This is a genomic window from Bacillota bacterium, from assembly GCA_013178305.1.
Classification (GTDB): Bacteria; Bacillota; Sulfobacillia; order JABLXB01; family JABLXB01; genus JABLXB01.
Map to the genome: position 1 here is coordinate 170,356 of JABLXB010000008.1, position 56,731 is coordinate 227,086.

Here is a 56,731-nt window from a genome sequence, read left to right on the forward strand (position 1 = left end):
TCAGGTCGTCGTCAACCTTGCCATCCGCGATCCCGCGCCCGGGGATCTCGTGACGCTGGTCATGACGTATCCATCCGACGTGGTAGCAGTGTGGAGGGAGGGCCTCCACCCGGGGGAGAGAGTCGAGTTCGTGTTCCGCGACCAGGCCGGCAACGAGGTTCACCGGTGCGCCATCACCGCAGTCCAGCCGGGGGGGTAACGCTCGTGAGAAGAAGGGGAAGTTCCTCGATCGGCTCCTACGTTCCATTCCTGCTGTTCGTGATAGTCCTGGGCGCCGTAGCTATAGCCAGCGGTTACTTCCTGGGGAAGTTCTTCATGTCATCGCTTTCGTCCCTCACGCCGCCGGCCGTCAAGGACAAACTCCCGCCCCCGCAGGAGGCGCAGAGGCCCGCCCCGGTCGTCACTCTCAGCGCGCCGGGTATGAGCCTCTACAGGGTGCAGGCCGGGCTCTTCAGCGTGAAAGCCAACGCGGACAGGCTCGCCGCTTCGTTGAAGAAGGCTGGAATTCCAGCAGCAATCGTGGGGACGAACCAGTACCGCGTCATCGTGGCTCTCCTCCCGAGTTCGGAGTCGGCGAACAGGGTGGTCCAGTCGGTCAAATCGAAGGGCTTCGAGGCGATGGTGGGCAAGTACGAGATTCAGGGCTCGTCCTTTACGGCCCCGGGTGACGAGTACGGAGAAGCCCTGAAGGCTGTGATAGAGGCGTCGTGGTCGGGCATAGACAGGTCGCTCAAGGCGGCGGACGCATACATAGCGGGAAGGCGCGCCGATGCCAAGGACATCGTGGAGGCAGCCTCGGTGGTTAACGCCGCCAGGCAGAAGCTGTCCGCTGCGAAGGCGCCGGCGGGCAGTGAAGCCGTGCATAAGGCGGCCGAAGGCCTGCTTGACCACGCTTCCAGCGCGCTCGCTTCATTGAGCGCCGCCGCGTCGTCGGGCCAACCGGCGCCATCCATTCTGGGCGACATCGCAGGGGCGGTGCTGGGCTACGAACGGGCGATTGGAACGCTCCCCAAGGACTGACAGCCGGCAGGAATTCCGCGGGTCACCAAGAACCAATCGGCTTGGGGCTTGAGGGTTCCACTCTTTGGTTGCCGTCATAACCGGTTTGGAAACCGCCAGGTCCGCCCCCAGAAACAGGGGGGCGGTAATTTTCTGTCTATTATGCTATAATGTTTGTCCGGCACGAAGCTAAGATGGTGAGAGGTGATTTCGGGGGTGGATACAAGGACCTTTCCGGGTGGGGTGCATGCGCCGCATTCTAAACACCGGACCGAGCACAATCCCATAAGGAAGGCGTCCGACCCGGCGTCGGTGGTGATACCGCTGCACCAGCACACGGGCGCGCCTTGTGAACCACTTGTCAAGAAGGGCGAGAGGGTGCTCGTGGGCCAGAGGATCGGCGACAGCAAGGCGGCTGTGTCCGCGCCCGTGCACGCGAGCGTGTCGGGAACGGTCACCGCGGTCGAACCGAGGCCGCAGCCCGTACTGTGCCGCGACGTGATGTCGGTCGCGATTGAATCGGACGGGCTGTTCGAGGTGGACCCATCGGTGAAACCGGCCGGGGACCTGGATTCGCTGGATGCCGCCGAACTCAGGCGGGTCATCCGCGAGGCGGGTATCGTCGGCCTTGGCGGCGCGGCGTTCCCGACGAGCGTTAAGGTCAGCCCACCCGCGGGCAAGCCAATCGACGTATTCCTGCTGAACGGCGCGGAGTGCGAGCCGTATCTCACCGCCGACCACCGTCTGATGGTTGAGGAAGCGGACTTGATTGTCCACGGTATGAGGGCCCTGATGAAGGCCACCGGTGTGGAGAAGGGGATCGTGTGTATCGAGGACAACAAGCCCGACGCGATCGAGGCGATGGGCAAAGTGATCGCCGATTTCCCGAACCTCAGCGTGGTGGCTGTGAAGACGAAGTACCCGCAGGGCGGCGAGAAGCAGCTCATCGTGGCCGTACTGGGGCGGGAGGTGCCGCCTCCGCCGGGTCTCCCCCTGGACGTCGGGGTCGTGGTGAACAACGTCGGGACCGCGGCGGCCGTGGCCACGGCGATACGCACCGGCATGCCGCTCGTGGAGCGCGTACTGACGGTCACGGGGTCGCTTGTCAAGGAGCCGGCGAACCTGAGGGCACGCATCGGCACCACGTTCGAGGACCTTATCAGCCAGTGCGGCGGCCTTGCCGGTGAACCGGCCAAGATAATCGCGGGCGGCCCGATGATGGGGATCGCCCAGTACACGACGGCTGTTCCCGTGGTCAAAGGCACGTCGGGCATCCTGGTCCTGGGCAAGGACGAGGCCAACCTTGAAGAGCCATCGAACTGCATAAGATGCGGCCGGTGCGTGCGCGCCTGCCCGATGTTACTCATGCCGCTGTACATCAAAACGTACGCCGAGGCATCGAGGTGGGACCTCGCCGAGCGTTACTCGCCCACGGCCTGCATAGAGTGTGGCGCGTGCGCCTACGAGTGCCCAGCGAGGTTACCTCTGGTGCAATGGATAAAGATATCCAAGGCCGAACTGGCCAGGGCGAAAGGGGGCAAGTGAGCGTGGCGGGGGCTTCGAACCTTGTAGTGACGGTTTCACCGCACATTAAGTCGCCCAATTCCACCCGTGGGGTCATGCAGGGGGTGCTGCTCGCTTTGCTGCCGGTCACCCTGCTCGCCATGGTAACCTTCGGGTACTCGGGTTCGTTCATAATAGTGATTTCGATGGCTACTTCGCTGTTCTTCGAAGTGATCTGGCATAACCTCAGGATGTGCAAGGGCGTCCCGAGAACCTGGGGCGCCACGGCCGTCGCCGTACTCGCGCCGGCGGTCATGTCGGCCGCGGGCGCGGGGGCTATCGCACCGTATGTGACTCTCGCAGTCATGGTTGCTTTCATATGCTCCGAAACCTGCGTCAAGCGGGCCGGCGAACAGCCGCATGCTTTCGACGGCAGCGCCGCGGTGACCGGCCTCTTGCTGGCGCTCGTGCTCCCGCCGGTAGTCCCGTGGTGGATACCGTTCATCGGGGCGTTTGTGGCGATTTCCCTGGGCAAGGAGATATTCGGCGGCCTCGGGTTCAACGTGTTCAACCCGGCACTCGCGGCGAGGGCCATCCTGGTGCTATCGTGGCCGGTGTACCTCACCACGGGCTGGTACAGGCCGCTGGGGATCGACGCCGCCACGAAGGCCACGCCACTCGCGATAATGAAGGGCGGGGTGACGCCCAGCGTCGCACGGTACTACATGCCGCTTCTGCTGCAGAACACGGCAGGGTCCATTGGCGAGGTATCGGCCCTGCTTCTCGTACTGGGTGGGCTAGTACTGCTGTGGATGAGGGTCATCACGTGGCACATTCCGGTCACGTACCTCGGGACCGTGGCGGTCCTGAGCCTCGTGATGGGGGGCGACCCGGTGTTCAGCCTGCTGGCCGGCGGGGTAATGATCGGCGCCTTCTTCATGGCCACCGACTACGTGACCTCGCCCGTCACGGCGAAAGGCAAGATCCTGTTCGGGGTTATGTGCGGCGCAATCACGATGGTGTTGAGGACGTACTCCAAGGCACCTGAGGGTGTTACGTCGGCAATACTGTTCATGAACATGTGCACGCCGCTCATAGACAGGATGATGATCCCGAAGCCGCTCGGCAGCCGCAAGACGGCCGGGAGCCAGGGGGTGGCGAAATGATGTTCGAGCGGGCTGACCTTACAAGAGGACTTGTTACCGAGAACCCGCTACTCAAATTGATGATCGGGTTGTGCTCGGCCCTGGCCGTTTCGACACGTGTCGAGAACGCCATGTTCATGGGGGTCGCGGTCATATTCGTGCTGACGCTCTCCAACATAGTAATATCGGTCTTGAGGCGGGTGATCCCGGATAACGTCCGGATACCCATATTCATCGTCGTGATATCGTCGTTCGTGACCATAGTCGACCTCAGCCTGAGGGCGTACTTCCCGGGTATATACTCGTCACTCGGGGTGTGGATACCGCTGATAGTCGTGAACTGTATCATCCTTGGGCGCGCGGAGGCGTTCGCGTACCACAAGGGCATCCTGGCTTCAACGCTGGACGGTCTCGGCATGGGTGTGGGGTACACCCTGGTGCTTCTGGTGATGGGGTTGATTCGTGAGCTGTCCGGAACGGGCGGCATTACAATGCTGGGTGTGCACCTGATCAGCCTCGGTTCCGGCTTCCAGGCGCCGACGTTCATGATAAGCTTCCCCGGCGCATTCCTGGTGTTTGGGCTGTTGATGGGCGCGCTCAACAAGGCTCAGATGGTGATGGCCGAGCGGGCGGCGAAGAAGTCGTCGAAGGCGGCCTCGAAGGCGGGTACGACCGCCGCCGCGGGAGGGGTGTGAAATGGGAGAGATCCAGAGGTACTTCCTCATATTCCTTGGAGCGATACTCGTCTATAACATATTGCTCATCAGGTTCATCGCCCTGTGCTCGTACTTCGGTATTTCGTCGTCGATGGAGACCTCGATAGGCATGAGCCTGGCGGTTGTGTTCGTGATGATGATATCGAGCACCCTCTCATGGGTGTTGTGGAACTACGTGCTGGTCCCGTTCGGGGTGGGGGAGTTCCTGTACATCCCGGTGTTCATCCTCGTGATCGCGGCGTTCGTGCAGCTCGAGGAGATGTTTATACGCAAGACGGCCCCGACGCTGTACAGGGCCATGGGCATCTACCTGCCGCTTATTACCACGAACTGCGCGGTGCTCGCCGCCGCAACCGAGGTGGCGAAGCCGGGGTTCCTCAAAATGAGCATTACGTACAACTATACGTTGCCCGAGGCGTGGGTATATACGTTCGGCGTTGCGCTCGGGTACTGCGTCGCTCTCATCCTGTTCGCAGCCATCAGGGAGAAGGTCGACTTCGCGCCGGTCGCGAAACCGCTCAAGGGTTATCCGATTGCTTTCATAACATCAGCCTTGATGTCCCTGGCCTTCACAGGCTTCGCGGGACTCCTCGGGCTGTAGGCCGGGCAGGAGGGATTTTGGATGCTGGTAATCGCCATAATCGTGATGGGCGTCATGGGCGCCGTGTTCGGCCTCCTGCTGGGTTTCGCGGGCAAGAAGTTCTACGTTGAGGTTGACCCACGCGTGGCGCAGATCCGCGGGGTACTGCCGGGGGGCAACTGCGGCGCGTGTGGTTTCCCGGGTTGCGACGGCCTGGCCGAGGCCATAGCGAAGGGGGAGGCCCCCGCCGACGGCTGCAAGCCCGGCGGCGCCGCCATCGCCGCGAAGATCGCCGAGATCCTCGGGGTTTCCGTGGGTGAATCCAACGGTCGCAGCATCGCCCGCGTGACCTGCGGTGGCGACAGGGTGAACTGCCAGAACAGGTCGGCATACGCAGGCGTGCCGAGCTGTCGAGCGGCCCTGCTCGCGGGGGGCGGGTTCAAGGCGTGCGAGTACGGCTGCCTCGGGTTGGGTGACTGCGTCCGCGCGTGCCCGTTCGGCGCCATGCGGATGTCCGCTGCAGGGCTTCCCGAGGTCGACGATGAAAAGTGCGTGGCCTGCGGCAAGTGCGTGACGGGGTGCCCGAGGGGGATAATGGAGCTTGTACCGGAATCCAAGACGGTGTTCGTGCGCTGCCGCAGCAAGGCGCGGGGTCCGGTGGTCCGCAAAGCGTGCAAGGTGGGCTGCATCGCGTGTATGGCATGCGTGAAGGTTTGCCCCACTGGCGCCATCTCCGTGCAGGACAACCTCGCGAGGATCGACTACTCGAAGTGCGACGCGTGCGGGCTTTGCGTTGCGAAGTGCCCGGCGCACGCGATAAATGACCTGCGTCATGGCGCGGGCGCAGCGGGGGACGCAGGCGCGGACCGTGTGGCCGGCCAGGCGGCGGGGTGACCCGGTCGGACGGCGCGGCCAGGCGGCGGGACGGCTCGCGCTTGTCGCGCGCGGTGACCGGATGAGATGGCGAGGGGGCTCCGGAGACGGAGTCCCTTTTGAGTAACCGGCGAAATAACCGGCAGGCCGGTTGCATGCGCCGCCGGGGGAAGGGGGCGGGCCTTTGAGGAGGGTTCGGCTGGTTGGCGTGTTGTGCGTCGCCGTGGCGGCGGCGCTCGCGCTGAGGGGTTACCTCGGAACAATGCAGCCGGTTGAAAGGTCCGATATACTGATGGACACGTTTATCAGGGTACGGGTATACGGTCGAGGCGCCGACGCCGCCGCGCAGGCGGCCCTGGACGAATTCAGGCATCTCGAGCGGCTGCTCAACCCGTACGACGAGGGCAGCGAACTTGCGGCTATAAACCGTAGCGCCGGCAAAGGCCCCGTCAAGGTGAGCCCGGAGACTTTTGAGGTCATCGAACAGGCGGTCCGGTTCGCCGAATCGAGCGGCGGCGCGTTCGACCCGACGGTCCTGCCGCTCGTCAAGGCGTGGGGGTTCTCCGGGACGCCCCGCGTGCCCGCAAGAGAGGAACTCGCCACCGCGCGGGCGCTCGTGGACTACCGGTCGGTGGCCCTCGACAAGGCCAGTATGACGGTCGGCCTGCTCAGGAACGGCATGGGACTCGACCTCGGCGCGATCGCCAAGGGTTATGCGACGGACCGCGCGGTGGCCGTGCTGCGCGCGAGGGGCGTGAAATCCGCGCTCATCGACGCCGGTGGAAACGTATTCGCGCTGGGTAGAAAACCCCTGGGCTTCCGGCGTTCGTCCGAGTGGGTGGTTGGGATTCAGCATCCGAGGCAGTCGAGTGAATACCTGGCGAGGATCAGGCTCGAGAACGAGACAGCCGTGACATCGGGGGATTACCAGAGATACTTCGAGGCAGATGGCGTCAGGTATCACCACATCATCGACCCGAGGACGGGCTATCCCGCGAGGGGGTTAACCAGCGTCACCGTGGTCGGTGCGTCTTCGACCGCCGCAGACGCGCTGTCGACGACCGTGTTCGTCCTGGGCGAGCGGCCGGGTGCCGAATTCCTGGGGAGAATGGCGGGATTCGGTGCGGTGCTCGTCACCGAGGGCGGTGGTATTACCGTGACCGGCAATCTGGAATCGAAGACGGAGGCGATAACGCCGCCGTAGGCAACACGTGGCATAGTTGGGGATAATTGGGGGCATACCTACGACAGGAAAAGACACGGCACGAGCGAATAGCTAAAGGGATGAGCTAGGGCGGAGCATCTGTAACAACGATTGCGCTAGGGGGCGAAGAGATGCGGCGGGACAGGAACCCTTGGATCCTGTTGTTGGTGCTTCTTTTCGGAGCCATTGCCGGCAGCGCCGTTGGGCACATCTTGTCGAAGTACGTGCCGCTGCTCGGCCACTCCGTGGGTGGGGGCCTGGAGCCGCCGGTAACCCTGGACATGGTAGTGCTCACGTTGACGTTCGGCGTGAAGCTCGCACTGAACATTGGCACCGCCATCGGTGTAATCCTCGCGATGATGCTGTACTTCGGCCGTCGCTGATCTCGAAGGGTGGCATCACTTGCCGGAGACTGTACTCGCTTCGACTTCACCCAGGAGGGCGGAGCTCCTCAGGCAGATAGGGCTCGACTTCACCGTTTTGCCGGGTGACGCGGACGAGACTGCCGGGAACGCGGGCGACCCCGCCAAAACTGCGGAGTCGCTGGCCTTGCGTAAAGCGCGGTCGGTGGCGGAGAAACTCCGGCGTGGACTCGTGATCGGCGCCGACACGATCGTGGAGGTCGATGGCGAGACCCTGGGCAAGCCGGGAGACCCCGGCGATGCGCGCCGCATCCTGGGCAGACTGTCCGGAAGGGAACACCGGGTTATCACCGGGGTCGCCGTCATCGACGCGGGATCCGGACGGTTCGAGGTAGAGCACGAGACCACACGCGTGTGGTTCAGGCCGCTCGAACCGGACGAGATCGAGGCGTACGTTGAAACCGGCGAGCCGATAGACAAGGCCGGCGCTTACGGTATCCAGGGCCTGGGTTCGCTCCTCGTGGAGCGCATAGAGGGGTGCTACTTTAATGTCGTTGGGCTGCCCTTGCCGAGGCTTTCCAGAATGCTGAAGCGTTTCGGCCTTGATTTACTGCGGGGTAATCGTGCCGACTGTTCCGGCTCTTGCGGGCGGAGGGGCGCCGGTAAATGGCGGAACGGAGGCGTTTGTGGTTACGGGCAACCTGAGCATGAAAGACCTTCCCGCGAGCGAGCGGCCGAGGGAGAGGATAGCCGCGTCCGGGCCGGCCTCCCTCTCCAACGTCGAGCTCCTCGCGGTGATCCTCAGGACGGGGAATGAGGGCAAGACCGCCCTCGACCTCGCCTGGCGCCTGTTCAAGATCGCGCGAGACGCATCGGGTCCCGGAAGGGAACTGGTCTGGCTGGCCGGCGCCACGTGCGAGGAGATCCGCTCGGTGAGGGGAATCGGTTGCGCGAAAGCGGCCGAGGTAAAGGCCGCCATCGAGCTGGGGAAGCGGGCTGCGACAGGCGCGGCGCAGGGCAGGCCCGCGATCAGGTGCCCGTCCGACGTGGGCGGGCTGTTCGTGGGCGAGATGAAACACCTGGACCGGGAGCAATTTCACGCCGTACTCCTCAACACCAAGAATCAGGTGCTGGGGATCGAACTCGTGTCGGTGGGCAGCCTCAACGAGTCCATCGTCCACCCGCGCGAGATATTCAGGACGGCGGTGAGGAAGAGCGCCGCGGCGATAATACTGGTGCACAACCACCCCAGCGGCGATCCCAACCCGAGTCCGGAGGATGTCAACGTGACGCGCCGGATCGTCGAAGCGGGTCGAATCCTGGGGATCGAGGTCCTGGACCACGTCGTGATAGGCGAGGACCGGTTCGTAAGTCTACGGGAGGCCGGGGTCGGCTGGCCGGGATTCTAGGAAGGGGTATTGAGGATGTTCGATTTCATCTACAACTACTTCTCGCGGGACATGGGGATAGACCTGGGAACAGCCAATACCGTGGTACACGTCAAGGGTAGGGGGATCGTGATCCAGGAACCCTCCGTGGTCGCCCTCAACAGGGACACGCGGGAAGTGCTCGCGGTAGGTAACGAAGCAAAGCAGATGATAGGCCGGACGCCCGGCAACGTGATCGCCATCCGTCCCATGAAGGACGGCGTCATAGCCGACTTCGACGTTACGCAGACGATGCTCCGGTATTTCATCCGGAAGGCCAACCCGAGGGGGCTTTTCAAGCCGAGGATCGTGATATCGGTGCCGACCGGTGTCACCGAGGTGGAGCGGCGCGCCGTGATAGAGGCGTGCTACCAGGCCGGCGCGAGGGAAGCGTACCCGCTCGACGAGCCGAAGGCGGCCGCGATAGGCGCGGGCCTGCCGATCACGGAGCCCACCGGCAACATGATCGTGGACATCGGCGGGGGCACTTGCGAGGTTGCTGTGATATCGCTCCGCGGCATCGTCACCGCCCGGTCGATCAGGGTGGCCGGCGACGAGATGGACGAGGCCATCGTCAACTACGTCAAGAAGACGTACAATCTCCTCATAGGTGACCGCACTGCTGAGGAGGTCAAGATCAAGATCGGATCGGCCTATCCCGTAAACGACGACGAATCGATCGAGATCAGGGGCAGGGACCTCGTCACGGGACTTCCGAAGACGATGACAATGACGGCCGAGGAGACCCGCAAGGCGCTGTCGGAGCCCGTCGCGGCCATAATGGACGCGATCAGGGTTACACTCGAGAGGACACCGCCCGAGCTCGCCGCTGATATAATGGACAGGGGGATCGTCCTTGCGGGCGGAGGCTCGCTTCTGAGGGGCCTGGACAGGCTGATCTCGGAGGACACCGGTATGCCCGTGCACGTGGCGGAAGACCCGATGCTGTGCGTGGTCAGGGGAACCGCCAAGGCCCTGGAGGACGTGGAGACCCTGAGGCGGATAGCCACAAGCTCCAGGAGGCTGGGATAGAAAGGCGTGATGATCCCTGGACCGGCAGCTCAGGTTACGGAGGCTTGTCCTGGGGGCCCTCGTCGTCGTGTTCAGCATCGTCGTCACGAGCCTCACCTCGAGGGAGAGAGACCGCGCCAGCGGAATCGAGAACTTCGTAAACGACGTGATCGTCCCGATTCAAAGCACCGCTTCGCGGGTATCCGGCACCGTCCAGTCCGTGGGCTCCTGGTTCTCCAGCATCCAGCAGGTTAAAAGCGAAAACGAGCGCCTGGCGGCGAGAATAGGCGAGCTCGAGACCGTGCGCGCCCAGCTTGAGGAAGCCCTGAACGAGAACCGCAGGCTCAGGGATCTCGTGGGGTTCGCGCAACGGTCCTCGTTTTCTTTCGTTCCGGCCGAGGTTATCGGCCGCAATGCCGACAACTGGTTTTCCACGATAACGGTTAACCGCGGATCGCGTGACTCGGTTGAGAAGGATTGGCCGGTGGTCGGGAGCAAGGGCCTGTTGGGGCGCGTAATGAAGGTGACGCCGAGGACCGCGACGGTCATGCTCTTACTGGACCCGGACGCATCCGCCGGCGCAATGGTGGTGAGATCGCGCGACATGGGGCTCATCCTCGGCGGGCGGACGGACGGCCTCCTGAAGATGACGATGTTCTCGAGGGATGCCGATGTGAGGGAAGGCGACGTCGTCGTGTCGTCCGGCCTCGGAAGCGTGTTCCCAAAGGGTATTCTCATCGGTCACGTGGACACGGTTGACAGGGAGGAGTATGGGCTCATAAAGTCGGCTCTCGTACGCCCCGCTGCGGATTTTTCAAGGATCGAGGAGGTCCTGGTATTGCAGCCCCCGAGGGAGGAACGGCCCAGGTGAGGAAGTGGCCTTTCGTAGTGGTGGCCGCTTCGTGGCTCTGCCAGGCGGCCGTAGTGGCTGTCGTCAGCCCGCGCGGCGCGGTCCCCGACATCCCGCTCCTGGCGTCCCAGTTCGCCGCGTTACTCACCGACCCCTTGACGGGGGGGCTTGCCGGCTTAATTGCCGGCTTGCAGCAGGACCTCCTGGCCAGCCGGTACATTGGGCTCAACGCCCTGTCCAAAGCGGCCTGCGGGTTAATCGCCGGACTCGCGGGCAGGCGCGTCTACTGCGACAGGTTCGCTGTGCCGTTTTCCGTGGGGTTTGTCGCGACCTTGCTGTGCAACACCCTCGCGTTCATCATCCTCAGGCTGGCCGGAGCCGGAGTCTCGCTTTTCGACCGGATGCCGGTCATAGCGATGGCGTCGCTCTATAATGCCTTGCTTGGCCCCGTCGTGTTCGCCGCGATCGGTGGCGTCAGGGCGGCCAGGTCCGTGCTCAGGAGGCAGGTGTAGGCGTGCCCCAGGACGGGATCGGGGACCGGATGAAGAAGCGGCTGGCGGTGTTCTTCCTCCTGCTCGCGCTGGCTTTCGTTCTCATCGGCGTCCAGCTCGGAAGGCTCCAGATCGTCCTGGGGGACAAATACGAGGACCTCGCCAAGGGGAACAGGTTGAGGCTCGTGCCCATCACGGCCCCGCGAGGCGTGATCTACGACCGGAACGGCGAATTGCTCGCAGCCAGCCGTCCCGCGTTCTCCGTGTCGCTGCTGATTATGAACCCCGCGGAGACGGCCGAGAGCGTCAAGAGACTCGGCGCCATCCTGGGGATCGACCCCGCCAGGATCCGGTCGAAGATCAATGACCAGGCCGGGCGGCTATACGAGCCCGTCAAGATAATCGCCGACATCAGCGCCGAGACGTACACTACAATAGAAGAACACCGCGCCGACATGCCCGGCGTAGTGGTCGAGGCGGAGCCCGTGCGGGACTACCCGGGTGGAACGTTCGCCGCGCACGTCCTGGGGTACGTCCACGAGATCTCGAAAGAGCAGCTTGATTCGCCCAGGTACAAGGATTACCGGATGGGCGATACGATAGGCCAGTACGGTCTTGAGGCCGCGTTCGAGCGCGACCTGCGCGGGGAGAACGGCGGCAAGCAGGTTGAGGTCGACGCCAGGGGCCGGTTCAGCAAGATCCTGGGCAAGATCGACCCGAAGGCGGGAAACAACGTCCACCTCACTCTCGACGCCGGCCTGCAGCGGGCCGCCGAGAAGGCCCTCGATGACCAGATAGAGAAGCTGCGCAAGACGAACCCCAACGTCAGGGCGGGGGCCGTGGCCGTCATCGACGTGCGTAACGGCGAGGTACTCGCCATGGTCAGCCGCCCGGCGTTCGATCCGAACGACTTCTCGCACGGCATAACGCCCGACAAGCTCCAGGAGCTCTATAAGGTCAAGGCACTGAACAACCTGGCTATCGCGGGGCAGTACCCCCCGGGGTCATCGTTCAAAATGGTCACCGCCATCGCCGCGCTGGAAGAGAGCAAGGTAACCCCGTCCGAGCGCATCACCTGCGCCGGCCATCACTGGTTGATCCCCAGCCTGAACTGCTGGATCAAATCCGGCCACGGATCGGTCGACATCCTGGGGGCCATTCAGGGGTCGTGCAACGTCTTCTTCTACGAGATGGGCAGGCGCCTCGGTGTGGACCTCATAGCCAAGTACGGGAAACAGCTCGGCCTGGGGTCGCCCACGGGGGTGGATCTCCCGGGCGAGGCTACAGGCCTTCTTCCTACGACCGAATGGAAGCGCAAGGCCTACTCCCAGAAACTGGTGCGCGAACCCGAGGTCCTTCTGGCGGAGCACATGATGGCGGGGATGGGCCAGGTGTTCCACAGCTACACGCCGCTGCAGATGGCCAACTACGTGGCCACGATCGCCAACGGTGGGACGAGGTATAAGCCCCACTTCCTCGGGAAGGTCACCGATCTATCCGGGAATCTCGTTCGCGAGGCAACGCCGGAGGTTGCAGGGACCCTGAACGTGTCGAAGGCCACCCTGGACATCGTGCGGCACGGGATGTGGCTGGTGACGCAACCAGGCGGCACGGCGGCGGCGACGTTTGCGGGGATGAACGTCAGGTTGGCCGCGAAGACGGGCACGGCGGAGAACCCGCACGGTGACGATCATGCCTGGATGGTCGCGTACGGGCCGTTTGACAACGCGGAAATCGCCGTGGCGGTCATCCTCGAGCAGGGGGGGCACGGCGGCGCCAGCGCGGGACCCGTCGTGAGGGCCGTGTTCGAGGAGTATTTCCGGACTCAAAAGCCCGGGTCGGAAGCCACAGGCCCTTGAGCGCCAAAGCATGAGGTAGGGCGCGAGTTGCCTGGGGCGATCTGGAAATCAGTGGAGGATTTGATGGTCGCGGCTAGAATTCGACATTTGAATGGAGGCGGCTTTGAGAAGGTGCCGGAACCGGCCATGCGGCAAGACGTTGTGATCAAGGGAACGAGAAACGGGTTACTCGTCGTGCTGAACGATGAGGTGGACTTCGAAACGGCGAAGGCCTCGCTCATCGAGCGGCTGGGCGAGTCGGGCTCGTTCTTTCAGGGCGCCAACGTCACTCTGGACATCGGTTCGCGGAACGTAGGGGCCGCCGAACTGGTGGAGCTGGAATTGATGATGGACATGAGTCTCGGTGTTCACCTGGAGAAGGTCGTGCGGAACCAGTACCGCAGGACGCGTTCCGCGTCGGGGAGCGCGAACGGGAGCGGCGTCTTCGCCGGGGCTTCAGGCGGGGCCGGGACGGCGACGCGGGCCGCACCACGCGACGACGACAGGGCTGCTGTCGACTCCGCCTCGACAAGGCCGACGATGCTGGTGAAGAGGACCATCCGGTCCGGCCAGACTATCAGGTTCGACGGGAACGTCGTGGTGCTTGGGGACGCTAATCCGGGCTCCGAAATAGCGGCCAGGGGCGACATCGTGGTAGTTGGGTTCCTGCGGGGTGTGGCGCACGCGGGGGCCGGCGGGGACGAGAGCGCGATCGTGGCGGCATTGAGATTGGCGCCCACGCAGCTGCGCATTGCGGGAAGGATATCCAGGCCGCCCGAGGGACCATCGAACCCGACCCTGCCAGAGATCGCGCGGCTCCGCGGCGGGGTGATAGTCGTTGAAACGATGTCCTGGATCGCGGGGCTTTCCAGGGCTTCTTGCGGGGAGGAGTAGGCATGGGAGAGGCGTACGTGGTCACCTCCGGCAAGGGAGGGGTGGGCAAGACCACAGCCGTGGCGAACATCGGGACGGCGCTGGCGCTTATGGGCAACAAGGTTGTGATGATAGACGCGGACATCGGGCTCAGGAACCTGGACGTCGTGATGGGCCTCGAGCAGCGTATAGTATACGATCTGGTTGACGTGGTCGAGGGCTACTGCAGGCTCCGGAACGCCCTGATACGGGACAAGCGGGTCGAAGGGCTTTTCCTGCTGCCCGCCGCCCAGACCAAGGATAAGACCGCAGTCAGGCCGGACCAGATGAAGAAGCTCGTCGAGGACCTCAAGGGCGACCACGACTACGTCATAGTCGACTGCCCCGCGGGGATCGAGCAGGGATTCAAGAACGCGGTAGCGGGTGCGGACAAGGCGCTCATTATCACCACCCCGGAGGTATCCGCGGTGCGCGACGCCGACCGGATTATCGGCCTGCTCGAAGCCACGGAGATGGAGCCCCCGAGGCTCGTGATAAACAGGATAAGGCCTCACATGGTCAAGCGCGGCGACATGCTCGACGTGCAGGACATCGTCGATATCCTTGCCATCGATCTCATCGGCGTGGTGCCGGACGACGACAGCATCATAGTGACGACGAACAAGGGAGAACCGGCGGTACTGAGCCAGAGCAGCCGCGCCGGCGAGGCATACAGGCATGTGGCGCTGAGGCTCACGGGGGAACAGGTACCCTTCGTGTCTCTTGAAGAGCAGCAGGGGATTTTCGACCGGTTGCGGAAGTTGTTTGGATTGGGGAGCCGGTGAGGGGGTGAGTCTGACGGGTCTTTTCAGCGCGTTCGGCGCCAAGGGATTGGGCAGTAAGGGCATAGCGAAAGAACGACTGCGCGTTACGCTGGCCAACGACAGGGCTCAGGTCACCCCGAACTTCCTCGAGATGCTCAAGGAAGACATGGCCAGCGCGGTCTCCAAGTACATGGAGATCGACTGTTCGGCCATAAGCGTGAACCTATCCAATTCGGAAAGCTCGATATCGCTCGTGGCAAGTATTCCCGTCAGGAGGGTCAAGCGTACGAGCGAGTTCTCGGGCTCGCGGCGGCTCTAGGGTAGGAATGTCGCGATGAGGATGTTTGGATGAGGACCAGGCGCAGGGTGATAAAGGATATCGACTGGTCGCTGGTTGCGGCCGTACTGATCCTCACGGGGGTCAGCCTCCCCATGATCGCCAGCGCCACTCAGGCCACCACGACGGGCGACTACTCGCTTGTGGTGCGCCAGGCGGTGGCGGCCGGCCTCGGCGTGATCGCCGTTTGCGTCGTATTGCTCGTGGACTACACGGACCTGATGAGGTTCTCCCGGCTCATCTACGCAGGTAACCTGGGGCTGCTCGTGGCGGTACTGCTCAGGGGGAGGTCTGCGCTGGGTGCTCAGAGGTGGCTCCAGCTGGGGCCGATCCCGCTGCAGCCGTCGGAGGTAGCCAAGATAGCGGTCATCGTGACGCTCGCGTCGGTACTCGCCCGCCGCGAGGACGAGAGCGAGAGCCTGTGGGGTGTTTTCTGGACTTTCGCGCACATTGCGCTACCGATGGCCCTCGTGCTGAAGCAGCCGGACCTCGGCACGTCCCTGGTGTTCCTGGCGGTGGCGTTTGGGATGCTGCTGGTTTCCGGCGCCAAGTTCGGGTATCTCGCGACCGTATTCGGCGGTGGTCTCGCTAGCGCCGTGGGCGCGATAGTAGCCCACTTCAGGTGGGGATTGCCACTGCCACTGAAGGAATACCAGCTAAAGCGCCTGATCATCTTCACAAACCCCGGCATAGACCCTCTCGGGGCCGGGTACCACATCAGGCAATCCATCATCGCGGTGGGCTCCGGCCGGCTGTTCGGCAAAGGCCTGTTCGCAGGGACGCAGAACCAGCTCAGGTTCCTCCCGTTCCAGCACACGGACTTCATATTCTCCGTCATAGGCGAGGAACTCGGTTATGTCGGCGGGGTCGCGATCCTCCTCGTGTACCTGTTCGTGATATGGCGCGGCCTGCGGATAGCCGCGTCCGCCCGCGATTCGTATGGGGCGCTGCTGGCCACCGGCGTCGTCTCCGTGTTCGCCTTCCACATAATCGTGAACGTGGGGATGACTATCGGGGTCATGCCTGTCACCGGCATCCCGCTTCCCTTCATGAGCTACGGGGGCACGTCCCTCGTCACAAACATGGTGGGTGTCGGTATCCTGCTCAACGTGTACATGCGCAGGCACCGGATCCTGTTCTGAGCCCGGCCGCGGCCTGCCCGGAGCACACGTCGCATGCCCTCCCTCCAGCTTGTCAAATGGATCACGCGAAAAAGTTCCAAAACCCCCTTGACGAACGCTCGCTCCGCTCATAGAATACCTACTTAAATAACCATTTTGCGGCCAGCAGACGGCACCTGCGCCGGTTGCGGGGGTGTCTCGTTTTGTCTAATGGATCAGATCCAAGTTGCCGGTTCCGCGAGGGCACGGTCCGCATACCGTCGGGGTGCGCAATCGCTGCGGTAGTCTCCGAGAAAGGCGATTATCTCCCTCCGGGAAGGATCGTTTCGATGCTGGCCGTGATGAGGGAGCGCAGCAACGGCCTCGGTGGCGGGTTTGCCGCGTACGGGATTTACGGATACGACGGGTTCGTCCTCCACGCGATGTGCGACGACATGGTCGCGCTGCGACGCCTCAAATCCTACCTTAAGCCCAGGTTCAAGGTGGTTTCGGACGAACCCCTCCCTACGAGGCCATCGCCGCGGGTGCGTAACGCTCCGGTGCTTGCCAGGTTCTTCGGCAACCCCGCGACCGGACCTGACCCCGAGCAGGCTGTCGCCTCAATGACGATGGAGGTGAACTCGACAGTCCCCGGGGCCTTCATCTTCTCGTCCGGAAGGGACATGGGCGTCTTCAAGGCGTCCGCGTTCCCGGAGGACGTTGCCGAGTTTTTTCGCCTGGAGGAGTACACCGCGCGAATATGGACCGGTCACGGCAGGTTCCCGACGAACTCGCCGGGCTGGTGGGGCGGTGCCCACCCGTTCGCGCTCCTCGATTGGTCAGTGGTGCACAATGGTGAGCTTTCCTCCTACGGGACGAACCGCCGGTTCGTCGAGAACTCCGGGTACCGCGTCTCGCTCCTCACAGACACCGAGGTGATCGTGTACGTGTTCGATTATCTCGTGCGCGTGAAAGGGATGACGCTGGAGAAGGCGGCGGCCGTGGTGGCGCCGCCTTTCTGGCGTGAGATAGACGCGATGGGCGATGGTGGCCGCGAGTATGCCAGGGTCCGCTCTGTGTATGGCGGCGCACTGCTCAACGGGCCATTCAGCATCGTGCTCGCCAACGGCGACGGGGTACTCGCGTTGGCCGACAGGCTCGCACTGCGGCCCCTCGTCGTGGGGCGCGAAGGCCACCTCGTCTACGTGGCGTCCGAGGAGGCGGCCATCGCGGCGGTGGCTGGCGCCGGCTGTGGAGTCTCGTTTCCCGCCGGCGGTGAGCCGGTCGTAGTCTCGACCGGGAAGGGACGGCGCGATCATGCCCCCGAGCGGGCGGCGGCAAGATCGCAGGCCTCGGGGGGATCGAGATGAGCAGGTTCAGGGTTTCCATCGACAGGACGCTCTGTAAGCAGTGCATGCGGTGTGTAACGCAGTGCACCTTCGGCGCGATCGAGGCGTGGCGGCCCCCCGAGGTTCCGGGAGAGCCCAGGTGGCACATCCAGTCGATACCGAGGCCGAAGGACAGCCTGTGCGCTGGCTGCCTCAGGTGCGAGTTCGACTGCCCGTTCGGGGCGATAACGGTGGGGTTGAGGCCACCCTCCATCCGGCCGAACGGCCACTGGAGCGAATCGAGCGTCAGCGACATCTACCAGCAGGCGGAACACGGCAAGAAGCTCCTCTCGGGCTCCGGTTCGGATTCGCGGCTCCCGGCCATCTGGGACCGGCTCCTGCTCGACGCGTGCCAGGTGACGAACCCGCCGATAGACCCGCTCAGGGAGCCGATGGAGACGGTGACGTTCCTCGGCGGAAGGCGCGACACACCCCCCGTCAGGCTTGGGTTCCCCGTGATGTTCGCCGCCATGTCCTACGGAGCCGTCAGCCTCAACGTGCAGAAAGCCCTGGTGGCCGCGGCCGCGCGTCACGGTACGCTGATGAACTGCGGCGAAGGAGGGCTCGCGCACGAGCTTCGCGAGCAGTCGTCCAGCATTGTGGTGCAGTGCGCTTCGGGGCGGTTCGGGGTAGACCTCGATTACCTGAATGCTGGCGCCGCGGTCGAGATCAAGGTCGGCCAGGGGGCGAAACCGGGCATCGGCGGCCACCTTCCCGGCGAGAAGGTCACCGAATCGATAGCTCGCACCAGGATGATACCCGAGGGTTCGGACGCGATTTCCCCCGCCCCGCACCACGACGTGTATTCCATCGAGGACATCAGGCAGCTCATCTACGCGGTGAAGGAGGCTACCGGATACTCGAGACCTGTCGGGGTCAAGGTGGCCGCGGTACACAACATCAGTTCCATCGCATCCGGCCTGGCGCGTGCCGGCGCGGACTTCATCAGTATTGACGGTTTCAGAGGGGGGACGGGCGCAGCCCCGAGGACCCTCCGCGACAATTTCGGTCTTCCGCTCGAGCTGGCGATTGCTGCGGTCGACGACAGGCTCCGCCATGACGGCCTTCGGGAGGACGTGACCATCATCGCGTCCGGAGGGATCCGCTCCGCGGCGGACGTCCTGAAGGCGATAGCGCTGGGGGCGGACATCGCCGCCGTGAGCACGGCGGCGCTCGTCGCACTGGGGTGTCACCTGTGCCAGATGTGCTACACGGGCAAGTGCGCGTGGGGGATCACCACGCAGCGACCGGACCTAGTCGAGCGGCTCGAGCCTTCGGAGGCGACCGAGCGGCTCTCGAACCTCCTCGGGGCCTGGAAAATGGAAATGGAGGAGATGCTCGGGGCGCTCGGGATAAACGCTATAGAAAGCCTGAGGAGTAACCGCGACAGGCTCAGGGCCGTGGAGATCAGCGAGTGCGCGCTGAAGGTCCTCGGCGTGGCGCACGCCGGGGCATGAGGGGGCTTTGCGAAGTGAGAACAGCCACCATTGACGCGTCGGGCCTCACGTACAGGGAACTCAACGCGCGGATACGCGACCTCGCCGCGGATCACGATGTCCTGGAACTGACGTCGGTGAGAGGGCACCGGTACATAGGGACGGGCACGACGTCGAAATGCCGGATAGACGTCCACGGCACGCCCGGGCAGGACCTGGGCGTATTCCTGGACGGGCCCGAGATCCGCGTTTTCGGGAACGCGCAGGACGGCGTGGGGAACACGATGAATTCGGGGCGGATCGTTGTAGACGGCCGCGTCGGGCACATCGCCGCCATGTCCGCGAGGGGCGGCCGCCTCTTCGTACGCGGTCACGCGGGACCCCGCGCGGCGGTGCACATGAAGAGTAGCGGCGCGGTCATGCCGGTGGTCGTAATAGGCGGTTCCGCTGGTCCTTTCCTTGGGGAGTACATGAGCGGCGGCGTGGTGGTCGTGTTGAACGTTGCGGGCAACGGCGCCGCGGCCACAGCGAACCCCGCCGTCGCCGGCTTGACAGGCGCCACCGGCGGCGCGCGCGTCCTTCGCGCTGGCACGGTTGCCGCCGGCATTCACGGCGGAACTATCTTCATCCGCGGCGCGGTGGACCCTGCCGCGGTCTGGGATGGGGCACAGGTAGGCCCCGCGGGCGACGGCGAGCTGCGGATGTTGTCCGGGATCCTGCAGGAGTTCTGCGAATGCTTCAGCGGCCGGTTCGACTACGAGAGGCTCGCGACCGGCGGTTATACCGCCATACGGCCGCGCTCGCACAAGCCGTATTCGAACCAGTACTGGCACGAGGGCTAGCTGGATCCGGGAGCGGACTCAAACCCCATCGACCCGCTGATCAGCGCAAGGACCTCATCGACGAGCGCCTGGATGAACGAATCCCATGAATCGACAAGCGCCCCGGTCAGTCCATCGCCGGGAAGGGTGGAACCCGCCTCTACGCCGACGAGGGTCACGGATCTGGGGGCGATCCCCATGATATTCAGCGGGGCGAGCATGGCCTCCAACCCGAGGGTGTGTAGCGACAGCCGGCCTGCGTGTCCGTACCCGGTTCTCGAATACTCCAGCGGGCTTCGTACCACAGTCCCGGCGGGCCTCCCGGTTGAAACGGCGTCCACCACAATGATGTCGAGCGGCTCGTTGTAGAGACGCGGTGTCACCGCGGGAAGCACATCGGGGGCGCACGCAGTGGCCTCCACGAATTCCACTGGTCCGGGCCAGGCTCTGCCGGAGACCTCCCGCACCGCCCTGAGACCGGCCGCATCATCCGACATTGCAGGGTGCCCCATGCCGATAACCCAGACCGTCTCAAATACCTCCCACTGCGCGCGCCCGTCTCAAACGGGCCATTGATCCGGCCAACAGCATAGTATGTATCCGGCGGCATGCCGGTTCGAAGGTGGCAGCGCGGTCCGTGGATTACTGCGATTTCAGGGATCTCGTAACGTGTAGCGGCGAGAACACCACCGCCGTTCTCATCCGGGAGCTCAACCGGTTTCTCGACCAGGCGGCAAAACCGAAGCCCCCCGTCATCTGGTTTGAGGCCAACGCCTGCTCGGGGGATTCAATATCGTTGTTTAACGCCGCCGGCCCGGGCCTCGAGCAGATACTGTCCTCAATTATCGATCTGCGATACAGTAACGCGCTCATGGCTGCCGAGGGGCCGGCGGCCATCGAGGAGCTCGCCGCAGCCGCGACCGCGAACGCGGGGGTATTCGTACTGGTGGTCGAGGGCGCCATCCCGGTGGCGGCCCGGGGAAGGTATGGCATCGTATCATGGCGGGGGCCAATGGGTACCGCGGGGGACGCGGTGACAGTCGCTTCGATCGTCGAATGGCTGGGGTCCCTTGCGGGGTCAGTAGTCGCCGTAGGAACGTGCGCCACGCACGGCGGCCCGTCCGCCGCGAGGCCGAATCCGAGCGGCAGCCTGGGGACCTCGGCGGCTCTCGGCCGGAGAGACGTGATAAACGTCACGGGTTGCCCGGCTCACCCGGACTGGACGATGGCGACACTCGCCCACCTCCTGATGTACGGCCCTCCTGGGCTCGACAGGTGGGGCAGACCCACCCTGATATACGGGGACACCGTACACCGCCACTGCCAGCGGCGATCGTACTTCGACCGGGGCGAATTCGCCACCGGCCCCGGACGGCGCGAGTGCATGTTCGAGGCCGGGTGCGTGGGGCCGGTCACCCATTCAGATTGCCCGTATAGGCAGTGGAATTCGTACGTGAACTGGCCGGTAAAGGCGAGCACCCCGTGCATTGGCTGCACGACACCGGAATTTCCCGACGGCTCCACACCATTTTTCGCGCCGCTTCCGGTCAAGCGCCCGGGTTCGCCGCCCGGCGGGCATAAGGAGGGGATTCGAGTCTGAGCAAGACGATAACGATTGCCCCGATGACCAGGGTGAGCGGGCTCCTCAGCATCGAGGTCGTCGTGGATGGCAACCAGGTTGTCGACGCGAGGGCGAGTGGCGGGCAGTTCCGCGGGTTTGAAATGATGATGAGGGGCAGGCACGTCACCGATGCCCCTTACTTCACCGAGAGGGTGTGCGGGATCTGCTCTGCCGCACACGGCTATGCAGGGGCCCTGGTGGCCGACCGGGCCTACCACAACGAGCTGCCGCCCAATGGGTGGATTCTACGCAATTTTATCCTCGGGGCGGAGATCCTGCAGAACCAGATCAGGCACTTCTACTTGCTCAGCCTGCCGGACTTCGTGGAATTCCCACCGGTCCCGCCGTTCCAGGGAGTCGTGGGGGGCGACTACCGGCTCGGCGTGGCCGCGACCGGACGGATGGTTGCCAACTACATCCGCGCGGTGGACGCGTCCCGGAAGTGTCACGAAATGATGGCGGCTTTCGCAGGCAAAGCGCCTCACGCTCACGGTATGGTCCCGGGTGGGGTCTCGGTCCCGGTCACGGCCGATCGGGTGCTGAAGTGCAGTTCCCTTCTTGAAGAGACAATATCGTTCCTCGACGACTGTTACCTCCCCGACGTCGAGACCCTGGCCGGGGCGTATCCCGATTACTTTCAAATCGGCAGCCGCCCAGCCAGGTTCTACTCGTCCGGGCTGTTCAGGGTGGGCCCGCGGATGGACACCCCTTTGACCCCCTCGGGCGTGCTGTATGACGGGCGTGTGGAGCCGGTGGATCCGCTATTCATCCAGGAGCACCTGAGGCGTTCGTGGTTCGACGAGGGCCTGCCGCATCCCGCCCCGGACCCCGACAAGCCGCTCGCCTACACTTGGTCGACCGCCCCGAGGTACCGCGGGATGGCACTCGAGGTCGGCCCGCTTGCGAGGCGGGCGGTCTGCGAGGCATCCGGCCCGCCCGGTCGCACGTTGTTCCCCGGACCCGGCACCGGGACGATGGACAGGCTGATCGCGAGGGCGGTGGAGGCAAGACAGATCGCGTCCCTGATCTGGGACCTGCTGAAAACCCTCGAACCCGGCGCACCCACGGTCGCCCAGAACCCATCGGTGGCCGATCCGTTCGTATCCATTACGGTCGAAGCCCCCAGGGGTACTCTGCAGCATACGATGCTGGTGGCAGGTGAGGAGATAGCCCGCTACAACATCATCACGCCTTCCGCGTGGAACTTCTCTCCCCACGACAACTGCGGGAACCCCGGACCGGCTGAGGAGGCATTAATCGGAACGGTGCTGGCCGACCCCGGCTGTCCCGTGGAGGTGGGGAGGATCGTCCGCGCGTTCGACCCGTGTATGTCGTGCGCTACCCACGTAATCCGTCCGGGCAGGGGTGTGAAGGTGCTGGCGGTCGGCCAGCCGGTGGGTGTGGCGAGCTCCGGTCACGATACCACGCAAAGGGGGGTCGAAGATGCACGAGATCTCGGCTGCTCACGGGGTCCTTGAGGCGATGATGGAGGAAGCCGGCCGCCACGGGTTGTCAAGGGTCGTCTCGGCGCGGGTAACGGTAAACGCGGTCGACGGCCTGTCGCCGGAGAATGTGGCTTACTGGGTCGGGGTCCTCGGGGAAGGCACCTGCGTGCAGGGCGCCGTGGTGGAGGTTTACCCCGCCGCCGGTCCTGGGGAGGACTGCCCCCCGCCTGGCACAGTGAGGCTCGACGAACTGCGGGGTGTTCCGCGCGACGACGTCGAGTATGATCGCCCGCGGTGACGCGTGGGAACAGTCCCTCATAATATGAATCGAGTCCAATAGACCCGAGGGGAGTAGCTCGCCAGCGCCGCGCGGGTAACCGCCGGGATGCCGGTTGCGCGCCGGTCGCCGCGGCCTGGCACGCCGGAGTCGACACGCTGGCGGAAACGCCCGCTCCGGCGCAAGAGACCTTGAGAGCCAGACCTCCATTTCGGCAGTAAGCGCTGCCGGGATGGGGGTTTTCACATACAGACGGTCGCCACGTCAGGGGGGATCGCCGTGTTGTCACCGAGCCTGGAGGATTACCTGGAGGAAATCTACAGGGTTGCCTCGTCCAACGCGCCGGTCAGGGTGTCCGATGTTGCAGCGGGTCTCAGGGTCAAACTCCCGTCGGTCGTGAAGGCGTTGCACCGGCTTGCCGCCGAGCAGTACCTCGAATACGAGGGTGGAGACATCATCCTTACCTCGAGCGGCCGAGAAGTGGGAAGGTACCTCGTCGAACGAAACAGGGTCATCCGCGAGTTCCTGCAGATACTGGGGTCGCACGAGACTGCGGCGCGCGAGGCCGAGGCGGTGGAACACGGATTCAGCCTCGTCACGCTCAAGGCGATCGAGGCGCTCGTCGCCTACATGAAGGCGAACCCGGCGCTTTGCGACGGTTTCGCACGGTTCCGGGAAAGCGAGTCCGCCAGCGGCTGCGCGGGGAGGATCGATTTCCAGGAGTCGCACGTCTCGGCGCACGGCCTCGCCCAGCGTGGCTCTAAGACGGGATGACCACGCGGAGCAGCGAGCTTGCCGCGAAGCATGCGAGGAGACCCGCTGCCGTGGGTATCAATGCCGCCAGCGCTGTCCATTTCAGGTCACCTGTTTCCTTGTGTATGGTGAGGAGCGTCGTGCCGCAAGGGAAATGCATCAGCGAGAACAGCATGGCGCACGCCGCCGTCGCCCACGTCCACCCGTTCGCCTTGAGTATCGCCCCGAGCGCGCCGACGTCTTCCACCTTGACCATGGTCCCCGCCCCGGTGTAACTCATCAGCAGTACGGGTATCACTATCTCGTTAGCGGGTAGCCCCAGTATGAAGGCCAGCAGTATCAGGCCGTCCAGCCCCACGGCCCTGCCCAGTGGGTCGAGCCACCCTCCCATCCGGGCCATGACACTCGCGCCGCCCACGTTGAGATTCGCCAGAACCCACACGACGGCGCCCGCGGGGGCGGCGACCGTCACCGCCCGCGCCAGCACGAACACCGTCCTGTCGAGTATGGAGGCGACCAGCACCCGGCCCACCTGTGGAAGCCTGTAAGGGGGCAGTTCCATCGTGAACGACGTCGCCTCGCCCCTGAGTATCGTGCGCGCGAGGAGCCACGAGACCGCGAGCGTGGCGGCGATCCCCGCCGTGACCAGGCCAGTAACGAGCAGCGAAGCGGCGGCTCCCCCCGACAGTGCGCTCGTACCCGGTTCCACCCCCGTCAGCCATGCCGCGCACAGGGACGACAGCGCGATGAGGGTGGGGAACCGGCCGTTGCACGGCACGAAGTTGTTCGTCAGGATGGCGATCAACCTCTCGCGCGGCGACTCTATGATCCTGCACGCGATCACGCCCGCCGCGTTGCAGCCGAACCCCATGCTCATCGTGAGCGCCTGCTTGCCGTGGGCGCCTGCCCGCTCGAAGAGTGGGTCGAGGTTGAACGCCACGCGCGGCAGGTACCCCAGGTCTTCCAGCAGGGTAAAGCACGGAAAGAATATGGCCATCGGCGGCAGCATCACCGACACCACCCAGGCGAGTGACCGGTACGTGCCCAGCACGAGAACACCGTGCAGCCACCACGGGGCGTTGAGCCGTTCAAACAACGCGGTCAGGGCATCCTGGCCGCGGAACAGCACTGAGGCAAGGACGGCCGAAGGATAGTTGGCCCCGCTCAGCGTAATCCAGAACACCGCTGCCAACAGCAGGAACATCACCGGGAACCCCAGCGCTTTCGAGGTCAGCACGTTGTCGAGACCGCTGGTGACGGGATCGGGGCCCGGCCGCTCGTCCCTGACGGCGCTCCTGGCTATGACCTCGGCGCGCCTGTAGATGTCCTGGACCACGTCGTTCGTTATGTCCGCGGCGAGGGTTTGCGTTACGTGGCGCGATGCTTCGTCGAGCCTGGCAACATCGTCGGGGAGGCCCCCGCGGTTCAACGGGCGCACCTCCCGCGGGCGCCGTTCCGGAGGAAGCGCAGGACTGCGGCCCGGGCAGGCCCGTCGGAATCGAGGAGCCGCACGGCCAGCCACCTGGCGGTCCTGTTGTCGAACCCGAGGTCCACTATGGCCGGGGCCAGGAGGCCGATCGCGCGGGACACCCTCTCTGAGTACGGTACCGGCGGCGGCTGGGGAACGCGGGCGCCGGTGGCCACGTCGTGCACGGTTTTCTTGAGTCGCCCGAGGCCCAGGCCCGACCGGGCGGCGGCGGGGACCACCGGCACACCGAGATCGCGGGACAGTAAATCGGTGTTCACCTGTATTCCTTTCTTTAGCGCCTCGTCCACGAGGTTCACGCACACGACCACGCGCGGCGTCATTTCGATTATCTGGAGCGCCAGGTTGAGATTCCGCTCGAGGCACGTTGCGTCGGTCACGACAACGGTGACGTCCGGCCTCCCGGCGATCAGGAACTCCGTTGCGACCTCCTCTTCGACGGAGCTGGTGAGCAACGAATAGGTGCCCGGCAGGTCGACCACGACGAATTTCGCGCTATCGAACGTGTAATACCCGCGCGCGGTCACCACTGTTTTCCCGGGCCAGTTCCCGGTGTGCTGCCTGCGTCCCGTGAGCGCGTTGAATACGGTGCTCTTTCCGGTGTTGGGATTGCCGGCCAGCGCCACCACGAACCTCCCATCGCGGGCCTCCTCCGGAGGGGCCTCGAACCGGTTCACCGGCGACCCGCAGGAATGGACTGTCAGACCCATTGCGCATCTCCTCCGGTATCTGTGCTGGTCATAACGAGGATGGTGGAGGCGTCCGCCGGGCGAAGTGCAATCACTGTTCCCCTCACGAGGAACGCTGTCGGACTGCCCAGCGGGGCCCTGCGAACGGCCTTCACGGTGGCCCCCGGGGTGAACCCGAGGTCCAGCAGTCTCCTCCTGAGCGCCCCTGCGCCCCGGACCTCGACCACCCGTCCTTCGAGGCCCACCTCAAGCGTGGACAACGGGGCGATCACGTTGAGGGTCACCCCTTCTTGCGGAGTGTTAGCCGAGGCTAACATCAATCCAGATTATGACGATTTGCTGGGAAGGGTTACACGCATATGTCCTGATGGGCGAGCCTGGTGAAGCGGGAGGGCCGGCGGTCTGTCGGGGGTGTCATGTGCGGGCATAACATGTCAGCCGGGTCACGGCGTACGCGAGAAATAAAAAGAGCAGGACACAGACCCGGGCGCGGCCGCCTGCCACCTGTACACGCGCCCGTATTGCCAGATATATTACACGCTCACCTGCACTAACGGCTTTGCGTAGACCTCTTCCACCTTCGGGCTGATGTAGTTCAACAGGAAGTACTTGCACTCGGTGCAGGACTCGTCCCTATGCATCCTGCAGAAGCAAAAAGATTCGCCTTCTACCCAGTTCACGCAGCCAGGACTCATCGTTGGCCACCTCCGTGGTGCATATCTATGCGCTATTATTGCATGTTATTCATCCGAAGTCAATACGTATCCGCTAACGAAACCGAGGCCGGTAGCATTGACAGTACGGTGCGGAACCTACCCTATGATCCTTGTTATAGCACGGTGAACCTCCGTTGAATCCGGCGCAAGCAGCATCGACTTCAGTATCTCCTCCTCTTGGACAATCTCGACCAACTGGGAGAGTGCATGGACCTGCGATTCCCGGTCTGCAATCGCCAGGAGAAAGACGATCCGCACGTCGACTGTATCATCGGGGTTCCCCATCACGCGAAAGGAGACTGGGGTTACCAGCGTAGCGATGGCTACAGCCGACCGGTACACGTGTTCAGCGCCGGTATGTGGCAAAGCTACCTTTGTACCGCTGGTGGGCAGCCCGGTGGGGAAGCCCAGTTCGCGATCCTTGACAGCGGAGCGAAAACCGGGCTTGACAACCCCGTCCCGTTCCAGGAGTTCGCTGAGGGCGTCAATGGCTTCGTTCTGGTCTGAAACTGACAACTGAGCGCGAATCCACTCGGGACGAACGAGGTCACGGATGTTCAAACAGGTCTCCTCCCCGGTGTTGCCGCGTGATAGGTGGACAAAATCCTCTCCGCCTCCTCGTCCAGCAGCGCCGTGACTGTTCCTCCACAAGAACGGACGGTGGGGCGCCGGTCGCCCTCCACGACTGAGCCCTCCGCGTTCACTACTACCACATCGGCTGGTGTCATCGCGTCATAGGACAGGCTGGTGGGCGTGACAGCGATCAGGCGGGTTTCAGGGTCGCGTACAGAAATGTTGCCGGACGTCAGCTTGACCAGGCCAGTTTGCGACATCAACCGGCAGTAACTGACGACTTCACGGCGCAGTTCTTGCAGCAGCATCGATATTCACCTTTCACCTGGTTATGGGGGTGACTGTCATGGCACTAAAGCCACCTTAATCGCCTGCTGTGTCCGGTGCATCTCCAAAGCGTCCACCACCCTGGACAGCGGCATGGTGGCCGACACCAACGGTTCGACCGGGATCTGTCCCCCGGTGATCAGATCGAATGCAACCCTGACATGCAACGGGGTCGTGTGGAAGAGCCCCCGGATAGTGAGCTGCGAATAATGTAACATCTTGGTATCAACGCTGATGTGGGTACCCGGTTTGCAGCCGCCGAACAGGGTTACCTGCCCGCCCTTGCGAACCAGTCTCAGCGCCTGTTCCCACATCTCGGGTAGTCCGACGGCCTCGATGACTGCGTCTGCCCCACGCCCTCCTGGGGTCAGCCCGCGAATCGCTCCAACGGGGTCAGGCTCCCCCTGGGGGTTCAGCGTTTCGGCGGCACCCATGATTTTGGCCGTTTCCAGTCGCTCAGCAGATAGATCTACCTGGATCACGTGGGCGCCCCGGCGGGCGGCCAGGGCTCCCAGCATCAGACCGATGGGGCCGGCGCCCAGCACCACTACCACGTCGCCAAGCTGGATGGGCGTCTCGGCAGCTCCGTACACCGCGCAAGCCAGTGGCTCCACAAGAGCGGCGTACCTGGGATCCATCTTCTCTGGGACCGGGAACATGTTCTGGCGGACGATACGGGCTGGGACGAGGACATATTCGGCGAACGCGCCGATCATGTAGACAGGGTCGTCACACATACTCGGCTGACCCGCTTTGCAATAGTAGCATGAGCCACACGGGGCCGAGTTGTGGGGAACCACCATTTCTCCAACGGCAAATGCGGATACGCCCTCGCCTGCTGCCACTACCTCACCGGCGACCTCGTGTCCGAACAGCTGGGGCGGGCGATAGAGTGGATGTCCTCTTACCCACGTCTTTACGTCGGTGCCACACGTCAGGGCCGCGCGGGTCCGGATCAATACCTCACCGGGTCCCGGGCGCGGGGTTGGGGTCTCCTCCACACGAACATCACCGGGACCGTAGTAAACGGCAGCGATCATTTTCACACCAGCTTTCTTGAAGTGGCTGTGCGAGATCCGGCTGCAGGAGCACCTTAACACCGGCTCGCCGGCGCACGACGTCGTAGGCAGCCTCCCACTGTTCCAGGGGAAAGCGATGCGTGATCAACGGTTCGAGAGCCACGTGGCCCGCGGTTACAAGCGCCATGGCTGATTGCCATGAACCGGGGGTGCTACTCAGCGAGGTAGTCAGACTGATCTCATTGAAGAAGAGATGGCCGATATCGCACGAGACGGGAGCGTGAGGGGCAGCTGCGACACCGATCAGACCGCGGCGCCGCACACTCAAGCAGGCCGATTGAAGCGCCCTCTCGTTGCCGGCGCACTCGTAAGCCACGTCGGCCCCTTCGCCCCCGGTCAGATTCCGGACTGCTGAAGAGACGTCATCATGGCCATCTACAAGCGTGGCGATGGCCCCGAGCCGGCGCCCCAATTCCAGACGGCGTACACTCGTGGGAGAGCCCACAAGGATTACCCGCGCCCCGCAAGCGTGGGAGACCTGAGTGGCCAACAATCCCAGAGGCCCGGGGCCATACACGATAACTGTGTCACCAGCACGCGCCGGCGCTCGCTCGAGTACCAGGTGAACAGCGCATGCCAGAGGTTCCATGATGGCGGCTGTCTCCACAGGCAGACCGTCGGGCAGGCGGTGGACTGATTCCTGCCTGATCACCACGTACTCGGCGAAGTACCCGTCCACCCCGGACCCGAGCCCGCGCCGGTCGGGGCATTGATTCAGCGCTCCGACCGCGCAATGGCGACATGTCCCACAGGTTACATGTGTGGTCTCTGCTGTTACCGTGTCACCGGGCTTCACGGTGGTGACTCCGGGGCCTACCACCGCCACAACCCCCGCGCCCTCGTGGCCCAACACCACGGGCGGCCGGAAGCGGGACTCACCTGCGTCTGTATCGTACATACGGACGTCGGAGCCGCACACCCCGGCCGCAACAACCCGGATCTTCACCTGCCCGGGCCCTGGCTCCGGTTCCGGGATTTCAGCCAGTTCCGTGCCGCCCGCACCTTTGACGTACTTGACCACAGCGCGCACTGGAATCGCCTCTCCACTGCAAACCTGACGTTATGTCTTAACCCGGAGTAGCCGCATGGCCTCCACCATGTCGACGGCACCGAATATGGCACGGCCCGCAACAACCGTAGAGGCCCCGGCTGCCCACAACTCACCCACTACTGCGGGTGTAATACCCCCGTCCACCGTGATCTCCAGGGCAGGCACCATGGCGCGGGCTAGCCGAAGCCTCTCCACACTGCCGGGGATGAAAGACTCGCCGATCTCGTCAGGTTCGCTGGTCATAAGTAGCAGGCCGTCAGCCAGATCCACGACACACTCCGCCTCAGCCACAGAGGTGCGGGGAGTCAGGGCAAGATGAGCGCTCTTCCCCAGCTTTCGAATGGCCGCCAGAACTCGACGAGGATATGGAAGTGCTTCCAGGTGCACCGTGATGACGTCGGCTCCCGATTCGCTGAACCGGCTCAGATACGGCTCAGGGTCGGCTACCATCAGGTGTACCTCGACCGGCAAGTTAGTCAGGGCACGCACAGTACGCAAAATGGGGAATCCGAAAGTCAAATTGGGCACGAACACGCCGTCTTCCACGTCAAGGTGGATTCGGTCGGCACCAGCCGCCTCAAGGTCGGTTATGACCCGTGCCAGGCAGCTCAAATCGGCCGCAACTAGTGACGGGGCCACTTTACGCATCCAGCTCACTGCTCCCGGGGCCGATCTGACCCCACCCTTCCGGGTGAGGTCAGATGTCGGCTGCCCTTGTCTCCCTGATCAGGAGAACAACCGGGCGATCTTGAGAATCAGCCAGGCGATGGGGTTGCCAAAGCCGGTGATGACCGTCGCCCCCTGGGGCGCCGTGAACCCCGCCTGCGAAGCTGCACGGGTGAAGAAATCCGCCCAGTCCGAACCCATGTACATGATGATGGCCATCAGGAGCGTGCCGACGATCACCGTTTTGACCAGGTTGCCACGCGTCCATGGTGTGACCATGACGACAAAGAACGGCGTCGCTGCCAGGTCGCCAAACGGCAACATGCGGTTGCCCGGCAGAATGACGGCCAGCAGTAAGGTGATGGGTACCAGAATCAACGCGGCGGCCAGATTGGTCGGATGCCCGATGAGCAGAGCGGAGTCCATGCCGATATAAATGTCCCGGTTGCCGGCCCGTTTCCTCAGGAAGTCACGTGCCGCCTCGGAGAGCGGGGTCAGGCCCTCCATCAGGATGGCGACCACCCGGGGCAGCAGCAAGAAGACAGCGCCCATCGCAACACCCAGCTGGAGAGTCTTCTGAATGTTGAACCGCGCCAGTAAACCCACGACGATTCCAAGAACGGTCCCCAGGACAGTGGGCTGTCCGACGACGCCGAGATTTTTCTGAATGGCCTCCGGATCCGCGGTGATGTTGTTGATGCCTGGTATCCGGTCCACCAGCCACACCAGGGGCATGACAATGGGCATGGACGCCATCGCCCAGCCATGAGAGATCGAGACTCCAGGGAAGTTGAAGAACTGCTGTAATCTGGGAGCCGTGTAGTCTGCCATCTTCAGCGTATACACTGCGTGGATCACAACCGCAGCAACGCCCATCCAGAGATTGCCCGTCGCGATCAAAACCAGGGAGCCGCTCAGAGCCCAGTGCCAGTAGTTCCAGATGTCGATGTCAAGGGTCTTGGTCCACCTTAAGAGGAGCATGACCAGGTTGGTCAGGATTCCCACCGCGAACACCAGCGCCCCGATCTGCGTGCCGAAGGCGATGGCTGCCGCGGCCGGCCAACCAACGTCAAGAGCAGTCAGGTGAACGCCCGAGTTCTTTACCAGGGCCTCGGCCGCTGGAGCCATGTTGTTGAAGAACAGGCCGATTACGACGCCGATGCCAACGAACCCAAAGCCGACCGTCAGGCCGGAGCGCAACGCTTTCCCGAAGGGTTGTCGGAACACTAATCCGAGTATTAGAATCACGATGGGCATCATGACGGTGGCACCCAGGTCCACAACCCATTTAATCGCGCTGGTAACTGCGTTCACTTATTGCACCCTCCTTCCGATTTTGGGTGCCATATCGGCACACGAAGGACTATGCCTTGAGGTTGGCGATGATCTCCACCTCAGTAAGATCAACACCTATGCCGGTCAGGAAAGGAACGCCATTGACGGTCGGGATCTTCACCGCGGCGGGTATCTGCGTAGTCGCGACGATCAGATCGGCGCTTTGAGCCTCCCAGAGAACCTCCGAGGTCAGGCACTGCTTCAGTTCCGCTTCAATGCCGTTCCGAACCAGGAGTTCACGGACTCTCTGTGCCACCACCGTGGATGTGGCGATCCCGGTACCACAGACAATGAGAATTCGTTTTTTCACCCCCATACCCCAGATGCGTCACCTCCTTTGGCCAGCGGTAACAGACCACCCTTTTTACGATTATCGCCTCCTTTCGCCTAGCCCCGGCGGAAGCTGGGTCTTGCCGGCAATTCCTGCAAGTATTGAAAGACCAGATGGATCATCGACTCCAGATCCGCCAGATGGATAGTCTCAACCGGTGAGTGTGTATAGCGGCATGGGACCCCGATATCCACGGCCGGGATTCCCTCGCGCACCAGCTGCAGAAACGAGGAATCAGCTAGCCCTCCAAAGAAAACATTCCGCTGAAAACTAATGCCCAGCCTCTCCGCCGTCGCTTCCACCCCGCTACGCAGGGCAGGATGGGGAATCAATCCCCCGAGCGTCCCGCGCCCGTGGAAACTGTAGTGCCCCACCGCCGGCCCATCGCCAACAGACAGATCGGCATCATTCTTTAGATCCGGTGTATCGTGAGCCACGGCTACATCGAGGCAGATACCCAGTACCGGGTTCAGGGCGTAGGCAGATGGAAGAGCACCGCGGATATTGAACTCCTCCTGTACGGTCGCAACGACTGCCACGTCGATCTTCGCGCGCTCCCGTGAAAGCCGCTCGGCAAGCGCCAGGAGTGCCAGGCAACCCGCGCGGTTATCCATGGCTTTCCCGACGATACGTCCCCCGGGCAATCTGGCGAAACCAGGCGCATATGTGACGGGTGTACCGACGTGGATCCCCATGGCGGTTACTTCCGCCTTGGAGCGAGCACCAATATCGACGTAGCAATCCTGGAACGGCACGACCTTGTACTTCTCGTCAGCCTGCGTAACGTGGTGGGATTTGGCCCCTATGACTCCGGGTAAGAGCCCCTTCTTGCCGGTCAAGATCACGCGCTGCCCCTGTAACACCCGTTCTGGGATCCCGCCCACCCGCACGAAGCGGAGGTAGCCGTCGCTCTCCACTTTCTTGACCATGAGCCCTACTTCGTCCATGTGAGCGAAGACCATGGCCGGCGCGAGAGAGTCGCCCGAACCACGGATGACGCAGGTCACGTTTCCAAGGTTATCAACTGACAATGAATCGGCAAACGGCGCCAAACGCTCCTTCATGTAGCCAATAACAGGTTCCTCGTGCCCTGACAGGGCGCAAAGGTTGCTTAATTCCTCGAGCGTGGCGACGAGATCCACTATTGCTCCCCCCGATCCCATCCTTGTACCCGCTTAACGCGTGCATGGCTTCTCTCGAATGTGCCTCACCAGTTCCATGAAGGTAACGACCCGCGACTCACTGACGGGGTTCCAGATAACCCCTTCCTCCTTGAAGTGGCTGCCCACTACGGCCCCATCGCCGACAGCCAGCACCTTCTCAACGTTGTCCAACCTGACGCCCGTATTACACAGTACCGGAACGCCGGGCACCGCCGATTTCACCCGCTTCAAGATCTCGAGGTCTGCTTCGGCCGACGCCATGGGTCCCGACACAAGCAGGGCATCCGCCAGGGACGAAAACACCACCGACCTGGCCACCATCTCGATAGACCGCCTCGTATCCAGGTCGGAGGCGAATTCAGGAACGATGTTGTAGAACAGTCTCAGCTGCGAGCCGCCGATCAACCTTCGATGGCGAAGCACTGCAGCGCAGTCTGTGCTCCAAAGCCCCATGTCGCTCGAGTACACACCGGTGAATACCTCACGGACGAACCGTGCTCCGGTTCCGGTGCCCAGGCTTATCGCGCTCCGTGGGTCCCAGAGTACATCCACCCCGAAAGGCACCTTGAGCGCCGATTGCAGGTTCCCTATGACAAACGCCATTGTGGCTACGGTTTCCGGTCCTGCGCTGACACTGTATGGGCGGTCGCCCTCATTGCAGAACATGATCGCGTCTACGCCCGCCTTCTGCAACCTCTCAACGTCCGCTCCCACACTGTCAACCAGGCGGCGCACCCCTCCATTCTCATCGTACAGGGGTGAACCCGGCAAGGGTGGAAAATGGGCCATGGCGATGATAGGTTTCTCCGTTCCAAACAGATCCTTGAGCCAGGTCAATTTTCAAACCTCCGATCCCGATTCTTTGGGGTCCGCCGCTGGACATGTCTCGTTCGTTCTCCTGTAACTAACCTGAGCCCTTATGATCTCGACTCCAAGCTGCTGACAGCCTGCTTCAATACTGCCATCCAGGCCCGAGTCCGTGATCACGCGCCACCCACTTCGAAGAGAGCCGATCCTCACGAAAGCAACGCGCCCAAACTTCGCATGGTCTGCGATCAAAAAGACCTGTTTCGCACGTTCGATCACTATCCGTTTTGCCTCGGCTTCCTGTAAGTTGTACTCAGTTATGCCCGACGCCGGCTCGATGCCTGCCACGCCGATGAATGCTTTATGGAAGTACATATCTCTCAGAGTGCGTTCCGTAAGAGGTCCAACCAGCGAAGGCTCGCCGTGTCTCAACACGCCCCCGGTTATGACAACGGTGACTCCTTCAGCCGCGAACAGCTCCGCCGCAACCCCGGTGGAGGCGGTTACGACCGTCAATTTCCTCTTGCTTCTCAGGAAAGTCGCCATTCGTTCCGCGGTTGTACCATAATCAAGGTAAATGCAGTCGCCATCCTCAACAAACTCAGCTGCACGCATGCCGACCGCAACCTTTTCCTCCTTGTTTTCCTCCCCTCTGGTGCGGTAAGGAGGTTCTATAACGGCATTCGAAGTCGAGATGGCGCCACCGAAAGTCCGTTTCAGTAACCCCTGCTTCTCGAGCTCCAAGAGGTCTCTTCGAACGGTCATTTCAGATACATTAAGACGAGACTTGAACTCTTCTATGGAGACTGCGTGAGCCTGTCTCAGTAGTTCGAGAATCATCATGTGTCTTTTGGCCTGCAACATCGCCCGCATGTGCAACCTCCATAATAGCTGTATGTGTTCGAATATGACATAATCTGTTAGACTTTGGTGTAGTATGATGGTTCCACTCAACAGCCCGGAATTCCTGCTGAAGTCCCCGGAAAACTTTTTTCGATTGACACGCAACGGGAAGTGCCATATTCTTTATTAAGAGATTGGACGCTCCCGAAAAACCCTTTAAGTCAGGTCCTGCGAGGCCAGTAAGGGGAACATTTCAAGCAGTTCGTGCCTCCTTAGCCGGCCTGGCAGCGAAAGGAGGCATTTATTTATGAGCGTGGTCATGAACGTCGTGACCTGCAAGGACCCCTCCTCTCACGGCCAGTCGAGCACCGGGCAGTCGTGCGTGATCGAATCGTGCAGGGTGGTTTCGTGCGTACGAGTTGCCGAAGAAACGGTCAGCCTCACTTTCGAATCCGTTGACATCAGCCGCTACGCCGGCCCCGGTCAATTCGTGCACGTAGTGTGCGGATCGCACGTGAAAGCGCCGGCGGAAGCGGGCGGGCGCGGGCATTCACATATTCCGTCCAAGAGGGCGCTGCTTTTGAGGCGCCCTTTCAGTGTGTGCTCCAGCGACCCGGCGCGGGGGACGGTTGACATCCTGTTCCGCCTGGTGGGTGGCGGGACCGAGTGGCTTTCAGGACGTTCGCCAGGGGACAAGATAGACGTGATGGGCCCGCTCGGAGTGGGGTTCAGCCTCCCGCAGAGGCCCGGCGCAGTCGTGCTCGCGGCGGGCGGGATCGGTGTGGCCCCGCTGGTCGGCTGGGCACGAGCTCTGGTTGACGCCGGGTACCAGGTGCACGCGCTCGTTGGTGCGCGGACCAGGGCGAGGCTCGCAGGCGTGGCGGAGATAGAGAGAGCCGGCGCCGTAACCACCGCGTGCACCGATGACGGTACGCGCGGCTTCAAGGGCTCGGTGTGCGAGCTCATCAACCCTGTTATCAGGAAATGCTCGCCGGTGGCTCTGTATGCGTGCGGACCCTCTGCGGTCCTCAGGACCGCACAGGAGGCGGCACGCAGGCTCAGGCTGTTCTGCGAGGTATCGGTGGAGGACCGGCTCGCGTGCGGTATCGGCGCGTGTATGGGGTGCGCGGTGCCCAAAGCCGTCCCGTCAAGTGACAGCGCCTACTTCAGGGCATGTTCCGACGGACCCGTCTTTAACGCGAACGAAATCTGTATCCAGGACTAGATTTACACAGCCCGCTGTAGCGTATACTCCGGCGCCGGAGGCCCGGCCGGGCCTGGGAGGGCGTCAGGGAGGTAGCCGATGACCGGAGCCCGCGTACCGGATTTGAGCGTGACGATCGGGGGTCTCAGGATGAAGAACCCCGTCATCGCGGCTTCCGGCATAATCGGATTCGGCCTCGAATACCACCGGCTTGGCGTGCTGGACTGCTTTGGCGCGGTAGTGATCAAGGGAACGACTCTGAAACCGCGGATCGGAAACCCCCCGCCGAGACTCGCGGAGACCCCAGCCGGGCTCCTCAACTCAGTGGGCCTGGAGAACCCCGGCGTCGAACTCGTCGTCAAGGAAATGATCCCCCGCCTCCGCGAGACGGGGGTCACCATAATCGTCAACGTGGCAGGGTCAACGGCCGAGGAGTACTGCGCCGTGGTGGAGAGGCTCAACGACGTGGATGGCGTGGCCGCACTCGAGATAAACGTATCGTGCCCAAACGTCGAGGCGGGCGGAATGCAGTTCGGCCTCAATCCTTCAGGCACCGCAGACCTCGTGAAAAGCATCCTCAAGGTCACCGGCAGGACGCTGATCGTCAAGCTGACTCCGAACGCCCAGAACATCGTGCCGGTTGCGAGGGCGGCGGAGGATGCGGGCGCTCACGCGGTTTCGCTCATCAATACCATCCTTGGCATGGCCATCGACGTGCGGGCTCGAAGGCCGGTGCTATCCACGACATACGGCGGGCTCTCGGGTCCCGCTGTCAAGCCGGTCGCCTTGCGCATGGTGTGGGATGTGTCCAACGCGGTCAAGATCCCCGTGATCGGCCTCGGCGGGATCTCGACGGCGGAGGATGCGCTCGAGTTCATTATGGCCGGCGCATCGGCGGTGCAAGTCGGGACCGCCATGTTCACGAACCCCCGGGTGGGCCGGGAGATAATCGCAGGGCTCGAGGAATGGATGAGTGCCGAGGGTGCCGGCAGCCTCAAGGAGATCGTCGGGGCCGCGAAGGCGGACCGAAAAGGTGGTTGATAACAGGTGAATTGCCCGGTCATTGTGGCGCTTGACCTGCCCGACAGGGACTCGGCGTTACGGATGGTCGACAGGCTGCGCGATTACGTTGACCTGTACAAGGTGGGCATGGAGCTGTTCTACTCCGAGGGTTCCAGGTTCGTCCGCGAGCTGACGTCGAGGGAGGCCAAGGTGTTCCTGGACCTTAAGTTCCACGATATCCCGAACACGGTGGCCAGCGCCGTGAGGCAGCTCGCGCGCTTGAGGCCCGCGATGATGACTGTGCACGCCCCGGGTGGTTTCGAGATGCTGCGGCAGGCCTCCCGGGCAGTAGGGGAAGCCGGCTCGGTCAACGGGTCGAAACCCATTCTCCTGGCAATAACGCTCCTCACCAGCATCGACGAGAAAACCCTCCGCGAAGACCTGATGGTTGCCGAATCCCCACTGGAGTACGTGGTAAACATGGCACGGGTCTCCCAGGCCTCGGGGATAGACGGGGTGGTCGCCTCGCCGCGGGAAGCGGAGCGCATCAGGGAGGTTTGCGGGCGGGACCTGCTCATAGTCACGCCCGGCATCAGGCCGTCGTGGTTCGGACACGGCGACCAGAAGAGGGTCGCTACGCCATCTCAGGCGATCCGCGCTGGAGCCGACTACATAGTGGTTGGTCGCCCGATCATCGAATCACCCGACCCAGTCGACGCGGCGCGCCGGATAATCGACGAAGCCCGCGAGGGAGCCGTAAGGAGGCCGGCAAGTTGGTAGATGACGAGGTATTGCGGCTGTATGAAGACCTGGGTGTGGTGTTGCACGGGCATTTCCTGCTCACGTCCGGCAAGCACAGCCCGACGTTCTTACAGTGTTCGATGGTGATGCAGCATCCGGTCCACCTGGAGAGGCTGTGCCGCGAACTCGCGGGACGGCTGGGGCGCCCCCGGGTGGAGTGCGTTGCGGGCCCCGCGATGGGGGGAGTGCTGCTCGCGTACGAGATGGCCAGGGCGCTCGGGGCAAGGGCGATATACGCGGAGAAGGGCGAGGGCGGTCTCGAGCTCCGCAGGAACTTCAGGCTGTCGTGCGGCGAGCGCTGCATCGTCGTGGAGGACGCCGTGACTACGGGGGGCTCTACGACGAAGGTGATGGAACTGGTACGGGGCCAGGGCGCCGAGGTGGCTGGCGTCGGGGTGCTGGTCGACAGGTCCGGTGGCAAGGTGGATTTCGGCGTCCCCTTCGCTGCCATGCTGCGGCTCGAGGTACCTGCTTACGAACCGGATTCCTGCCCGCTGTGCGCTGCCGGCGCGCCGCTCACCAGACCCAAGTCAGCGGGGGCCAAGTAAAGGCCAAGGCCGCACACGGATTAGCAGGAGTTCCATGGAACCCAGCGAAATATGGTAGGAAAAGGAAGGCGTTTCGGAGGTGACTCTGTGGGCAAGGACCTCGTGGGGCAGCTTGAGTGGCTCGCGCACGCGGTTCACTCCGGCCAGCTCCGGCTGCCGTACGACGACCGTTCTTACCTCTCCGAAGGAGACCTGTTCGAGTTCGCCAGGGCGAACGGATTAGATACCGCGAGGCTTCACTACATGATCGAGCAGTCCCTTCTCGTCCCCCACAGATCGCGGGGCGACACCGCCCTTTTCAACGCCTGCGCGCTGAGCGATACCATGGGCTTCGTCCAGGAGATGGACAGGCTCGGCATGAGCCTGGAGATGCAGCAGGTCATCGTGCGGGAACTCACGGAATTTGAGGAAGAGGCGTGGAGGCTCGCCGTGGCCGCCTACAGGAAGGAGCACCCGTCGGCCCAGCCGGGAACGCTCGCCGACGCCAGGCTCAGGGTGGCTGCGAGCATCACCGTCGTGAACTCGATGCAGAAAGAGCGGAAGTCGGTGCTATACGGCACCACGGAAGACCCCGGCCGGGAAAAGCAGTTCAAGCGCTACTTCGCCCTGGCGGCGTCCAGGCGCCGCGAGCGGGTGCAGCGGCTCGAGGACATCGAGAACCGGTTCGGCCCGGGGTAACGATATCCGGCGGCCGCATACCCCCCTCCCCCGCGTCGTCGACCTGCGTTTCGACCACTCCCTCAGGACCGGAATCCCTCTGTCCCCAACCTCATAACGTGTAGTTGTGAACGTCCCACCGTGCTGTGAGGGTGGGCGCGCATTTGCACGGGGGTGCGGTTTGCCGTTGAGGACGAATTTCCCACGTCAATTCGCCGCCGCGCTTGTTCCGGCACTGGCGGTACTGCTCGCGGCCGGATTCGCGTGGGGATACCTCGATCCGGCCGCGCCACGCCGCCTCGTGCCGGCCGGCGTGAGTCCCGCGCCGCCAGCGTTCGGGCTATCGGGCAAATTCCCCGACGGCTGCGTCGAGGGAAGGGTGCTCCGCGAATCGAGCCCCCCGATGCGCGGCGATGACGTGAGGGAACTGCAGGAGTACCTACGCAAGCAAGGATTGCTCGCAGGACCCGCCGACGGCGTGTACGGGCGAGCGACTGCGGACGCGGTCAGGCAGCTGCAGAAGAGGCTCGGGATACCGCAGACCGGGGAATACGACGCGAGGACCTGGCTCGAGCTCGAAGGCGGGACACCCGTCGGCAGGGCTAAGGCGCCGCCTCCGTCCGGTCGCGTGGAGATCCTCGTGGACCTCGATGCCTGCCGTTTGACTGTGTACTCCGACGGGGCGGTACACAAGAACTTCACCGTGGCGATCGGGAAACCGCAGACTCCTTCACCGGTGGGGGAATTCAGAGTGGTCTCGAAGGGTGTGATGGAGGGCCCTGCTTTCGGCAGCAGGTGGCTGGGGCTCAACGTCCCGTGGGGTGTATACGGCATTCATGGGACTAATATGCCGTGGCTCATAGGGGCGATGGTGAGCCAGGGCTGCCTCAGGATGCTCAATCGCGACGTCGAGGAACTCTACTCCTGGATAGAGGTAGGCACACCCGTCACTATCGTTGGGGATCTCTCGTACATACAGTGCCGCGAAGTCCTCCGCCGTGGCTACGGCGCGCAGGACGTCGTGATATTCCAGAAGAGGCTGCGCGAAAAGGGGTTTTACGATGGGCGCGCGGACGGCGACTTCGGCCCCGCCACGGAAGGGGCGGTGAAGGCGATGCAGGCGCATTATGGCTTCGAGCAGCACGGGGTGGCCACGCCCGACCTGATGAGGCTACTCGAACTGCTGTGAAAGCCACAGGGTAATCCCGTCTATAAGCGGTTTGCGCTTACGAGCGCATGAACCGTCCTGTAGTTCTCCGCTGCCTGAGTAAACCACGATCGCGCCTCTTCTCGCATCGCCTTATCCCCTGGTGCGGCCGGGACGTCCAAAGTTGCCACGATCGTTCCGGCAAGGCCGCCGGGCATGATACAATACAGCTAACAGAAAAGCGGATCTCCGCTGGGGGCGCTCGAAAGGGCTGAGAGAGGACTGCGAACCACGTCCTGACCCCGCGAACCTGATCTGGATAATGCCAGCGTAGGGAAGCGGACAAGCATGTACGGGCCGGTCCTTCGCGGGCTGGCCCCTGTTGCTTTGCAGGCGAACCACCGTGGCGGGGTCCGGCCCGACTGCCGGCAGGGACTGAAGGGGGTTTTCAAATGAGTTCGATACCCAGGGCGATGACTATCGCCGGTTCGGACAGCGGGGGCGGCGCAGGGATCCAGGCGGACCTCAAGACGTTTACTGTGCTGGGAGTTTACGGGACAAGCGTCATCGTCGCCCTCACCGCGCAGAACACCCTCGGCGTCACGGGGATACACGCGGTGCCGCCCGAGTTCGCCGAGGCGCAGCTTGTTGCGGTGCTCGAGGACATCGGCACGGATGCTCTAAAAACCGGCATGCTGGCCAACGCCGAGATCGTTCGCGTGGTGGCGCGGGTCCTGCGCCGGCACAGGGAGTCTCAGAAGGGCCTGGCTAACCTGGTCGTGGACCCCGTCATGGTGTCGAAGAGCGGCCACGCCCTGCTCGAGCGGGAGGCCTGCACGGCGCTCAGGTCGGACCTGCTGCCGCTGGCGATGGTCGTGACGCCGAACCTGTTCGAGGCGGAGGTGCTGACGGGGGAGAGGGTCGGGGACATGGATGAGATGAGGCGGGCTGCCGCCCTCATTCACGGAATGGGCCCGCGATACGTGGTCGTCAAGGGCGGCCACCTCGGGGGACCCGCGGTCGACCTCATGTTCGATGGCAACGGATTCGTGGAGTTCAGGCACGACAGGATCGAAACCAGGAACACTCACGGCACGGGGTGCACCTACTCTGCCGCGATCGCCGCGTTCCTCGCCCGCGGGCTCGAGCCCGTCGAGGCGGTGAGAGAGGCAAAGGAGTACGTCACGGCCGCCATACGCGGCGCGCTCGACATAGGCGGGGGTCACGGGCCGACGAACCACATGGCGTGGAAGGAATGGGGGAGAGGGCCGTGCCGCTGAATCCCGCCGAGACGTGCGCTAAACTGCTCAATGACGTTCGTAGCGCCAGGCCGCTCGTCCATAACATCACCAACTGGGTCGTGACCAACATCACCGCGAACGTGACCCTTGCGGTGGGGGCGTCACCCGTCATGGCGCATGCCGTGGAAGAAGCAGCCGACATGGTACGCTGTGCGAATGCGCTCGTCCTGAATATCGGCACTCTTACCCCGGACATCGTCCGGGCGATGGTCTCCGCAGGTAAACAGGCCAATTCGCTGGGCATTCCCGTCGTCCTGGACCCCGTGGGGGTGGGCGCCACCCCACTCAGGACGGACAGCGCGAGACGCATCCTTGGGGAGGTAAGGGTGTCCATCCTCAGGGGCAACGCGGCCGAGATAGGGATACTCGGTGGTCTGGGCGGCGAGATAAAAGGGGTGGACTCCTGCGGGGGCACGGCGGACCCCGAGATCCTGGCGTCCACAGTGGCGAAGGCATTCGGGTGCGTGACGGCGGTGACGGGCCCGACCGACTTTGTGAGCGACGGCCGGCGCCTGGCCAGGGTGGACAACGGACACAGCCTTCTGACCTGCGTTACCGGCACCGGTTGCATGGCGACGTCGGTCACCGGTGCATTCGCAGCTGTCACCGGCGATTACCTGTGGGCGGCGACCGCGGCTCTCGCGTGCTACGGCCTGGCGGCGGAAATAGCCGCGTCGGAGTGCGCCGGCCCCGGAAGCTTCCAGGTTGCGCTGATAGACAGCATCTACAACCTCACGCCCGCGCTGGTGTGCCGAAGGGCGCGTGTCACAGTGAGCGATTGAAGGGTGGGTACAGGCATGATGAAATCCGGCGCGGTTCGTGGTAAGAGTGGCGGAGACCGGCTGGAGAGACTGGCGCGTTTTCTTCCGCTTTACGTAATCACCGACAGGGACCTGTCCTGCGGCCGGCCGGAGCAGGACGTGGTGCGCGAGGCCATCGACGGCGGGGCGACGGCAATCCAGCTCAGGGGCAAGAAGATGAGCGGTCTCGAGATGTACAGGATGGCTGTTGCGTTAAGAGACATAACGGCTCGACACGGCGTGCTGTTCATAGTTAACGACAGGCTCGACGTGGCGCTCGCTACAGAGGCGGACGGTGTGCACCTCGGGCAAGAGGACATCCCTGCGCGTTGCGCGCTGGAGGTCATGGACCGTTACGCTCGGGCGGGGCGCCTCGCGCCGGGGGCGTGGCCCGGGCGGATGGTGCTGGGCATATCGGTGGAAAACGTGGCGCAGGCGGTTGCAGCGGAGAACTATGGGGCGGACTACCTCGGGGCGGGCCCCGCGTGGGCCACCACGACCAAGACAGACGCCGTCGCGCCCATAGGCCCTGAGGGGATTAAGACGATATGCTCCAGTGTCCGGATACCGGTCGTGGCGATTGGGGGCATCTCTCACGCCAATGCAGGCCGGCTGGCCACAACGGGGATCGCAGGAGTCGCGGTGGTATCCGCCGTGGTATCTGCAGCCGACGTGCGCGGAGCGGCAAGGTCGCTGTACGAAGTCGTTTCTGCCGCGCCTCCGTGGCGCGCGATCCCCCCGGGGGGTGAAGCGGGTTGAGAGTCGGCGAGATAGGCGAGTTCGGGCTGATCGACAGGTGGATGAGATCGATCCGGCCCGACGGCCGCAACGCGATAGTCGGCATCGGCGACGACGCTGCCGTCCTGGAATTCCCGCCCGGCAGGGTGCTCGTGGCGACCTGCGACATGATGGTCGAAGGTGTCCACTTCATTCTGCCCGTCATTTCGCCGGAACAGCTCGGCATCAAGGCGATGGCCATGAACCTGAGCGACCTCGCGGCCATGAACGCGCGCCCGCTGTACGCGCTCGTCTCGGTGGGGTTGAAGCACGACCTCGAGGTCGAATTCGTGGACAGGCTGTACAAGGGGCTGACGGAGACAGCCCTGCGCCACGGCTGCCAGATCGTCGGTGGGGACACCGTGAACTCCCCCCTTGCTTTCATGGTGGACGTGTTCCTGATGGGCGACGCTGAGCGTGGGAAGACCACGCTCAGGTCCGGCGCACGGCCGGGAGACCTGATCATGGTAACGGGGACCGTAGGCGGGTCGGCCGCAGGCCTGGATCTTCTGCTCGCCGCCAACGCCCGCGGGGCGCAGCCGGCGGGCGAGGTGGGGACTACGAACGCGCTGGCAGGAATCTCACACGGGGCGTACAGTGAAGTCGTCACGGCCCACCTCGAGCCAAGGCCGAGACTCCCGGAGTCGCGGGCGATATCGGCCGCCGGTGGGGCAAGCGCGGCCATCGACATAAGTGACGGCCTGGCGAATGAGGTCAACCACCTGGCGCGGTTGAGCGGCGTGGAAATGGTCGTGGACGCGTCGAGCATCCCCCTGGGCGACGCCACGCGCGAGGTCGCGCGGGCGATGGGGAAAGACCCCCTGGACTACGCGCTCTTCGGTGGCGAGGATTACGAATTGTGCTTCACGGTTCGCCCGGAACTCGTGGAGAAAGTGATGAGGAGCGTGCGCGATGAGACGGGGACGCCTGTCAGCGTGATCGGGCGGGTATTCGAAGGGCGAGGGGCCTGGATAATCAGGAACGGGCGACGCGAAACCCTCGGGGCGCGGGCGTACGACCATTTCAGGAGTACAACCGGCCCTCGCGGGGAAGGATGACTGTCGCCGGAAGAGAATCGCTCAACTCAGGCGGCCGGAGGGGCGTTGGCCACCGGCGCCGCGCGCGGAGCGCGGGGAAGGTCCAGACAAGGGGGGCTTGGCCTTGCAGGTTTCCCGCAGACCCGAGCAAAAGCTGGTTCCCCCCGAGATCGAACACAATAGAAGATGCTCGTGCCCACCGAACCACTTGAGCTGCATCTCGGCCAGGGAATGGATGAAAGCCCAGGTCGGTGTATGGCAGTTTACGTACGAGAGGCGGGACGTCCGCGACAAATCCGTCCATCCCGCAACGTTCCCAATATCGCTTGCGCGACGGTGTATAGACCTGTTCACCCACCGGGGGGAGCTCGTCCTCGACCCGTTCGTCGGCTCCGGCACCACGCTCGTGGCTGCCAGGGACGCGGGGCGCAACGCGGTCGGGATAGACCTGAATCCGGGCTATGTGGATCTGTGCTGCAGGCGCCTCGCGGCTGAGCCCGCGAGCGGTGACTGCCGGCAGGTGGCGGTCTGCGCCGATGCGAGGGACACCGCCCTGTACGTGCGCCCATCTACGGTTGCGCTGCTGCTCACTTCACCCCCGTACGCCAATCTCCTGAACCGGAGGCGGAGGAACAAGAGCCGCCGCGGGGACCTCCGGAAGAACACGCAGTACGGCAGGGTCGAGCAGTACAGCCAGGATCCCAGGGACCTCGGGACCCTGGGAATCGAGGACTACTCCACCGCCATATCGGCTATATTCGGGGCGATGCTTCCCCTGCTGAAGCCCAGGGCGCATTGCGTCGTCAACGTCCCCGACATATGGTGGGAGAACACGCGCGTGACGGTTCACGTCTCGCTGATCAACTGCCTGCGCGACGTGGGTTATGAATTGCGCAACGTAATCATCTGGGACCGGACGAACATCGTCAACAGGATCGGCATTTTCGGCTGGCCAAGCAACTACATCACGATGGGCGTGACGTTCGAATACCTGCTCGACTTCTGGAAGACGGGCTGAGCGCGCTGGCGCCGCCGGTTATTACAGGGTCACCGCCCCCACCTTCACGGTCTTTATGCCCTCGAGCTCCCGCTTGATCTCGGCAATCTCGTTCCTGTGGCACTCCATCACCAGCGTGATTATGCCCTTCTCCCTGTCAGGGCTGGGCGTGCCGGACCTCATCAATATCGACTGGCCGTGCCTGGTGAGCACCTGTTGTACCTGTGGGGCGAACTCGCCGCGCTCATCCACTAGAATCCCGAGTACCGATATGGTCTTGTCCACATACTCTCCTCCTCGCGTTCACGGTCGGTTTAGAGTATGGAGGGTCCGGAGGAAACATGCGGGGTGGAGTTGAAGTCTAGGTGTGGATGTGGAAGGCAAGAGTTCAGGGGTTGCGATGATGAAAGAGCTGTTGTGGCTTGCGGCCGGTGCTACCATCCTGGCCGTGGGAACGAACGGGTTCGTCGTGCCGAACGATCTCGGGCAGGGCGGTATAGCCGGTCTTTGCGTCGTCGCGTATAGGTTCACGGGAATTCCGGTGGCGTTCCTGTACGGCGCGGTGAACATCCCCATTCTCGTTTTCGGATACTACAAGCTCGGCCGCAGGTTTTGCGAGAAGACCCTCATCGGCGCGGGCCTGTTTACGGCGGCCCTGTACCTGACCCAGCAGGTACAGTTCAAGATGGACGACCTGCTCCTGGCCAGCCTGTACGGTGGGGCCATAGGCGGGTTCGGCTCGGGCCTCATGCTGAGGGTAGGCGGCACCTCAGGCGGCATGGACATCCTCGCCTTCTACCTGAAGCGACACCACGGCATATCGCTGACGGCCACGTACACGATCGCGGATGTGGCGATCCTCTCGATCGTCGGGCTCACCATGGGGGCCAATACGGCCCTGTACGCGCTGATAATAACGTTTCTGGGCGGCAAGGTCGCCGAGTACATACAGGAGGGCCTGTCCAGGGCCAAGGCAGCCATTATCATCTCGGATCGGGCGGAGGAGATAGCCGGGGTGATAATGGGTGACCTCTCGCGAGGTGTCACGTACCTCAGCGGGTGGGGGGCCTATACCTCCACGGAGAAGAAGGTCATACTTGCCGCACTCAACATAAGAGAGATCAGCAGGCTCAAGCGAGTCATTCAGCAGGTCGACCCGCGCGCCTTCGTGATCGTCACAGACGTAGCGGAGGTGCTCGGTGAGGGATTCGGAGGGGGTTTGATCTGATGTCCAGCGGTCCAGGAGAAGTGCTGTACCTGTCTTACGCCGACGTGGAGCGGGCCGGGATGACCATGAGAGAGGTAGTCGACGCGGTAGAGGCGGCGTTTATCGAGAAGGGCAGCGGTCGCGCCGAAGTCCCTCCGAAACCGGGTATCCATACGCAGCCGGACTCGTTCATTCACGCCATGCCCGCGTATTTGCCCAACCTCGGGGTCGCTGGGATGAAATGGGTGAGCGGGTACCCCGAGAACTACAAGTTGGACCTCCCCTACATCACGGGCCTGTTGATACTGAACGACATGCGGACGGGCGTGCCGCTCTGCGTGATGGACTGCATGTGGATCACGGCCATGCGTACGGCGGCTGCGAGCGCCGTCGCGGCGAAGTACCTGGCGAACGCCGGTTCCTCGACGCTCGCCATTCTCGGGGCGGGCGTGCAGGGCAGGTCCAATCTCGAGGCCCTGTCCCTGGTCATGGATAGCCTGAAGACGGTGAAGGTCTACGACATACGCAGGGACGTCCTCGACGCGTACGTCAGGGAGTCCCGCGAGAGATACCCGCTCAGTATCGTCCCCGTGAACTCACCGGAGGACGCGGTGAGGGACGCGGATGTAATCATAACGGCCGGGCCAATCCTGAAGCACCCCAACCCCACCATCCCCGCCTCGTGGTTCAAGCGCGGGGCGCTGGGGGTGCCGCTCGACTTCGACTCATACTGGAAAGACGACGCGCTACAGGCTGCAGACCATTTCTTCACCGATGACATCGAGCAGCTCGAGTACTACAGGACCGACGGGTACTTCGGGGGCGCTCCGAAAGCCGAGGGGGACATGGGCGACGTTGTGACAGGGAAGGTAGGGCGGCGCTCGCCGTCCGAGAGGATAATATGCATGAACCTGGGGCTGGCCATCGAGGACATGGCCACGGCCATAGTGATATACAACCGCGCGGTTAAGGCCGGCCTCGGAAGGAATCTGCCTCTTTGAGTATCGAACGGGCCGAACGCCGCGGCGGGTCGAAAGCGCTGGGGGTCTTCCTGGCGATGACCACGGCTGCGGCTTTCGGCAGCCTGCCGGTGCTGTACAAGGTGGCTTACGCCCAGGGCGCGACCACAGCCGGCATGCTGGCCTGGCGGTTCACGCTGGGGGCAGGGTTGCTTGTCTGGTTCTGCAAGGTCAGGGGGATATCCCTGAGGCTCTCGCCGGCCATGGTCGCCCGGCTTGCCTGCATGGGGGCTGGATATGCGGGCTTCTCGTGGTTATACTCCGCTTCCCTGCGATACGTCCCGGCCTGGATCGGGACCATGCTCTTCTATCACTACCCGGTGACGACTATCGTCCTCGCATACTTCATCCTGGGTGAACGCCTGGACCGCGCCACCGTCCCCGCCCTGTTGCTGTCGCTGGCAGGTTGCGCCCTGATCCTCTGGGCGCCTGGCGCCTCAGGAATGGTAGGCTCAGTTCGGCAGGTTCATGTTGCCGGCGCGCTCATGGCCATAGCTTCGGGGGTTTTCAATGCCCTCTACTCGGTCCTCGCCCGCAAAGTCGCCGCCGGCGTGCATCCCGCGGTGAAGTCGGTGTACATAGCGTGTTCCGCTGCATCGTGTTATGTGATCTCGATGCTGCTATCCGGAGAGTGGTGGCTGCCGCGGAGTCCCGGCGCCTGGGCGTCGGTGGCGGCGCTCGCGGGGTGGTGCACCGCCGTGCCGATGATATCGCTCTTGTGGGCACTGGAGATCATCGGCGCCAGCCGCACGGCCATCCTGAGCACGGTCGAGCCGGCCGTGTCCGCGGCCCTGGCGGTCGCAATACTCGGGGAGAGGCTGGCATGGGTTCAGGCCCTGGGCGGCGCGCTGGTAGTGCTGGGCGCGTTGCTGATCAGGCGGCGTACGACGGAGGCTTGACGGCGGGCCCGACCGGACGTACCCCAGGTGCGTGCCCGAGTAGTCCCGAGTGGATCCTGCGCCGGGGGCTGGTCCGGTGGCTCCCCGGGGGCGGGCGGTAGGAATTCCGCGAAATCTGTCGAAGAACAGGAGATACCCGCCACTGGAGGAATTGGAATGCCGTGGGTATCTGAGGACCTGTCCCGGCGGACGAATGACCTCCAACATGAGCTCGAACAGTACAGGACCGAAGAGGAGATCCTGTACCTGACCGCCCAGGCCGTGGGTGAGACCACGGACCCCCAGAAATTGCTTGATTTCCTCGTCGAGCGCCTGGGCAGAAGGCTCGGGGCAACCTACGGGCACATCCTTCTCCTTGATGAGAACAAGGAACGCCTCCACATCAGGGCTACCTGGGGTGTGCCACTTCGCAGCTGCGCCCACATCAAGATAAGTATCGGGGAGGGCATCACCGGGTGGGTGGCTATGACCGGCCAGCCGGCGCTGGTCGCTGACGTGAGCGAGGACCCGCGGTACGTCGAGAGTCAGTCAGACACCGCTTCCGAAGTGGCCGTCCCGCTCCGCGTGCGTGGCGAGATCATCGGCGTCCTGAACCTCGAGAAGAACACGAAGAACGGCTTCTCCGACCACGACTGCCGCATGCTGGCCGTCGCGGCTTCACTGGCGGCATCCGCGATCCAGACGGCGCGTCTCCTCCAGGAAAGGGAGCGGCGGATCCAGACCCTGTCCCTGCTGTACGAGATCTCGTCTGGCGTGGGCGGGGTCAACAACCTGAGAGAAACCGCACTCAAGGTAGTCCACGCGATACGCGGGTCGATGAAGTGGCCTCTCGTGGCGGTATTCGCCCTCGACCCCATCGAGAAGAGGGTACGCTGGCTCGCCGATACGATGGGCGGCGACCCCGCGAGAGACCTGCCTGGCCCGCTCGTGGACTTCGGCCTCGCCGAGTGGTGCGCCGTCCACGGTGTGGCCGACATAGTGGTGGACAGCGCTGTGGACCCGCGAAGCAGGGGCGCGGCGGGCACGAAATCGACCATCGTGGCCCCGCTCCTGGCCGGACGCCAGGTTGTGGGTTGCCTGATGGCCCAGGACTTCAAGCGGGGGCATTTCGGATTCGAGGACCTGGACATGTTGTCGGCCATCGCGCGGGACCTCGGCGTCATCCTGGAGAACGCCCGCCTGAACGAGGAACTCAAGCGGCGCGTCAGGGACCTGTCGGTCCTCTACGAGGTTGCTTCGGCCCTGAGCTCCACCCTGGAGATGGACCGCGTGCTCAACGCCACGTTCGACATGGTGGGAAGCCTGCTCGGTGTGGAGCGGTGCTCTCTCATGCTCGTGGAGGCGTCCACGGGCGAGCTCGTCATGAAGGCCGCGAGGGGGGCCGACCCCTCGATGATCGACCGCGTGAGGTTCCGGCTCGGTGAGGGTCTGGCCGGGTGGGCGGCGAGGGAGGCCCGCGAGGTCATAGTCCCCGACGTCTCCAAAGAGCCGAGGTTCATAGAGAGCGTGTTCGAGGGGCCCAGGATAGTCTCAATGGCGTGCGTGCCACTCATATCCGAAGGCCGGGTGATCGGCGTCCTGACCGTAGCGAGTTCAACCCCCCGTGAGTTCAGCGCGGATGACACGAAGATGCTGTACATAATCGGCTCGAGGGCTGCGGTAGCGATCGAGAACGCCAGGCTTCACGAGGCCACGAGACAGCTCGCGACGACCGACTGCGTCACATCGTGTTACAACCACAGGCACCTGCAGGAGCTCTTGTCGGTTGAGGTCCAGCGCTCGCTGCAACTGGGGGGCGAGGTCAGCCTGATAATGATAGACCTCGACCGGTTTAAGGACTTCAACGACGCGTTCGGGCACCCCGCCGGTGACGAGCTCCTCAAGATGGTGGCGCAGGTGACATCATCGTGCCTCGGGCCCGGCGACATCGTGGCGAGGTACGGTGGGGACGAGTTCGCTATAATCGTCCCGGGCGCGGGCATTGGCAAGTCCCTCGGTACGGCCGAGTCCATCCGGGAGGCGATCGAGGGCGAGGCGTTCCCCGCCGGGGACGGCCGGCCAGCGGCGAAGATAACGGCGAGTCTCGGTTTGGCTTCCTGCCCGTTCAACGCAACGACACGCGCCGGACTGGTGGAAGCCGCCGACGCGGCGCTTTACGCAGCCAAGCGCCGTGGCGGCAACTCCATCGTAGTCTCCCAGGCGAGGCCGTACGTCAGGTTTGAGGAGGGGACCCAGTAGACAGGAGGTCCCTCGTGATCCAGCGGCCCGCCCTGAACGCACGTGTAGCGAGGAAGGCCCTCGCGGTCCATTCCAGCCCGTTCACGACCCACACCGCTGCCAGGGGCATGTGCAATGCCCTGACGACCAGGCAGGTGAGCGGGATTCGCAGCCCCCACGTCCCGAAGGCGGTAATCCTCATCGCTGTCTTCGTGTCGCCCGCTCCACGCAGTGCCCCGAGCAACACGTCGGTAGTAGCCAGCATGGGTTGGAACAACCCGGCGAGCCGTAGTACCGTGACAGCCGAATGTGCGACGGTCTCCTGCCGAGTGAATAGACCCACGAGTGAGCCCGGTATCGTGAGGAACAGGAGCCCCATGGCGCCCATGATGGCGATGCTCAAGATAAGGCACTGCCTTACGCCCTGGCGCGCCCTCACGGGGTTGCGGGCCCCGAGCGACTGGCCGACCATTATGCTGGAGGCTATGGCGAGGCCGTAGCCCGGCATGAACGAGAGGGACTCGCAGACCACGGCTACCTGATTTGCGGCGAACTGCACGTCGCCCAGCGCGGTCATGATGAACATCTGCGTTGACCGTGCCCCGTCCATCAGTATCGCTTCCGCCGAGGCGGGGACACTCAGCCTGATCAGGCCGAGCACGGTGTCCCGCCTCCAGCCCAGGGCGTACCGTGGGACGAGTCTTACACCGTTCTTTCCACTGGCGAGCGCGATCAGGACCAGGATGCATCCCAGCGCGGCTGAGGCCACGCTGGCTACGGCGGCGCCCCTCACCCCGAGCGCCGGGAGCCCCAGGTTCCCGAAAATGAGCGCCCAGTCGCCAACGATGTTGAGGCCGTTAGCTATCCCGGACACGATGAGCGGGGTCCTCGTGTCCCCCGTTGAGCGGATGCACGCGCTGCCGACCATCTGCACGAGCACCGGTAGCGCCCCATACGACATCACGACCAGGTACTCCCGCATTAACGCCTGCACGTCTTCACCCATCGATATCAGGTGCGACGCCGGACCCGCTACCAGCCGGACTATCCCGAACAGGATCAGGGCGAGCGCAGTAGCCACCGAGATGCTCTCGGTTACGCGGCGGGACGTTTCTACGGCGTCCCCCGCGCCATACGAGCGCGCCGTGATCGCGACCGTGCCGGCGCCCAGGCCTGCGAACGCCCAGACGATCGTCCAGTACACCTGCCCCGCCATGCCGACAGCGCTCAGGGCATGCGAGCCCAGGCGCCCCACCATGGCCGTATCCACCATCCATATGGACATGTAGGCTATCATTTCGAGGCTTGCCGGCCAGGCGAGGCCGAGGACCTCCCGCCTCAACGCCCGCGCGTCGACCGCCGGGCGCTCCTGGTCTTCCATCCTGGGTGTCTGCGTGGCCATTCGTTACCCCTTCCTGTGAACCGGAATTAGATTCTACCAGAACCTCACGCGATGTTCAAACAGGCTGTGCTATAATGGCACTGCCCGGAGAGCCCCGCCAGGCGGGCCGCGGGTTGTACGGAAGGAGTGCCGGATGGGCGGCGCGGTGGTCCGCGAAATAGAGTGCAAGTCTGCGCTGGTGAAGTCGGGTATAGAAGGCGTCGACTTCGTCCTGAACCCGTACACCGGCTGCGCGCATTCGTGTGTATACTGCTACGCGCAGTTCATGACCCGTTTCAGGCCCCACCCCGAACCGTGGGGTCGCTTCGTGGACGTGAAGGTCAACTTCGCTCGAACCCTCGACCGTGAGAGCCGCCGGCTTTTCGGTCGGTCTCTCTGCCCCCCCGGCGACGAACCCGTCGAGGTGATGCTGTCGAGCGTCACCGATCCATACCAGCCGGTAGAGCGGGAATACGGAATCACCCGAGCTTGCCTCAAAGTGCTCTCCACGCATTCGAACACCAGCGCCGAGCCGCCGGTAGTCTCGGTTCTCACCAAGTCCGACCTCGTCGTGAGGGACCTGGACGTGCTCGCGACGTTGCCGAGCGTGGACGTCGGGTTTACGGTCACAACCCCCGACGACAGGGTTTCCGCGACGCTGGAGCCAGGGGCGCCCGTGTCATCCCGGCGGCTGTCGGCCATGGAGGCGCTGTCGGGGAAAGGCATCCCGACGTGGGCGTTCTTCGGCCCTGTGATCCCTCACTACTCCGACAGGCCGGAGGTCATCCTCCGCCTTTTCAAGATGTTTGCGAGCGCGGGCGCGAGAAGAGTACTCGTGGACCGTGTGAACCTTTATCCCAGCTGCCTGGGCGGACTCCAGCGAGCCTTCAGGAACAACGCCGCGGCCGCTTCGAGACTCGGATTCGCGCGGTCGCGCCCCGATGAGTACGAGGCTGAACTCAGGGCCTTGGCGCTCGAGGCGGGGAAAGAGGTCTCCTTGGAGGTCGAGGTCGTATTCTGAGCAAAATGGGAGGGTATGAAACCGATGCAGTCACCGGATAATTCCCAAAGAATGCGGCCCGTGGCCGACCTTCACACGCACACCCTGGCCAGCAGCCACGCATACAGCACCATACAGGAGAACGCCCGCGCCGCGAGGGAGAAGGGGTTGCTTGCGCTGGCCACCACCGACCACGGCCCACGAATGCCCCACGCCCCTGAAGCGTTCTACTTCGGCAACCTGATCGTGCTTCCCGAGACTATCGAGGGGATCAGGGTGATAAAAGGCGTGGAGGCGAACATCATCGACCACGACGGGTCGCTGGACCTTCCGGAGAGGTACCTGAAACGCCTCGAACTCGTGCTGGTGGGCCTGCACACTGAATGCCTGGTCCCGTCCACCGTCGAGGAGAACACCACGGCGGTCGTGCGCGCGCTACAGAACCCGCTCGTACACATACTTGTGCACTCGGGTAACCCGCAATTCCCCCTCGACTACGATCGCGTGGTGATGGCGGCGGCCGAGTGCAACAAGGTCATCGAGATCAACAACTCGTCGTTCGTGCGGTCGCGTCTGGGTAGCAAAGACAACTGCGCCAGGATCGCGCGACTGTGCAAGAAGCACGGCGTGACGGTATGCGCCGACAGCGACGCGCACTTCTCGGCGCACGTGGGCGACCTGGACGAGGCTCTGCGGATCATCGAGGATGCGGGGGTCGAGCCCGGCAAGGTGCTCAACCTGTCGATCGAGAGGGTACTCGGCACCCTCCGCGTCCCGACGCTCTAGGCGCCCTCCGCGGTCTTGATGCCGAGATAGGCGGCCTGGACCACCGGGTTTTCCAGCAGCGCGGCGCCGGTGCCGGTCAGGGTTACCCTGCCGGTCTCCAGGACATATGCCCTGTCAGCCATCTCGAGTGCCTTGAACGCGTTCTGTTCGGCCAGTATCACCGTGGTCCCGCGCTGGCGAATCTCGAGGATCGAGCGAAATACCTCTTCGGTGAGTGCCGGCGCCAGTCCGAGCGATGGCTCGTCGAACAACAGTAGCTTCGGCCGCGCCATCAGCGCGCGGCTTATCGCCAGCATCTGCTGTTCCCCGCCGCTGAGTGTTCCCGCGTACTGGTTGATTCGCTGCTTCAGCACGGGGAACATGGTGAACGCCCTTTCGAGGTCCTCCTTCATGCCTTCGTCGCGCCGCCTCAGGTACGCGCCCATCAGGAGGTTCTCCTTGACTGTCAGGTTGGCGAACAGGCGCCTCCGCTCGGGGACCAGCGCTATGCCCTTCGATGCCACCTCGTCGGGTATGGGGCGGAGTGGCCGGCCCTCAAAGCTGATGCCGCCCTTCCTCGGCCTGTTTACACCCATTATCGTCCAGAGGAGCGTGGATTTGCCCGCGCCGTTCGCCCCCACGATGGAGACTATCTCGCCCTGGTTCACCGCCAGCGAGACGTCGTGTAATGCCTGTATTCTCCCGTAGAAAACGCACAGGTCATTTATGGCGAGCACGAGCGAATTCCTCCCCCAGGTATGCCTTGATGACCTCCGGGTCCGACTGGACCTCGGCGGGCGTCCCCTCCATGAGCTTCTGGCCGAAGTTGAGCACGACGATCCTCTTGCACAGGTTCATGATCACGTCCATGTGGTGCTCGATCAGGATCACGGTGAGGTCGTACTTGCCCTTCAGTGCCGATACCAGTCTCACGAGGCCCAGCGATTCCTCGGGGTTCATGCCTGCGGCCGGCTCGTCCAGCAGGAGAAGCCGCGGTTCGAGCGCCAGCGCCCTGGCTATCTCGAGTTTCCGTTGCAGGCCGTACGGCAGGCTCGACGCCCGCGCGTCCGCCCTGCCGGCAAGTCCAACCTCATCGAGGTACTTGAGCGCCAGTTCCCTGATCCCGTCTTCGGTTCGCGCGACCCTGCGGGTCCTGAGCAGCGCCGGGCCCAGGCCGTAATCCGCGTGCCTGTATAGCGCCGTCCTCACGTTATCCAGCGCGCTGAGGTTCCCGAACAGGCGGATGTTCTGGAAGGTGCGGGCGATGCCCATACCCACGATGTCGGGCGGTGTGAGCGTGGATATCGTCCGGTCCTTGAACTTGATGACGCCGGCGCCGGGCCTGTAGAAGCCGGTTATCAGGTTGAACACGGTCGTCTTTCCCGCGCCGTTGGGTCCAATCAGGCCCAGCACCTCGCCTTCTTCGACGTGGAAGGTGAGGTCTTTTACCGCGACAACGCCGCCGAAGGACCTGGTTATGCTGCGGCACTCAGCGAATGCCATGCGCCGCGCCCCCCTTCCCCCGGCCCGCTGCGGGCAGGAACGTCGAGAATGTGATGTCGCGGAACCCCATCAACCCCTGGGGCCTGAACACCATTATCAGGACGAGCAGGAGCCCGTAGAGCACGAGCCTCCACATCTGCGCCGCCCGCAGCAGCTCCGGTAGCACGACGAACAGGAAGGCCGCCAGCGCGGGACCGGTGAGGCTGCCCGTCCCGCCGCACACGACGGCGGCGGTGAGCTGGGTGGACTGCACCATCGTGAACATCACGGGCTGGATGAACGACAGGTAGTGCGCGTAAAGCCCTCCCGCGAGGCCGGCGCAGCACCCCGAGAAGATGAGGGAGATCATCTTGGTCCTGAGCAGCCGGACGCCTATCATCTCGGCCGCCACGGGGTCCTCGCGCACGGCTACCGCGTTCCGCCCGTACACCGAGACGACGAAGTTCCTCGCCACAAACAGCACGACCACCGTGAGCGCCGCGGCAACCGGCAAGGTCGTGTACTGGGTTATTCCCGGGAGACCCCTGGCGCCCTGGGTTATCTTCAGGTTCTCGAGGATCACCCTGATGGCCTCACCGAGTCCGACCGTCGCTATTGCGAAGTAGTCGCCCCTCAGCTTCGTCCTGAGCGTGGGGTAACCGACCACCGCGGCGGCGGCGCCGGACGCCGCCGTACCCGCGGCCAGCGCTACGTAGTAGGGAACCTTGTAGAAGTAGGTCAGGATTGCGGCCGTGTACGCGCCGATGGCCATGAAAGCCGCGTGCCCCAGAGAGAACAGCCCCGTAAATCCGGTGAACACCGACAGGCCGGTTGCGGCTATGATGTTTATGAGCGCCACGGTCAGGATTCCTCTGATGTACATGCGAGTTCCCCCGTCTACCCGTCTAGATCTTCTCTTCGACGTTCCTGCCGAGGAGCCCGGTGGGCAGCACCAGCAGGAATATCACCAGCATGGAGAAGCTGAATACGTCCCTGATCGTCGACGAGATGTAAGTTGACACAAACGTCTCCAGCAGGCCGAGCAGCACGCCGCCGATGACCGCGCCCGGGAGGCTCCCGAGGCCGCCGATGACCGCGGCCACGTATGCCTTGTTGGTGATCCAGCCCATCGTCGGGTAGACCATGTACTTCATCCCGAGGAACACGCCGGAAAGCGCTGCGAGGCCGCCGGCGAGCAGGAACACGAGCCCGATCACCCTGTCAAGTTTCGCACCGAATATCGAGGCGACGGTCATGTCGTACGAGCAGGCGCGTATCGCGATTCCGCTCCTTGTGTGCTGGAGGAACAGGTGCAGCGCAAGAATTGCCACAGTCGAGAACACCAGGGCGAACAGGTCCAGGATCCCGATCGATGCTTCACCTATGACCACGTTCTCCATCTCGAACACGTGGGGATACGAGTAAAAGTGCGCGCCTATCGTCGCGTACACCAGGTTCTCCAGCAGGATCGACACGCCCATGGCGCTGATCATGAAGTAGAGCGGCTTGGCGTTGCGGATACGCAGCGGCCGGTACGCGAGGCCCTCGTTGGCCACCGCTATCACGGCGCC

Annotated in this window: 63 protein-coding genes, 1 pseudogene and 1 riboswitch (2 of these 65 running past the window's edge); of the genes and pseudogenes, 43 read left to right on the plus strand and 21 right to left on the minus strand. The window is 63.6% G+C overall.

Annotated elements, in window-relative coordinates; genetic code table 11:
* From HPY55_14955 to HPY55_15060, 22 genes and pseudogenes are all read left to right on the plus strand, one after another.
* Positions 1–199, plus strand: partial view of a protease complex subunit PrcB family protein gene (locus HPY55_14955; GenBank protein NPV71903.1) — the final stretch only. Its footprint begins 227 nt before the window's first position; 199 of the gene's 426 nt are visible here — the last part of the coding sequence; its start codon lies beyond the left edge, outside the window; the stop codon is at positions 197–199.
* 5 nt (positions 200–204) lie between these two features.
* Positions 205–1,020 carry an SPOR domain-containing protein gene (locus HPY55_14960; GenBank protein NPV71904.1) on the plus strand — a complete coding sequence of 272 codons (816 nt, stop codon included), beginning with the start codon at positions 205–207 and terminating at the stop codon, positions 1,018–1,020.
* Positions 1,021–1,215: 195 nt separating this feature from the next.
* Positions 1,216–2,544: an electron transport complex subunit RsxC gene (rsxC, locus tag HPY55_14965; protein NPV71905.1), complete on the plus strand. Its 1,329-nt coding sequence runs from the start codon at positions 1,216–1,218 to the stop codon at positions 2,542–2,544.
* A gap of 2 nt (positions 2,545–2,546) precedes the next feature.
* On the plus strand, positions 2,547–3,668 hold the full coding sequence (locus tag HPY55_14970; GenBank protein NPV71906.1) for an RnfABCDGE type electron transport complex subunit D: 1,122 nt from the start codon (positions 2,547–2,549) through the stop codon (positions 3,666–3,668).
* Positions 3,668–4,342 carry an electron transport complex subunit RsxE gene (rsxE, locus tag HPY55_14975; protein NPV71907.1) on the plus strand — a complete coding sequence of 225 codons (675 nt, stop codon included), beginning with the start codon at positions 3,668–3,670 and terminating at the stop codon, positions 4,340–4,342. The genes HPY55_14970 and rsxE overlap by 1 nt, the downstream gene beginning before the upstream one ends.
* Before the next feature lies 1 nt (position 4,343).
* Positions 4,344–4,964, plus strand: a complete 621-nt coding sequence (locus HPY55_14980; protein ID NPV71908.1) for an electron transport complex subunit RsxA — start codon at positions 4,344–4,346, stop codon at positions 4,962–4,964.
* A 21-nt stretch (positions 4,965–4,985) separates the two neighbouring features.
* Positions 4,986–5,837: an RnfABCDGE type electron transport complex subunit B gene (locus HPY55_14985; protein ID NPV71909.1), complete on the plus strand. Its 852-nt coding sequence runs from the start codon at positions 4,986–4,988 to the stop codon at positions 5,835–5,837.
* A gap of 163 nt (positions 5,838–6,000) precedes the next feature.
* On the plus strand, positions 6,001–7,020 hold the full coding sequence (locus HPY55_14990; protein ID NPV71910.1) for an FAD:protein FMN transferase: 1,020 nt from the start codon (positions 6,001–6,003) through the stop codon (positions 7,018–7,020).
* A gap of 131 nt (positions 7,021–7,151) precedes the next feature.
* Positions 7,152–7,403, plus strand: a complete 252-nt coding sequence (locus HPY55_14995) for a DUF4321 domain-containing protein (GenBank protein ID NPV71911.1) — start codon at positions 7,152–7,154, stop codon at positions 7,401–7,403.
* A 19-nt stretch (positions 7,404–7,422) separates the two neighbouring features.
* A pseudogene (gene maf, locus HPY55_15000) lies at positions 7,423–7,995 on the plus strand (septum formation inhibitor Maf).
* Between the two features lie 94 nt (positions 7,996–8,089).
* Positions 8,090–8,791 (plus strand): DNA repair protein RadC, encoded by a 702-nt coding sequence (gene radC, locus HPY55_15005; GenBank protein NPV71912.1) that lies wholly within the window; start codon positions 8,090–8,092, stop codon positions 8,789–8,791.
* Between the two features lie 15 nt (positions 8,792–8,806).
* Complete coding sequence (locus HPY55_15010) at positions 8,807–9,841, plus strand: rod shape-determining protein (protein ID NPV71913.1); 1,035 nt, start codon at positions 8,807–8,809, stop codon at positions 9,839–9,841.
* Positions 9,842–9,908: 67 nt separating this feature from the next.
* On the plus strand, positions 9,909–10,691 hold the full coding sequence (gene mreC / locus HPY55_15015; protein NPV71914.1) for a rod shape-determining protein MreC: 783 nt from the start codon (positions 9,909–9,911) through the stop codon (positions 10,689–10,691).
* Positions 10,688–11,182 carry a rod shape-determining protein MreD gene (gene mreD, locus HPY55_15020; GenBank protein ID NPV71915.1) on the plus strand — a complete coding sequence of 165 codons (495 nt, stop codon included), beginning with the start codon at positions 10,688–10,690 and terminating at the stop codon, positions 11,180–11,182. Before mreC ends, mreD begins: the two co-directional genes overlap by 4 nt.
* Before the next feature lie 2 nt (positions 11,183–11,184).
* A complete protein-coding gene (gene mrdA, locus HPY55_15025) occupies positions 11,185–13,020 on the plus strand; it encodes a penicillin-binding protein 2 (protein ID NPV71916.1) in 1,836 nt (611 codons plus the stop codon).
* A gap of 111 nt (positions 13,021–13,131) precedes the next feature.
* The gene (gene minC, locus HPY55_15030) at positions 13,132–13,893 is read left to right on the plus strand and encodes a septum site-determining protein MinC (GenBank protein ID NPV71917.1); all 762 of its coding nucleotides are present in this window, start codon (positions 13,132–13,134) and stop codon (positions 13,891–13,893) included.
* 2 nt (positions 13,894–13,895) lie between these two features.
* Entirely contained in the window at positions 13,896–14,696 is an 801-nt protein-coding gene (minD, locus tag HPY55_15035) for a septum site-determining protein MinD (protein NPV71918.1), read from the plus strand.
* A gap of 10 nt (positions 14,697–14,706) precedes the next feature.
* Complete coding sequence (gene minE, locus HPY55_15040) at positions 14,707–14,994, plus strand: cell division topological specificity factor MinE (GenBank protein ID NPV71919.1); 288 nt, start codon at positions 14,707–14,709, stop codon at positions 14,992–14,994.
* A gap of 29 nt (positions 14,995–15,023) precedes the next feature.
* Entirely contained in the window at positions 15,024–16,154 is a 1,131-nt protein-coding gene (gene rodA / locus HPY55_15045) for a rod shape-determining protein RodA (protein ID NPV71920.1), read from the plus strand.
* A 182-nt stretch (positions 16,155–16,336) separates the two neighbouring features.
* Positions 16,337–17,482, plus strand: a complete 1,146-nt coding sequence (locus HPY55_15050) for a hypothetical protein (protein ID NPV71921.1) — start codon at positions 16,337–16,339, stop codon at positions 17,480–17,482.
* Positions 17,479–18,957, plus strand: coding sequence for an FMN-binding glutamate synthase family protein (locus HPY55_15055; GenBank protein NPV71922.1), 1,479 nt, complete (start codon positions 17,479–17,481; stop codon positions 18,955–18,957). The genes HPY55_15050 and HPY55_15055 overlap by 4 nt, the downstream gene beginning before the upstream one ends.
* 14 nt (positions 18,958–18,971) lie before the next feature.
* Positions 18,972–19,778, plus strand: a complete 807-nt coding sequence (locus HPY55_15060; GenBank protein ID NPV71923.1) for a hypothetical protein — start codon at positions 18,972–18,974, stop codon at positions 19,776–19,778.
* On the opposite strand, the gene HPY55_15065 is transcribed toward HPY55_15060, so the two are convergent.
* Positions 19,775–20,254 carry a hydrogenase maturation protease gene (locus HPY55_15065; GenBank protein NPV71924.1) on the minus strand — a complete coding sequence of 160 codons (480 nt, stop codon included), beginning with the start codon at positions 20,252–20,254 and terminating at the stop codon, positions 19,775–19,777. The two genes, HPY55_15060 and HPY55_15065, sit on opposite strands and share 4 nt — an antisense overlap.
* 140 nt (positions 20,255–20,394) lie before the next feature.
* Here HPY55_15065 and HPY55_15070 point away from each other — a divergent pair, with 140 nt between their 5' ends.
* The 4 genes from HPY55_15070 (at position 20,395) to HPY55_15085 (ending at position 23,874) form a co-directional block, all read left to right on the plus strand.
* Positions 20,395–21,357, plus strand: a complete 963-nt coding sequence (locus HPY55_15070) for a hydrogenase small subunit (GenBank protein ID NPV71925.1) — start codon at positions 20,395–20,397, stop codon at positions 21,355–21,357.
* Between the two features lie 23 nt (positions 21,358–21,380).
* Positions 21,381–22,856: a hypothetical protein gene (locus HPY55_15075; protein ID NPV71926.1), complete on the plus strand. Its 1,476-nt coding sequence runs from the start codon at positions 21,381–21,383 to the stop codon at positions 22,854–22,856.
* Complete coding sequence (locus HPY55_15080) at positions 22,822–23,121, plus strand: hypothetical protein (protein ID NPV71927.1); 300 nt, start codon at positions 22,822–22,824, stop codon at positions 23,119–23,121. Before HPY55_15075 ends, HPY55_15080 begins: the two co-directional genes overlap by 35 nt.
* 258 nt (positions 23,122–23,379) lie before the next feature.
* Positions 23,380–23,874 (plus strand): DNA-binding protein, encoded by a 495-nt coding sequence (locus HPY55_15085; GenBank protein ID NPV71928.1) that lies wholly within the window; start codon positions 23,380–23,382, stop codon positions 23,872–23,874.
* On the opposite strand, the gene HPY55_15090 is transcribed toward HPY55_15085, so the two are convergent.
* The 14 genes from HPY55_15090 to HPY55_15155 all read right to left on the minus strand — a co-directional run bounded on the left by HPY55_15090 (position 23,861) and on the right by HPY55_15155 (position 34,949).
* Positions 23,861–25,282 (minus strand): ferrous iron transporter B, encoded by a 1,422-nt coding sequence (locus HPY55_15090; protein NPV71929.1) that lies wholly within the window; start codon positions 25,280–25,282, stop codon positions 23,861–23,863. The two genes, HPY55_15085 and HPY55_15090, sit on opposite strands and share 14 nt — an antisense overlap.
* Positions 25,279–26,049 carry an iron transporter FeoB gene (locus HPY55_15095; protein NPV71930.1) on the minus strand — a complete coding sequence of 257 codons (771 nt, stop codon included), beginning with the start codon at positions 26,047–26,049 and terminating at the stop codon, positions 25,279–25,281. Before HPY55_15095 ends, HPY55_15090 begins: the two co-directional genes overlap by 4 nt.
* Positions 26,040–26,345: a ferrous iron transport protein A gene (locus HPY55_15100; GenBank protein NPV71931.1), complete on the minus strand. Its 306-nt coding sequence runs from the start codon at positions 26,343–26,345 to the stop codon at positions 26,040–26,042. The genes HPY55_15095 and HPY55_15100 overlap by 10 nt, the downstream gene beginning before the upstream one ends.
* 216 nt (positions 26,346–26,561) lie before the next feature.
* Positions 26,562–26,723, minus strand: coding sequence for a hypothetical protein (locus HPY55_15105; GenBank protein ID NPV71932.1), 162 nt, complete (start codon positions 26,721–26,723; stop codon positions 26,562–26,564).
* A gap of 117 nt (positions 26,724–26,840) precedes the next feature.
* Positions 26,841–27,305 (minus strand): PTS sugar transporter subunit IIA, encoded by a 465-nt coding sequence (locus HPY55_15110; protein NPV71933.1) that lies wholly within the window; start codon positions 27,303–27,305, stop codon positions 26,841–26,843.
* A complete protein-coding gene (locus tag HPY55_15115) occupies positions 27,302–27,625 on the minus strand; it encodes a class II aldolase/adducin family protein (protein NPV71934.1) in 324 nt (107 codons plus the stop codon). Before HPY55_15115 ends, HPY55_15110 begins: the two co-directional genes overlap by 4 nt.
* Before the next feature lie 36 nt (positions 27,626–27,661).
* Positions 27,662–28,684 carry a zinc-binding dehydrogenase gene (locus tag HPY55_15120; GenBank protein NPV71935.1) on the minus strand — a complete coding sequence of 341 codons (1,023 nt, stop codon included), beginning with the start codon at positions 28,682–28,684 and terminating at the stop codon, positions 27,662–27,664.
* Positions 28,653–29,753 (minus strand): alcohol dehydrogenase catalytic domain-containing protein, encoded by a 1,101-nt coding sequence (locus tag HPY55_15125; protein ID NPV71936.1) that lies wholly within the window; start codon positions 29,751–29,753, stop codon positions 28,653–28,655. Before HPY55_15125 ends, HPY55_15120 begins: the two co-directional genes overlap by 32 nt.
* A gap of 30 nt (positions 29,754–29,783) precedes the next feature.
* The gene (locus HPY55_15130) at positions 29,784–30,422 is read right to left on the minus strand and encodes a ribulose-phosphate 3-epimerase (GenBank protein ID NPV71937.1); all 639 of its coding nucleotides are present in this window, start codon (positions 30,420–30,422) and stop codon (positions 29,784–29,786) included.
* A gap of 78 nt (positions 30,423–30,500) precedes the next feature.
* Positions 30,501–31,721: a PTS galactitol transporter subunit IIC gene (locus HPY55_15135; GenBank protein NPV71938.1), complete on the minus strand. Its 1,221-nt coding sequence runs from the start codon at positions 31,719–31,721 to the stop codon at positions 30,501–30,503.
* An 82-nt stretch (positions 31,722–31,803) separates the two neighbouring features.
* Entirely contained in the window at positions 31,804–32,091 is a 288-nt protein-coding gene (locus HPY55_15140; GenBank protein ID NPV71939.1) for a PTS sugar transporter subunit IIB, read from the minus strand.
* 71 nt (positions 32,092–32,162) lie between these two features.
* Positions 32,163–33,248: a M42 family metallopeptidase gene (locus HPY55_15145; protein ID NPV71940.1), complete on the minus strand. Its 1,086-nt coding sequence runs from the start codon at positions 33,246–33,248 to the stop codon at positions 32,163–32,165.
* A 33-nt stretch (positions 33,249–33,281) separates the two neighbouring features.
* A complete protein-coding gene (locus HPY55_15150; protein ID NPV71941.1) occupies positions 33,282–34,106 on the minus strand; it encodes a BtpA/SgcQ family protein in 825 nt (274 codons plus the stop codon).
* 3 nt (positions 34,107–34,109) lie between these two features.
* A complete protein-coding gene (locus tag HPY55_15155) occupies positions 34,110–34,949 on the minus strand; it encodes a DeoR/GlpR transcriptional regulator (protein NPV71942.1) in 840 nt (279 codons plus the stop codon).
* A gap of 277 nt (positions 34,950–35,226) precedes the next feature.
* On the opposite strand from HPY55_15155, the gene HPY55_15160 reads away from it, so the two are divergent.
* The 11 genes from HPY55_15160 (at position 35,227) to HPY55_15210 (ending at position 45,211) form a co-directional block, all read left to right on the plus strand.
* Positions 35,227–36,144 (plus strand): dihydroorotate dehydrogenase electron transfer subunit, encoded by a 918-nt coding sequence (locus HPY55_15160; GenBank protein ID NPV71943.1) that lies wholly within the window; start codon positions 35,227–35,229, stop codon positions 36,142–36,144.
* A 78-nt stretch (positions 36,145–36,222) separates the two neighbouring features.
* On the plus strand, positions 36,223–37,164 hold the full coding sequence (locus HPY55_15165) for a dihydroorotate dehydrogenase (protein NPV71944.1): 942 nt from the start codon (positions 36,223–36,225) through the stop codon (positions 37,162–37,164).
* A 6-nt stretch (positions 37,165–37,170) separates the two neighbouring features.
* Positions 37,171–37,905 carry an orotidine-5'-phosphate decarboxylase gene (gene pyrF / locus HPY55_15170; protein NPV71945.1) on the plus strand — a complete coding sequence of 245 codons (735 nt, stop codon included), beginning with the start codon at positions 37,171–37,173 and terminating at the stop codon, positions 37,903–37,905.
* Entirely contained in the window at positions 37,899–38,474 is a 576-nt protein-coding gene (locus tag HPY55_15175; GenBank protein NPV71946.1) for an orotate phosphoribosyltransferase, read from the plus strand. The genes pyrF and HPY55_15175 overlap by 7 nt, the downstream gene beginning before the upstream one ends.
* 87 nt (positions 38,475–38,561) lie before the next feature.
* Positions 38,562–39,152, plus strand: a complete 591-nt coding sequence (locus HPY55_15180; GenBank protein ID NPV71947.1) for a hypothetical protein — start codon at positions 38,562–38,564, stop codon at positions 39,150–39,152.
* 166 nt (positions 39,153–39,318) lie between these two features.
* Complete coding sequence (locus HPY55_15185; protein ID NPV71948.1) at positions 39,319–40,320, plus strand: L,D-transpeptidase family protein; 1,002 nt, start codon at positions 39,319–39,321, stop codon at positions 40,318–40,320.
* A gap of 202 nt (positions 40,321–40,522) precedes the next feature.
* Positions 40,523–40,632, plus strand: a riboswitch (TPP riboswitch).
* 98 nt (positions 40,633–40,730) lie between these two features.
* Positions 40,731–41,558: a bifunctional hydroxymethylpyrimidine kinase/phosphomethylpyrimidine kinase gene (gene thiD / locus HPY55_15190; protein ID NPV71949.1), complete on the plus strand. Its 828-nt coding sequence runs from the start codon at positions 40,731–40,733 to the stop codon at positions 41,556–41,558.
* Entirely contained in the window at positions 41,534–42,361 is an 828-nt protein-coding gene (thiM, locus tag HPY55_15195) for a hydroxyethylthiazole kinase (protein ID NPV71950.1), read from the plus strand. The genes thiD and thiM overlap by 25 nt, the downstream gene beginning before the upstream one ends.
* Before the next feature lie 18 nt (positions 42,362–42,379).
* Positions 42,380–43,138 carry a thiamine phosphate synthase gene (thiE, locus tag HPY55_15200; protein NPV71951.1) on the plus strand — a complete coding sequence of 253 codons (759 nt, stop codon included), beginning with the start codon at positions 42,380–42,382 and terminating at the stop codon, positions 43,136–43,138.
* Positions 43,135–44,214, plus strand: coding sequence for a thiamine-phosphate kinase (gene thiL, locus HPY55_15205; GenBank protein NPV71952.1), 1,080 nt, complete (start codon positions 43,135–43,137; stop codon positions 44,212–44,214). The genes thiE and thiL overlap by 4 nt, the downstream gene beginning before the upstream one ends.
* Before the next feature lie 214 nt (positions 44,215–44,428).
* On the plus strand, positions 44,429–45,211 hold the full coding sequence (locus tag HPY55_15210; GenBank protein NPV71953.1) for a site-specific DNA-methyltransferase: 783 nt from the start codon (positions 44,429–44,431) through the stop codon (positions 45,209–45,211).
* 21 nt (positions 45,212–45,232) lie between these two features.
* Here HPY55_15210 and HPY55_15215 read toward each other — a convergent pair whose 3' ends face one another.
* Entirely contained in the window at positions 45,233–45,475 is a 243-nt protein-coding gene (locus HPY55_15215; protein ID NPV71954.1) for a hypothetical protein, read from the minus strand.
* A gap of 118 nt (positions 45,476–45,593) precedes the next feature.
* On the opposite strand from HPY55_15215, the gene HPY55_15220 reads away from it, so the two are divergent.
* The 4 genes from HPY55_15220 (at position 45,594) to HPY55_15235 (ending at position 50,553) form a co-directional block, all read left to right on the plus strand.
* The gene (locus tag HPY55_15220) at positions 45,594–46,418 is read left to right on the plus strand and encodes a YitT family protein (protein ID NPV71955.1); all 825 of its coding nucleotides are present in this window, start codon (positions 45,594–45,596) and stop codon (positions 46,416–46,418) included.
* Entirely contained in the window at positions 46,418–47,398 is a 981-nt protein-coding gene (locus HPY55_15225; GenBank protein ID NPV71956.1) for an ornithine cyclodeaminase family protein, read from the plus strand. Before HPY55_15220 ends, HPY55_15225 begins: the two co-directional genes overlap by 1 nt.
* The gene (locus HPY55_15230; protein NPV71957.1) at positions 47,395–48,315 is read left to right on the plus strand and encodes a DMT family transporter; all 921 of its coding nucleotides are present in this window, start codon (positions 47,395–47,397) and stop codon (positions 48,313–48,315) included. The genes HPY55_15225 and HPY55_15230 overlap by 4 nt, the downstream gene beginning before the upstream one ends.
* 156 nt (positions 48,316–48,471) lie before the next feature.
* Positions 48,472–50,553 (plus strand): GAF domain-containing protein, encoded by a 2,082-nt coding sequence (locus tag HPY55_15235; GenBank protein ID NPV71958.1) that lies wholly within the window; start codon positions 48,472–48,474, stop codon positions 50,551–50,553.
* Here HPY55_15235 and HPY55_15240 read toward each other — a convergent pair.
* Entirely contained in the window at positions 50,528–51,934 is a 1,407-nt protein-coding gene (locus HPY55_15240) for an MATE family efflux transporter (protein NPV71959.1), read from the minus strand. The genes HPY55_15235 and HPY55_15240 overlap by 26 nt on opposite strands.
* A 133-nt stretch (positions 51,935–52,067) precedes the next feature.
* Here HPY55_15240 and HPY55_15245 point away from each other — a divergent pair, with 133 nt between their 5' ends.
* Entirely contained in the window at positions 52,068–52,934 is an 867-nt protein-coding gene (locus tag HPY55_15245; protein ID NPV71960.1) for a radical SAM protein, read from the plus strand.
* Positions 52,935–52,985: 51 nt separating this feature from the next.
* The gene (locus HPY55_15250; GenBank protein NPV71961.1) at positions 52,986–53,699 is read left to right on the plus strand and encodes a phosphatase; all 714 of its coding nucleotides are present in this window, start codon (positions 52,986–52,988) and stop codon (positions 53,697–53,699) included.
* On the opposite strand, the gene HPY55_15255 is transcribed toward HPY55_15250, so the two are convergent.
* The 4 genes in view from HPY55_15255 to HPY55_15270 are tightly spaced (at most 22 nt apart) and all read right to left on the minus strand, a layout consistent with a single transcriptional unit that may run on beyond the window.
* Positions 53,696–54,415, minus strand: coding sequence for an ABC transporter ATP-binding protein (locus tag HPY55_15255; protein ID NPV71962.1), 720 nt, complete (start codon positions 54,413–54,415; stop codon positions 53,696–53,698). The genes HPY55_15250 and HPY55_15255 overlap by 4 nt on opposite strands.
* Positions 54,399–55,181: an ABC transporter ATP-binding protein gene (locus HPY55_15260; GenBank protein NPV71963.1), complete on the minus strand. Its 783-nt coding sequence runs from the start codon at positions 55,179–55,181 to the stop codon at positions 54,399–54,401. The genes HPY55_15255 and HPY55_15260 overlap by 17 nt, the downstream gene beginning before the upstream one ends.
* Positions 55,168–56,043 (minus strand): branched-chain amino acid ABC transporter permease, encoded by an 876-nt coding sequence (locus HPY55_15265; GenBank protein ID NPV71964.1) that lies wholly within the window; start codon positions 56,041–56,043, stop codon positions 55,168–55,170. The genes HPY55_15260 and HPY55_15265 overlap by 14 nt, the downstream gene beginning before the upstream one ends.
* A 22-nt stretch (positions 56,044–56,065) precedes the next feature.
* On the minus strand, positions 56,066–56,731 hold the 3' portion of the coding sequence (locus HPY55_15270) for a branched-chain amino acid ABC transporter permease (GenBank protein ID NPV71965.1). 204 nt of this gene lie beyond the right edge of the window; only the last 666 of its 870 coding nucleotides appear in the window; its start codon lies off the right edge, out of view; the stop codon is at positions 56,066–56,068.

Excerpts from the sequence above, each read along its gene's own strand:
- rsxE (NPV71907.1), top strand. The coding sequence starts at position 3,668 with ATGTTCGAGCGGGCTGACCTTACAAGAGGACTTGTTACCGAGAACCCG.
- HPY55_14980 (NPV71908.1), top strand. The coding sequence starts at position 4,344 with ATGGGAGAGATCCAGAGGTACTTCCTCATATTCCTTGGAGCGATACTC.
- HPY55_14985 (NPV71909.1), top strand. The coding sequence starts at position 4,986 with ATGCTGGTAATCGCCATAATCGTGATGGGCGTCATGGGCGCCGTGTTC.
- HPY55_14995 (NPV71911.1), top strand. The coding sequence starts at position 7,152 with ATGCGGCGGGACAGGAACCCTTGGATCCTGTTGTTGGTGCTTCTTTTC.
- radC (NPV71912.1), top strand. The coding sequence starts at position 8,090 with ATGAAAGACCTTCCCGCGAGCGAGCGGCCGAGGGAGAGGATAGCCGCG.
- HPY55_15010 (NPV71913.1), top strand. The coding sequence starts at position 8,807 with ATGTTCGATTTCATCTACAACTACTTCTCGCGGGACATGGGGATAGAC.
- minD (NPV71918.1), top strand. The coding sequence starts at position 13,896 with ATGGGAGAGGCGTACGTGGTCACCTCCGGCAAGGGAGGGGTGGGCAAG.
- rodA (NPV71920.1), top strand. The coding sequence starts at position 15,024 with ATGAGGACCAGGCGCAGGGTGATAAAGGATATCGACTGGTCGCTGGTT.
- HPY55_15055 (NPV71922.1), top strand. The coding sequence starts at position 17,479 with ATGAGCAGGTTCAGGGTTTCCATCGACAGGACGCTCTGTAAGCAGTGC.
- HPY55_15065 (NPV71924.1), bottom strand. The coding sequence starts at position 20,254 with ATGTCGGATGATGCGGCCGGTCTCAGGGCGGTGCGGGAGGTCTCCGGC.
- HPY55_15075 (NPV71926.1), top strand. The coding sequence starts at position 21,381 with ATGACCAGGGTGAGCGGGCTCCTCAGCATCGAGGTCGTCGTGGATGGC.
- HPY55_15080 (NPV71927.1), top strand. The coding sequence starts at position 22,822 with ATGCACGAGATCTCGGCTGCTCACGGGGTCCTTGAGGCGATGATGGAG.
- HPY55_15095 (NPV71930.1), bottom strand. The coding sequence starts at position 26,049 with ATGGGTCTGACAGTCCATTCCTGCGGGTCGCCGGTGAACCGGTTCGAG.
- HPY55_15100 (NPV71931.1), bottom strand. The coding sequence starts at position 26,345 with ATGTTAGCCTCGGCTAACACTCCGCAAGAAGGGGTGACCCTCAACGTG.
- HPY55_15105 (NPV71932.1), bottom strand. The coding sequence starts at position 26,723 with ATGAGTCCTGGCTGCGTGAACTGGGTAGAAGGCGAATCTTTTTGCTTC.
- HPY55_15115 (NPV71934.1), bottom strand. The coding sequence starts at position 27,625 with ATGCTGCTGCAAGAACTGCGCCGTGAAGTCGTCAGTTACTGCCGGTTG.
- HPY55_15120 (NPV71935.1), bottom strand. The coding sequence starts at position 28,684 with ATGATCGCTGCCGTTTACTACGGTCCCGGTGATGTTCGTGTGGAGGAG.
- HPY55_15130 (NPV71937.1), bottom strand. The coding sequence starts at position 30,422 with ATGCGTAAAGTGGCCCCGTCACTAGTTGCGGCCGATTTGAGCTGCCTG.
- HPY55_15140 (NPV71939.1), bottom strand. The coding sequence starts at position 32,091 with ATGGGGGTGAAAAAACGAATTCTCATTGTCTGTGGTACCGGGATCGCC.
- HPY55_15155 (NPV71942.1), bottom strand. The coding sequence starts at position 34,949 with ATGCGGGCGATGTTGCAGGCCAAAAGACACATGATGATTCTCGAACTA.
- HPY55_15160 (NPV71943.1), top strand. The coding sequence starts at position 35,227 with ATGAGCGTGGTCATGAACGTCGTGACCTGCAAGGACCCCTCCTCTCAC.
- HPY55_15165 (NPV71944.1), top strand. The coding sequence starts at position 36,223 with ATGACCGGAGCCCGCGTACCGGATTTGAGCGTGACGATCGGGGGTCTC.
- thiD (NPV71949.1), top strand. The coding sequence starts at position 40,731 with ATGAGTTCGATACCCAGGGCGATGACTATCGCCGGTTCGGACAGCGGG.
- thiM (NPV71950.1), top strand. The coding sequence starts at position 41,534 with ATGGGGGAGAGGGCCGTGCCGCTGAATCCCGCCGAGACGTGCGCTAAA.
- thiE (NPV71951.1), top strand. The coding sequence starts at position 42,380 with ATGAAATCCGGCGCGGTTCGTGGTAAGAGTGGCGGAGACCGGCTGGAG.
- HPY55_15210 (NPV71953.1), top strand. The coding sequence starts at position 44,429 with ATGAAAGCCCAGGTCGGTGTATGGCAGTTTACGTACGAGAGGCGGGAC.
- HPY55_15220 (NPV71955.1), top strand. The coding sequence starts at position 45,594 with ATGAAAGAGCTGTTGTGGCTTGCGGCCGGTGCTACCATCCTGGCCGTG.
- HPY55_15225 (NPV71956.1), top strand. The coding sequence starts at position 46,418 with ATGTCCAGCGGTCCAGGAGAAGTGCTGTACCTGTCTTACGCCGACGTG.
- HPY55_15235 (NPV71958.1), top strand. The coding sequence starts at position 48,472 with ATGCCGTGGGTATCTGAGGACCTGTCCCGGCGGACGAATGACCTCCAA.
- HPY55_15240 (NPV71959.1), bottom strand. The coding sequence starts at position 51,934 with ATGGCCACGCAGACACCCAGGATGGAAGACCAGGAGCGCCCGGCGGTC.
- HPY55_15245 (NPV71960.1), top strand. The coding sequence starts at position 52,068 with ATGGGCGGCGCGGTGGTCCGCGAAATAGAGTGCAAGTCTGCGCTGGTG.
- HPY55_15250 (NPV71961.1), top strand. The coding sequence starts at position 52,986 with ATGCGGCCCGTGGCCGACCTTCACACGCACACCCTGGCCAGCAGCCAC.
- HPY55_15260 (NPV71963.1), bottom strand. The coding sequence starts at position 55,181 with ATGGCATTCGCTGAGTGCCGCAGCATAACCAGGTCCTTCGGCGGCGTT.
- HPY55_15265 (NPV71964.1), bottom strand. The coding sequence starts at position 56,043 with ATGTACATCAGAGGAATCCTGACCGTGGCGCTCATAAACATCATAGCC.